The organism is Geomonas ferrireducens (assembly GCF_004917065.1).
Lineage (GTDB): Bacteria > Desulfobacterota > Desulfuromonadia > Geobacterales > Geobacteraceae > Geomonas > Geomonas ferrireducens.
Genome location: NZ_SSYA01000001.1, coordinates 470,207 through 526,948, shown reverse-complemented (window position 1 = coordinate 526,948; position 56,742 = coordinate 470,207). Strand labels below are relative to the sequence as shown.

51 protein-coding genes (2 of these 51 only partly in view) are annotated in these 56,742 nt (G+C 61.5%); 9 read left to right on the top strand and 42 right to left on the bottom strand.

Going from position 1 to position 56,742, the window contains the following annotated elements; translation table 11 throughout:
• The 7 genes from E8L22_RS02380 to E8L22_RS02350 all read right to left on the bottom strand — a co-directional run.
• Positions 1-188, bottom strand: the beginning of a protein-coding gene (locus E8L22_RS02380) for an ATP phosphoribosyltransferase regulatory subunit (RefSeq protein ID WP_136523678.1). 1,132 nt of this gene lie to the left of the window's left edge; only the first 188 of its 1,320 coding nucleotides appear in the window; it begins with the start codon at positions 186-188; its stop codon lies beyond the left edge, outside the window.
• Between the two features lie 112 nt (positions 189-300).
• Positions 301-1,767, bottom strand: coding sequence for a hypothetical protein (locus E8L22_RS02375; RefSeq protein ID WP_136523677.1), 1,467 nt, complete (start codon positions 1,765-1,767; stop codon positions 301-303).
• Between the two features lie 180 nt (positions 1,768-1,947).
• The gene (locus tag E8L22_RS02370; protein ID WP_136523676.1) at positions 1,948-2,223 is read right to left on the bottom strand and encodes a hypothetical protein; all 276 of its coding nucleotides are present in this window, start codon (positions 2,221-2,223) and stop codon (positions 1,948-1,950) included.
• Positions 2,224-2,280: 57 nt separating this feature from the next.
• Complete coding sequence (locus E8L22_RS02365) at positions 2,281-2,556, bottom strand: coiled-coil domain-containing protein (protein ID WP_136523675.1); 276 nt, start codon at positions 2,554-2,556, stop codon at positions 2,281-2,283.
• A gap of 289 nt (positions 2,557-2,845) precedes the next feature.
• Positions 2,846-4,186 carry a porin gene (locus tag E8L22_RS02360; protein ID WP_136523674.1) on the bottom strand — a complete coding sequence of 447 codons (1,341 nt, stop codon included), beginning with the start codon at positions 4,184-4,186 and terminating at the stop codon, positions 2,846-2,848.
• Between the two features lie 334 nt (positions 4,187-4,520).
• The gene (gene mce, locus E8L22_RS02355) at positions 4,521-4,934 is read right to left on the bottom strand and encodes a methylmalonyl-CoA epimerase (RefSeq protein ID WP_136523673.1); all 414 of its coding nucleotides are present in this window, start codon (positions 4,932-4,934) and stop codon (positions 4,521-4,523) included.
• A gap of 259 nt (positions 4,935-5,193) precedes the next feature.
• The gene (locus E8L22_RS02350; protein ID WP_136523672.1) at positions 5,194-6,846 is read right to left on the bottom strand and encodes an acyl-CoA mutase large subunit family protein; all 1,653 of its coding nucleotides are present in this window, start codon (positions 6,844-6,846) and stop codon (positions 5,194-5,196) included.
• Positions 6,847-7,261: 415 nt separating this feature from the next.
• Between E8L22_RS02350 and E8L22_RS02345 the strand changes: the two genes are divergently transcribed.
• Complete coding sequence (locus E8L22_RS02345) at positions 7,262-7,465, top strand: hypothetical protein (protein ID WP_129127294.1); 204 nt, start codon at positions 7,262-7,264, stop codon at positions 7,463-7,465.
• A gap of 110 nt (positions 7,466-7,575) precedes the next feature.
• On the opposite strand, the gene E8L22_RS02340 is transcribed toward E8L22_RS02345, so the two are convergent.
• The 5 genes from E8L22_RS02340 to E8L22_RS02320 form a co-directional block, all read right to left on the bottom strand.
• Complete coding sequence (locus tag E8L22_RS02340; RefSeq protein ID WP_136523671.1) at positions 7,576-10,476, bottom strand: ATP-binding protein; 2,901 nt, start codon at positions 10,474-10,476, stop codon at positions 7,576-7,578.
• Between the two features lie 146 nt (positions 10,477-10,622).
• Entirely contained in the window at positions 10,623-12,347 is a 1,725-nt protein-coding gene (locus E8L22_RS02335) for an acyl-CoA carboxylase subunit beta (RefSeq protein WP_136523670.1), read from the bottom strand.
• A gap of 614 nt (positions 12,348-12,961) precedes the next feature.
• A complete protein-coding gene (locus tag E8L22_RS02330) occupies positions 12,962-14,242 on the bottom strand; it encodes a (Fe-S)-binding protein (protein WP_136523669.1) in 1,281 nt (426 codons plus the stop codon).
• A gap of 110 nt (positions 14,243-14,352) precedes the next feature.
• On the bottom strand, positions 14,353-15,729 hold the full coding sequence (locus E8L22_RS02325; RefSeq protein ID WP_136523668.1) for an FAD-binding oxidoreductase: 1,377 nt from the start codon (positions 15,727-15,729) through the stop codon (positions 14,353-14,355).
• 69 nt (positions 15,730-15,798) lie between these two features.
• A complete protein-coding gene (locus E8L22_RS02320; RefSeq protein WP_136523667.1) occupies positions 15,799-17,079 on the bottom strand; it encodes a nickel-dependent lactate racemase family protein in 1,281 nt (426 codons plus the stop codon).
• Between the two features lie 448 nt (positions 17,080-17,527).
• Between E8L22_RS02320 and E8L22_RS02315 the strand changes: the two genes are divergently transcribed.
• Positions 17,528-19,570 (top strand): sodium-translocating pyrophosphatase, encoded by a 2,043-nt coding sequence (locus tag E8L22_RS02315; protein ID WP_136523666.1) that lies wholly within the window; start codon positions 17,528-17,530, stop codon positions 19,568-19,570.
• Between the two features lie 108 nt (positions 19,571-19,678).
• On the opposite strand, the gene glgA is transcribed toward E8L22_RS02315, so the two are convergent.
• The 4 genes from glgA to clpB form a co-directional block, all read right to left on the bottom strand.
• Positions 19,679-21,241, bottom strand: a complete 1,563-nt coding sequence (gene glgA / locus E8L22_RS02310) for a glycogen synthase GlgA (protein ID WP_136523665.1) — start codon at positions 21,239-21,241, stop codon at positions 19,679-19,681.
• 88 nt (positions 21,242-21,329) lie between these two features.
• A complete protein-coding gene (locus tag E8L22_RS02305; protein WP_136523664.1) occupies positions 21,330-22,589 on the bottom strand; it encodes a M48 family metallopeptidase in 1,260 nt (419 codons plus the stop codon).
• A 101-nt stretch (positions 22,590-22,690) separates the two neighbouring features.
• Positions 22,691-23,539 (bottom strand): DNA-binding protein, encoded by an 849-nt coding sequence (locus tag E8L22_RS02300; RefSeq protein ID WP_136523663.1) that lies wholly within the window; start codon positions 23,537-23,539, stop codon positions 22,691-22,693.
• A gap of 114 nt (positions 23,540-23,653) precedes the next feature.
• Positions 23,654-26,248 carry an ATP-dependent chaperone ClpB gene (gene clpB / locus E8L22_RS02295; RefSeq protein ID WP_136523662.1) on the bottom strand — a complete coding sequence of 865 codons (2,595 nt, stop codon included), beginning with the start codon at positions 26,246-26,248 and terminating at the stop codon, positions 23,654-23,656.
• 237 nt (positions 26,249-26,485) lie between these two features.
• Between clpB and E8L22_RS02290 the strand changes: the two genes are divergently transcribed.
• The gene (locus E8L22_RS02290; protein WP_136523661.1) at positions 26,486-27,052 is read left to right on the top strand and encodes a hypothetical protein; all 567 of its coding nucleotides are present in this window, start codon (positions 26,486-26,488) and stop codon (positions 27,050-27,052) included.
• 107 nt (positions 27,053-27,159) lie between these two features.
• Here the strand turns inward: E8L22_RS02290 and E8L22_RS02285 are convergent, their stop codons facing one another.
• Complete coding sequence (locus E8L22_RS02285; protein WP_136523660.1) at positions 27,160-28,233, bottom strand: branched-chain amino acid aminotransferase; 1,074 nt, start codon at positions 28,231-28,233, stop codon at positions 27,160-27,162.
• Positions 28,234-28,447: 214 nt separating this feature from the next.
• Here E8L22_RS02285 and rpoH point away from each other — a divergent pair, with 214 nt between their 5' ends.
• Positions 28,448-29,302: an RNA polymerase sigma factor RpoH gene (gene rpoH / locus E8L22_RS02280; RefSeq protein ID WP_136523659.1), complete on the top strand. Its 855-nt coding sequence runs from the start codon at positions 28,448-28,450 to the stop codon at positions 29,300-29,302.
• A 50-nt stretch (positions 29,303-29,352) separates the two neighbouring features.
• On the opposite strand, the gene E8L22_RS02275 is transcribed toward rpoH, so the two are convergent.
• From E8L22_RS02275 to E8L22_RS02255, 5 genes are all read right to left on the bottom strand, one after another.
• A complete protein-coding gene (locus tag E8L22_RS02275; protein ID WP_136523658.1) occupies positions 29,353-30,372 on the bottom strand; it encodes a peptidylprolyl isomerase in 1,020 nt (339 codons plus the stop codon).
• Positions 30,373-30,604: 232 nt separating this feature from the next.
• Entirely contained in the window at positions 30,605-31,222 is a 618-nt protein-coding gene (gene plsY / locus E8L22_RS02270; RefSeq protein ID WP_198420106.1) for a glycerol-3-phosphate 1-O-acyltransferase PlsY, read from the bottom strand.
• 63 nt (positions 31,223-31,285) lie between these two features.
• The gene (locus E8L22_RS02265) at positions 31,286-31,705 is read right to left on the bottom strand and encodes a MauE/DoxX family redox-associated membrane protein (protein WP_136523656.1); all 420 of its coding nucleotides are present in this window, start codon (positions 31,703-31,705) and stop codon (positions 31,286-31,288) included.
• Positions 31,702-32,205, bottom strand: coding sequence for a rhodanese-like domain-containing protein (locus E8L22_RS02260; RefSeq protein ID WP_246044521.1), 504 nt, complete (start codon positions 32,203-32,205; stop codon positions 31,702-31,704). Before E8L22_RS02260 ends, E8L22_RS02265 begins: the two co-directional genes overlap by 4 nt.
• 74 nt (positions 32,206-32,279) lie before the next feature.
• The gene (locus E8L22_RS02255) at positions 32,280-32,714 is read right to left on the bottom strand and encodes a UPF0158 family protein (RefSeq protein WP_136523655.1); all 435 of its coding nucleotides are present in this window, start codon (positions 32,712-32,714) and stop codon (positions 32,280-32,282) included.
• Positions 32,715-32,814: 100 nt separating this feature from the next.
• Here E8L22_RS02255 and E8L22_RS02250 point away from each other — a divergent pair, with 100 nt between their 5' ends.
• On the top strand, positions 32,815-33,528 hold the full coding sequence (locus E8L22_RS02250; protein ID WP_136523654.1) for a UDP-2,3-diacylglucosamine diphosphatase: 714 nt from the start codon (positions 32,815-32,817) through the stop codon (positions 33,526-33,528).
• Here E8L22_RS02250 and E8L22_RS02245 read toward each other — a convergent pair.
• The 20 genes from E8L22_RS02245 to gspC all read right to left on the bottom strand — a co-directional run bounded on the left by E8L22_RS02245 (position 33,525) and on the right by gspC (position 51,789).
• The gene (locus E8L22_RS02245) at positions 33,525-33,761 is read right to left on the bottom strand and encodes a YkgJ family cysteine cluster protein (RefSeq protein WP_136523653.1); all 237 of its coding nucleotides are present in this window, start codon (positions 33,759-33,761) and stop codon (positions 33,525-33,527) included. The genes E8L22_RS02250 and E8L22_RS02245 overlap by 4 nt on opposite strands.
• A gap of 8 nt (positions 33,762-33,769) precedes the next feature.
• The gene (locus E8L22_RS02240; RefSeq protein ID WP_136523652.1) at positions 33,770-35,101 is read right to left on the bottom strand and encodes a penicillin-binding transpeptidase domain-containing protein; all 1,332 of its coding nucleotides are present in this window, start codon (positions 35,099-35,101) and stop codon (positions 33,770-33,772) included.
• 33 nt (positions 35,102-35,134) lie between these two features.
• A complete protein-coding gene (locus E8L22_RS02235; RefSeq protein ID WP_136523651.1) occupies positions 35,135-36,472 on the bottom strand; it encodes a YihY/virulence factor BrkB family protein in 1,338 nt (445 codons plus the stop codon).
• An 89-nt stretch (positions 36,473-36,561) separates the two neighbouring features.
• The gene (locus E8L22_RS02230; RefSeq protein WP_136523650.1) at positions 36,562-36,879 is read right to left on the bottom strand and encodes a YtxH domain-containing protein; all 318 of its coding nucleotides are present in this window, start codon (positions 36,877-36,879) and stop codon (positions 36,562-36,564) included.
• 4 nt (positions 36,880-36,883) lie between these two features.
• On the bottom strand, positions 36,884-37,279 hold the full coding sequence (locus tag E8L22_RS02225; RefSeq protein WP_136523649.1) for a DUF948 domain-containing protein: 396 nt from the start codon (positions 37,277-37,279) through the stop codon (positions 36,884-36,886).
• 109 nt (positions 37,280-37,388) lie between these two features.
• Positions 37,389-38,273, bottom strand: coding sequence for a cytochrome C (locus E8L22_RS02220; RefSeq protein ID WP_136523648.1), 885 nt, complete (start codon positions 38,271-38,273; stop codon positions 37,389-37,391).
• Between the two features lie 292 nt (positions 38,274-38,565).
• Complete coding sequence (locus tag E8L22_RS02215; RefSeq protein WP_136523647.1) at positions 38,566-39,381, bottom strand: ABC transporter substrate-binding protein; 816 nt, start codon at positions 39,379-39,381, stop codon at positions 38,566-38,568.
• Positions 39,382-39,650: 269 nt separating this feature from the next.
• The gene (locus tag E8L22_RS02210) at positions 39,651-40,385 is read right to left on the bottom strand and encodes an amino acid ABC transporter ATP-binding protein (RefSeq protein WP_136523646.1); all 735 of its coding nucleotides are present in this window, start codon (positions 40,383-40,385) and stop codon (positions 39,651-39,653) included.
• 109 nt (positions 40,386-40,494) lie between these two features.
• Entirely contained in the window at positions 40,495-41,331 is an 837-nt protein-coding gene (gene gspN, locus E8L22_RS02205; RefSeq protein ID WP_136523645.1) for a type II secretion system protein GspN, read from the bottom strand.
• Positions 41,332-41,874, bottom strand: a complete 543-nt coding sequence (locus E8L22_RS02200) for a general secretion pathway protein GspM (RefSeq protein WP_136523644.1) — start codon at positions 41,872-41,874, stop codon at positions 41,332-41,334.
• On the bottom strand, positions 41,871-43,160 hold the full coding sequence (gspL, locus tag E8L22_RS02195; protein ID WP_136523643.1) for a type II secretion system protein GspL: 1,290 nt from the start codon (positions 43,158-43,160) through the stop codon (positions 41,871-41,873). The genes E8L22_RS02200 and gspL overlap by 4 nt, the downstream gene beginning before the upstream one ends.
• Positions 43,160-44,092, bottom strand: a complete 933-nt coding sequence (gene gspK / locus E8L22_RS02190) for a type II secretion system minor pseudopilin GspK (RefSeq protein WP_136523642.1) — start codon at positions 44,090-44,092, stop codon at positions 43,160-43,162. Before gspK ends, gspL begins: the two co-directional genes overlap by 1 nt.
• On the bottom strand, positions 44,089-44,727 hold the full coding sequence (locus E8L22_RS02185; protein WP_136523641.1) for a type II secretion system protein GspJ: 639 nt from the start codon (positions 44,725-44,727) through the stop codon (positions 44,089-44,091). Before E8L22_RS02185 ends, gspK begins: the two co-directional genes overlap by 4 nt.
• Positions 44,717-45,061, bottom strand: a complete 345-nt coding sequence (locus tag E8L22_RS02180) for a type IV pilus modification PilV family protein (protein ID WP_136523640.1) — start codon at positions 45,059-45,061, stop codon at positions 44,717-44,719. Before E8L22_RS02180 ends, E8L22_RS02185 begins: the two co-directional genes overlap by 11 nt.
• Entirely contained in the window at positions 45,058-45,585 is a 528-nt protein-coding gene (locus E8L22_RS02175) for a pilus assembly FimT family protein (protein ID WP_246044519.1), read from the bottom strand. The genes E8L22_RS02180 and E8L22_RS02175 overlap by 4 nt, the downstream gene beginning before the upstream one ends.
• A gap of 26 nt (positions 45,586-45,611) precedes the next feature.
• A complete protein-coding gene (gspG, locus tag E8L22_RS02170; protein WP_135868406.1) occupies positions 45,612-46,055 on the bottom strand; it encodes a type II secretion system major pseudopilin GspG in 444 nt (147 codons plus the stop codon).
• A gap of 37 nt (positions 46,056-46,092) precedes the next feature.
• Positions 46,093-47,295 carry a type II secretion system inner membrane protein GspF gene (gspF, locus tag E8L22_RS02165; protein WP_136523639.1) on the bottom strand — a complete coding sequence of 401 codons (1,203 nt, stop codon included), beginning with the start codon at positions 47,293-47,295 and terminating at the stop codon, positions 46,093-46,095.
• Positions 47,276-48,838 (bottom strand): type II secretion system ATPase GspE, encoded by a 1,563-nt coding sequence (gene gspE / locus E8L22_RS02160; protein WP_136523638.1) that lies wholly within the window; start codon positions 48,836-48,838, stop codon positions 47,276-47,278. Before gspE ends, gspF begins: the two co-directional genes overlap by 20 nt.
• Before the next feature lie 16 nt (positions 48,839-48,854).
• Positions 48,855-50,762: a type II secretion system secretin GspD gene (gspD, locus tag E8L22_RS02155; protein WP_162604801.1), complete on the bottom strand. Its 1,908-nt coding sequence runs from the start codon at positions 50,760-50,762 to the stop codon at positions 48,855-48,857.
• Between the two features lie 130 nt (positions 50,763-50,892).
• On the bottom strand, positions 50,893-51,789 hold the full coding sequence (gene gspC, locus E8L22_RS02150; protein WP_136523636.1) for a type II secretion system protein GspC: 897 nt from the start codon (positions 51,787-51,789) through the stop codon (positions 50,893-50,895).
• A 488-nt stretch (positions 51,790-52,277) separates the two neighbouring features.
• On the opposite strand from gspC, the gene mqnB reads away from it, so the two are divergent.
• From mqnB to E8L22_RS02130, 4 genes are all read left to right on the top strand, one after another.
• Entirely contained in the window at positions 52,278-53,015 is a 738-nt protein-coding gene (gene mqnB / locus E8L22_RS02145) for a futalosine hydrolase (RefSeq protein ID WP_136523635.1), read from the top strand.
• 192 nt (positions 53,016-53,207) lie between these two features.
• Positions 53,208-54,068 carry a 1,4-dihydroxy-6-naphthoate synthase gene (locus tag E8L22_RS02140; RefSeq protein ID WP_136523634.1) on the top strand — a complete coding sequence of 287 codons (861 nt, stop codon included), beginning with the start codon at positions 53,208-53,210 and terminating at the stop codon, positions 54,066-54,068.
• 76 nt (positions 54,069-54,144) lie between these two features.
• Positions 54,145-56,349 carry a PAS domain S-box protein gene (locus E8L22_RS02135; RefSeq protein ID WP_136523633.1) on the top strand — a complete coding sequence of 735 codons (2,205 nt, stop codon included), beginning with the start codon at positions 54,145-54,147 and terminating at the stop codon, positions 56,347-56,349.
• A gap of 107 nt (positions 56,350-56,456) precedes the next feature.
• On the top strand, positions 56,457-56,742 hold the 5' portion of the coding sequence (locus tag E8L22_RS02130) for a septal ring lytic transglycosylase RlpA family protein (protein ID WP_136523632.1). It continues 179 nt past the right edge of the window; only the first 286 of its 465 coding nucleotides appear in the window; the start codon lies at positions 56,457-56,459; its stop codon lies off the right edge, out of view.

The window sequence follows — 56,742 nt, the reverse complement described above, 5'->3', positions numbered from 1 at the left end:
AGTTCGTCCCCCATGCGCGCGAGCACGTCCTCGAACTCGAGCAGCGGGGTGATCATGCGCCTGAAGCCCCAGAGCTCGAAAACTCGGTGGATGCTGTCCGCGATGAAGGTGATCTTGTCTGCGGTTTCCGGGAGAAAATCGCTTACCCCTTTGGGGAGGGGCGCTTCAATACATGAGGGGTTGGTCACGGGTCGTCCTAACGTCCGGGAGTACCGGCAGTCCGGCTAAATGTGGCAAGAAAGCGAGGAATCGTAACAGTATGGCGGGGGGAAGTCAAGACCATTCCCCCCGCCGTTTGAGCTACTCGACGCCGAGAACCCGCACCACGCTGCCACCCTTGCCGCCGAAGGTCCCCTTCTGGGCGACCTCGAGGAGGGTTAGCTCCTTAGCTGCCGGGTTGTAGGCCCAGTCGGCCAGGTAGTTCTGGCTTTGCTTGGTGCGCCAGCTCTCCTCGAGGGAGGAGCCGTTCCAGGCGAAGGAGACGATCGAGTACTTGGAGTAGGAGCGGAGGTTGCCGAGCACGAAGAAGCCGCTGTTTTGCGGCACTATCACGTCACCCTTGTCGGTCACCACGATGCGCTGGTCGATGAAGCGGGTGCGGAAGGGGGTGCCGGTGGTCCTTTCGTCGGCATCCTTCTTCTGGAAGTAGGTCTCCGAGCCGCCGAGCTTGTCGCTGCTTCTCCAGATCTCCTCGCCGGCATCGGAGTAAACCAGGAGATAGCCGCTTTCGCTGAAGGCGGTCAGGTAGGATTTACCGCTTTTATCGCGGAACATGTTGAAGTTGAAGATGTTCGCGTAACGCGGCATCTTGATGGGGTTTGCGAGCTTCACACCGCCGTCGACGATGCTTGCTTCGTACACGTCGCCGTAGAAGTCTTCGGAACGTCCCATCTGCTGGGCGTAGACCTTCTTCGGACCGCCGTAGGGGGACAGAGACCGGAACATGTACGGGATCTCCTCCGCCACGATCTTCAGGGTGTCGTTTTGCAGGGCGTAGATCCTGGATGCGACGGTCTCGCGGTCTATGATGGTCACGAAGATGAGGACGCGCCCGCTTGCCTCGGGCCCCATTGCGTCGACGCCGAGGATCTTCATCCGGTCGGGAAGGGCTGCCTCGGTAACCAGATCCAGTTTGGCGCCGGGACGGTAGACGTGGATGCCGTTGTTGTCGGCGACCACGACGTCCTTGGTGCCCCAAGTTGCGATCCCGCTCATGACGCCGGTGATGCGCTGGCTGTACCAGCCGGGCATCGTCTCGTTGCGCACGATTTCAGCGGTCGGGGCCTTGACGATTTCGGCGGAGGCCGGTTTCCTGATGATCTCGGCGCTCGGTGCGACTTGCGCGGCCGTGGGGGGCGGGGCGGCCGCCAAAGCTTTGACCTGGCTCAGGATGTCGCCCTTGATTTTCGCGGAGAGCTTGCCCATGGCCGGGATGAGTGCGTCCACGCTCTCCCCCTGCTCGAAGGCCGCAGCCACCTGCTTGCCGGAAGCGTTCTTGGCGATCACGTCGAGGCTGAACATCTTGCCCAGGGTGACGTAGCTCCCGGAGACGATCACGTCGGCCTCGGCGGCGCTGTCGACGGTGACGAGGCCGTCGCCTGCGATACGGGTGGCCAGAAGGCGCTGCAGGGTCGGTTTCAGGTTGGCTGTGTCGGCCGGGGACACGGCGAAGTCGGCGATATAGGCGCGGATGGTGCCGGCGGAGGCTGCGGTGGCGGCGAGCAGTGCGCTCAGGAGAACCAGTGTTGCGACGAGGGATCTTTTCATGATTGCTCCGCTTTCGGGTGAATTTAAGACGCCGAATTATCGCAGAGCGATATGCGATAGTCAAACTGTTTCGCACCTTGCTGGGCGCAGTTTTGCAGGGGGATAGAACGGAGCGGAGGCACGAAAAAAGCGGGCCCAAGGCCCGCCCTTTTCAACGCATCAGATGGTCTCAAACCGGCATCAGTGCCCCGGTTTTTCCAGATCCTTCAAGGTCTCCTGTGTCTCGGTGAGTTTCTCCTGCAGGCGCTTCAGCTCCTGAGGGGTATAAACCTTGGTTCCTTTTTTGATTTCCTTGTCCAGGCGCTGCATCCGTTTGTAGATGTCGTCTACCTGATCCTTGCAGTTCTTGGAGGCAAGCAGGCATTCGTTCTTCTCAGCCTGAGTCTGCTGGGCGAACGCGCCTGTGCTGGTTGCCAGGAACAAGGACCCTATCAGTACCAGCATAACCCTTCTCATAGTGCGCTCCTTTCCTTGTGACAGCTGTTTTTGGTTTCCAACTAGTACATTCTACCTCTAACTATCAGGTTTTTCCAGAGTGCGCAGCACGTCGCTTGTTTCTTTCAGTTTGTCCTGAAGTTTTTTCAGTTCCTGGGGGGTATAGACCCTGTTCCCTTTTTTGATTTCCCGATTCAGCTTGTAGATCCTCTGCTTGATGTCGTCGACCTGGTTCATGCAGTTCTTCGAGGCGAGCAGGCACTCGTCCTTCTGGTCGGCTGAGGTTTGCGCGAAAGCCGGTACCGAAGACAGCATAGACAGCCCGACGGCCAACATAATTGCCATCTTTCTCATACGGTTTCTCCTTCTTTTTTGGGATTAAAAACAAGTAACGATTCAACCACAACACCCATCATTGTCAACTCGGAGGCTAAAAAATATACGCTGAAAGGTTTGCAGTGGCTTAGGGGTGAGGACTTTGCTCAGAGAGAGGGCGTTGAGAAAGGGCGCGCGAGGAAAATACGTGCGGGACTGGGTGTGGCCAAGCGGACAAGCGGGACAGGACTGGCAAAGCCGATGCATAAGAAAAGGCCGGAGAGTTGCCCCTCCGGCCCTTTGCTTTGGATCTTTGTCTTGCCGGCTCTTAGAATGCGTAGCTCAGCTGGACGTTGAACAGGTACGGGTTGTCGGCGTCCGGCGCGGTTGCGTCGAAGTAGTTGCCGAGGAACACATAAGCGCCTGCGACGCTTGCAGTCAGGTTGTCGTAGACCTTGTAGCCGACTTGAGCGTTGATCTCGGTGCCGATCGACTTGTCGCCGGCGGCGTTTTTCTTGTTGGTCATCATGTAGCCTGCGTTGGCGTTGTAGAAGACCTTGTCCATGGTCCCCTCATAGCCTGCGAACACGCCGGTGGTGCCAAGACCTTTAGCGGTGTTGTCGTTGCCGAGCAGCGAGGTGGAGGTGTTGATCGCCTGGTTCGGACGCTGGAGCAGCCACATGTTGGCAGCGTTGAAGTAGGTGGTGCCTGCGGTGACGGTCTGGAAGCTCTTCACGTCGCCGGTGTTGTTGTTGTCGCCGGAGAGGTAGTATGCGGCGAGGTTGACGGAGCCGGGGCCGGCCTTAACTTTGCCGGTCGCACCGAACGCGTAGGCGGAGATGTCGGTGGTGCTGTCTTTATCGCCGAACTGGTACGCTGCGAAAGGCTTGATGACTGCGTCGCCGAACTTGAGGTCGGCGTTGACGCCGATCATGTGGAGCAGTTCGTAGTTCGGGATGGACACCGTCGGAGCGCTGGTCGATGCGGAGGTGAGCGCGGTGTCGTTCTGGATGTTGTAGTAGGACGCGCCGAGGGTGATGTCCTTGTTGAGGGCATACTTGGCGTCAACGACGATGAGGTCGTCGGTGAACTGGCCGGCGCCGACGGTCGGGGCGGCGTCTTTGGCGGTGTTGTCGTCGAAGCGGAACCAGCCGAGGGAGACGGTCAGCGGGTCGAATTTCTTGGTGGCGTAGACACCGGTCATGTCGGCGGAGAGGAAGAGGCTCTGGTATGCGTCGTTCCAGGGCTGCATACCGACCTTGAAGTTCGCGCCGGTGATCGGGCAGTTGAAGTCGAGGTAGATGTTTTTGGTCTCGAGGGTCAGCTGGTCGGCATCGAGGTTACCGGAGTCGTTGCCGGTGGTGATCCCTTTGTAGCCGCCAGTGACGCCGCCGAAGCGGGAGTCGAGTTCGAAGTGGGTGACGAGTTTCAGGTTGTCGTTGGCCTTGGCGATGTACATGATGCGGGCGCGCTGCTCGGCGAAGAAGCCGGAGTGTGAGTCGTCAGCGACCTGCACCTTGGTGTCGCCACCGGTGAGGGCGTTGGTCTGGAAGCCCATGAACTTGAACATCCCGTGGAACTCGTTCTCCAGCGCCATTGCCGGAACGGCAGTTGCCGCGCTCAGTGCGCTTACGGCTGCAAATGCAAGCAGTTTCTTTTGAAAGCTCATTGTCTACCTCCTGGTTGGTTGTTAAACACAATGTATTTGCTGCTATGCCGATTTTCGCCTAAAGGGCGAAACTCATTACGCAAAAAGAGCCCCCGGAACAGCCTCTGTTAATGAACAGGGCGCTGTGAGAGCTCTTGTGTTGGTGTCCCGCGGCTGTTTTGAGTCAGCAATGATTATCTCCTCGACATAAAAGCAGAACGTCACGCAGAGCAGCCTGTACAGCCTATCCCAATGAGCAAACCACTGTTATATAAATCTGGCGCCACTATATAATTATTCAAACAAATGTCAACAAAAAAAAATTCGACTCATGAGATATCGAATTCTGAATGTGTCAATGACAGTCGTCGTGCGTCTCACACAGTTCCGTCAGCACGCCGTTACTGCTCTTTGGGTGCAAAAAAGCAATGCGTGCACCATGGGCGCCGTTTCTGGGGGTCGCATCGATCATGCGCGTGCCGCCGGCGACCAGTCTGGCGATGGTGGCTTCGATATCCTTCACGCCGTAGGCCACGTGGTGTACGCCGGGGCCGTTCTTCTCGAGGAATTTGGCTACCGGGCTCTCCGGAGAGGTCGGCTCCAGCAGTTCGATCTTGGATTCACCGATGGATAGAAAAGCCACCTTCACTAACTGGCTGGGGACCTCTTCGATTCCTGCGAAGTTCATTCCGAGGGTGTCGCGGTAAAAAGGAAGTGCTTCTTCGATTGATGTGACTGCTACGCCGAGGTGATTTATCTTGTTGAGCATGCGTCTCCCCTGTTGCGTGTCAGAAAAAAATCCGACCGCGGTAAATAATACAGCAAAATGAAACGGGTGCAAGTTACAGTTCTGAAAAATTTGCTCAGTGTGAGCGGCCCGAGAAGTATTTCGGTGCAGGCATTGACTGTGTAGTCGGAAAAAACGGCGGCAAGAATCGTGGTTGTGTGGTTGCAACTGTCAGGAAGAGGTAGGTCCCTGCCGGAACAACGTGATGCTGCTCCGGCAGGAACTGTTTGCCTGCTTGTGGTTAAAGGACCACGGTTTCTCTGTGTACACCGAAGACGCCGCGCATGACATTGGCGATCTCACCGAGAGTCGCGTAGTTCTTAACCGCGTCGAGGATAAAGGGCATCAGGTTCTCGCTTCCCTTGGCCGCCTGCTCCAGTGCCTTGAGCGTCGTTTCGACTTTTGCGGTGTCGCGGGCGCCTTTCATCCTGGCAAGGGCTTCCTTCTGCTTTACCTCCACCTCGTCGGTGACCTTCAGAAGACCCTGCGGTGCACCTTCCTCGACGGTGAACTTATTCACGCCGACGATGATGGTCTCGTCCTTCTCGATGGAGCGCTGGTACGCATAAGCGGAATCCTGGATCTCCTTTTGCTGGAATCCCTTCGAGATCGCCTCGACCGCGCCGCCAAGCGAGTCGATCTTCTCGATGTACGCCATCGCCTGCTGCTCGATCTGGTCCGTCATGGATTCCACGAGGAAGGAACCGGCCAGCGGATCGATGGAGTCGGCGACGCCGGACTCGTACGCGATTACCTGCTGGGTTCTGAGTGCTATGCGCACCGACTCCTCGGTGGGGAGCGCGAGCGCCTCGTCGCGGGAGTTCGTGTGCAGCGACTGGGTGCCGCCAAGGACGGCGGCGAGCGCCTGCAGGGTCACGCGCATGATGTTGTTGTCGGGTTGCTGCGCGGTGAGGGTGCACCCGGCGGTCTGGGTGTGGAAACGGAGCATCTGGGAGCGCGGGTCCTTAGCCTTGAAGCGCTCGCGCATGATGCGGCTCCACATGCGGCGTGCGGCGCGGAACTTGGCGACTTCCTCGAGGAGGTTGTTGTGCGCGTTGAAGAAGAAGGCAAGGCGCGGCGCGAACTCGTCAACGTCGAGCCCCGCCTTCACGGCGGCCTCGACGTAGGCGATGCCGTCGGCCAGGGTGAAGGCGACTTCCTGCACGGCGGAGGAGCCCGCCTCGCGGATGTGGTAGCCGGAGATGGAGATCGTGTTCCATTTGGGAACGTTATCTTTGCAGTAGGCGAAGATGTCGGTGATGATGCGCATCGACTCCTTCGGCGGGTAGATGTAGGTGCCGCGGGCCATGTACTCCTTGAGGATGTCGTTCTGGATGGTGCCGGAGATCTTGTCGGCGGAGACCCCCTGCTTCTCGGCGACGGCGATGTACATGGCGAGCAGGATCGCCGCCGTGGAGTTGATGGTCATCGAGGTGGAGACCTTGTCCAGCGGGATCCCGTCGAATAGAACCTCCATGTCCGCCAGTGAGTCGATGGCGACCCCGACCTTGCCCACTTCGCCGCGGCTCATCGACGCGTCGGAGTCGTACCCCATCTGGGTCGGGAGGTCGAAGGCGATGGAGAGACCGGTCTGGCCGGCGGAGAGCAGGTACTTGTAGCGCTCGTTGGACTCGGCGGCGTTGCCGAAACCGGCGTACTGGCGCATGGTCCAGAACCTGCCGCGGTACATGGTCGGCTGCACCCCGCGTGTGAAGGGGTACTGGCCGGGGAAGCCCAAGTTCTCCCCGTAGCCCGGATAGTCGAACTGCGGCGCGTAGCAGCGCTCGAGTTCCATGTCGGAGCTGTTCTTGAACGAGCCCCTGCGCTCGGGCGCCTTGGCCATGCTTTTCTCAACTGCTGCCTGCCATGCCTGCTTCTTTTCCGAAATGCTCATGTTGCTCTCCTGGCGGTACCAAAGTGTTTGTGATGAGAGGTGAGGTCGAAAGACGTTTTTTGTTTACGCCAAATTTGCAAGAAAGGGAATTATTTTTTATTAACCGTATCGGCCGGGTTGAGCCGGGATGGCATTCCAAACTGTTTTATTTTTAGAATGCCGATTTAAATTTAAATATTGCTTTGTAAACAGTTGGTTATGTCGCCCGGTCTTGCCGGGCTTGTTCTAGCCTGTTTTATTTTTGACCGATTGGGTAAAATGTCGATCTGTCATACAAAACGAGATGTCCGGGGTAACATTCCGTTTTACAAAGACTTTCCGGATTATTTCTCTTGTAAAACAAACTTGGGCTTTCTATAGTTCTCTTCGACAAAAAAACAAAGAGCGCCCCGTCTGGGGCTGGAGGAGAACCAAAATGCAATGTCCCGTATGCAAGAACGATGAACACAACGGCATGGACCTTCGTGCCGGAGCCTTCAACGAAGACCTCGTCGAGTGCCCGACCTGCGGTACCACCTGGTCGGTCAACCACGGCATGATGGCCATCGTGAAGGACCCCCTTGCAGACACCTTCCTCGAGGCACTTTCCGGCGACAACATCTGCTTCGCCGCCGCTTGATACGCTGACAAAAAAACAACTGACCCGGCCGTATGCGCGGGGTCAGTCGATGAGGAAAAGGGCTCCGGATGGTTTTATCCGGAGCCCTTTTGCGTCGTGCAGACGACCCCCTAGATCACCGCTTTCAGGTACTCGGAGGTGATGGAGCGTTTCTCTTTCTCGAGTGCGTTGACGTCGACCTCGACGAACTTCTCGTCCGGGGTGACCTTGAAGAGCGGCTGCCCCTTGGAGACGATGGTGCCGTCGCCGGAGGTGACCAGGATCTTGTCGATCGTTCCGGAGAAGGGAGCGTACACCTTGTTGAACATCTTCATGACCTCGATGATGTAGAGCGGCTGTCCCTTCTCGAAGTGCATACCCTCGCTGACGAACGCCGGCATCCCCGGCGCCTCCTGGGCATAGTACATGCCGCCGCAGGCGGCGACGATCTCGTCGGCCTTGGTGGCCGGCGGCGGAACAAGCACCTTTTTCATGCGGGCCTGCAGGTCCGTATCGTTCAGGTACTCGGGGATGGTGATCTCAAGGTCCTCTTCGACGCGCAGATCCCAGAACTTGGTGTTCTGGCCCACGAGGAACAGCATGCCCAAAAGCTCCAGGCCTGCCTCGTAGCCGAAGTGGGCGGAACGGATCTGCTGCCAGGTGTCCGCGTCGAAGCCCCCCTGCGGCTCCTCCTTGTTGACGATCTCGTTCAAGGTGAAGTACTCGTCACGGGCCAGGCCGAAGTTCTCACGCAACGTTCTCGAGAAGCGCAGTGCCTGCTGCAAGAGCTCGTTGTCGTGGCTCCAGATGATCTCCGCCGCAGGCTTGTGCGGGCGGTGGTTCATGTGCAGGTACTCGTAGGTCTCGTTAAGAACACCTACCGGGTTTCTCAGCCAGACCACCTTGCCGTTGTCGATCCTGAAGTTCTTGGTGTTGATTGACAGCCAGCCGGAAAGGAGGTGCGGGTCGCCGAGCAGTCGCTCGATGGGGCGGATGATCAGGGTCCCCTTGCGGTCCAGAAGCGCCGACATGTTCTTCGATTCTTTTGCCGCAACCTCGGGTTGGTCGGCATAGGCGTCGGCCACCATCTTCGCGTAGTGCTTCTTCATCTGCAGGAAGGCGTACACCGGATCGAGCTTGTTCGCCTCCTCCTTCAGGGTGCCGACCAGGGTGAGGTACGGGACCACGAAGCGTGTGGTCGGCTTCGCCATCACGTTCCTGCCGAGGAACCAGTTCACCAGGCCGTAGTGGAACTCGAGGTTGGTGGCGAGGTCGGAGCCGCGCAGCGTGGTGGCGCGCAGGACCTCGGACATCTTGTCGTAGCTTGTCTTTCTGTCCTCGCCGGTGGTGAGCAAGAGGGCGATGTTGGAGTCGTAGGCGCCGGCCACCTTGTACTTCATGAAGATGCCGGTATCCGGGTTCAGCATGCTGATACCCTGGTCGTCGCGGATCTCACCTTCGATCGGTTTGGACCAGTAACGGATCATGCCGCCTGCGTGCGGGGAGAGAGAAGCGTCGGTGGCGTTCAAACGGGCCTCCACGGCGGCGTTCATGCGGACCAGACGCTGCGGTTTGGGCACCCGCTTCTTGTGGCGTGCGAGGAGTGCCATCGCCTCTACCAGGCTCTCGACCACGAAGAAGTCGTTGGCGTCGTCCGGGTTCACGAACTTGAGCGCGTAGCAGAGTTCGGTGACGCGGTGCTCAACCTGGATCCTCGTGTTGACCTCCATGAAGTAGTGGCGGTCGCGGTCGACGATGCACTCGAAGGTGGAGGCGGAGTCGAGCCCTACCGCCTTGCCGAAGCGCTCGGATTCCTCTTCCATTCGCTTCAGTACCTTGAGGTCGCTCTCGAGCGCCTTCACCTCGGCCTTGCGGCCGGCGGCCTTGGCTTCTTCGATGGCGGCCATGAGCCCTTCCTGGGTCACCGAAACCTCGAGGAGTTTCTGCTCGTGCATCTGCAGGGAGCAGTCGCGGCCGCCAAGGGCGATGCACCAGTCGCCGTTGCCGAGCAACTGGATCTCGTTGTGCCTCGTCTGCTCGATGTTGAGCTCGACGAGGACGTTCTTGTTGTCGCCTATGCCGTTGGCCTTGACCTCGTTCAGGATCTCGCGCACGAGACCCGGGGCGTCGGCTGCCGCCTTGGCGATGTCCGCGTCGGATGCGTTTTTCTTGGTGAGAAGCGCCGCGCCGAGGAGACGCTGCCCTTTTCCGCCGCCGCCGCCGATCGCCTTCAGGCGGACGCGGGACTGCGGGTGCTTCTTCAGCATCGCGGCGCATTCCGCCTCGACCTGTGCGCAGAGCTCCTCGATGGAGAAGAGGTCGACGCCCCTGGCGTAGGAGGCGTACAGGATGTGGTCCGCCAGGTCCTCCAGGGAGAGCTTCTCGTCGGCGAGGACTTTCGCGTCGCACTGAAGCCCGTCGGAGTTCGCGAGCGCGAGGAGTTTTTCCCGGGTGCCGTGCTTCTTCACGAGGGTACGGGCGGTGACGTTATCGATACCCGGGGTGACCGAGACGTTGACCGAGAGTGCGGTCCTTTTCGCCTCGTCCTTCTTGCCGGCGCCGGTCTGGGTGGCGGCACAGGGGCCGATGAAGGCGAGGCCTGCCTTCTCGATGGCGCCGACGAACTCGTCGTCCTCGGCCATGAAGCCGTAGCCTGCGAAGATGGAGTCATAGCCGTTGTCGATGGCGATGTTGATGATCTGGTGGATACGCTCGACGCGCTCCTCCTTGCTGGCGCCGGTGTAGTCGGGCACGCGGTGCACGCGCTTCGAATCGGTCAGGGTGCGCAGCTCAGGGGCCAGGGCGTTCGGGTACACGATCGAGTCCTTCTCGGAGAGGAGGATGCCGTAGTGGGTGATGCCCATCTCCTGATAGACGTCCATCGCCTCTTTCCGGATCGGGCCGCGGCAGACGATGAGCGGCTTCAGGTCCTCGCAGGAGAAGGAGCGGACCCACGCTGACTGCGAGAGGCCGAGTCGGCGGTCCCGGTGGATCATCGGGTTCTTGGTGTATTTTTCAGACGTGTGTGCCATCGATTTCATCTCCGTTACGTTATATGTCGCCGTCGAGGGGCGCACTCCCTGCAGGGCGGCCGTTCCCTGAGCGGCGAAACCTGCGGGCATACCGGGAGCCGTGCTCCCACCCTGAGCAATTCCAATTCCCAAGTCAGTAGTGGCCATTAGTGGAACTCCCTCTGTACGCCCTGCATCGGGCCGGCTTTGTAGTGGCGCAGGAAGAAGTTGATGTTCTCACCGAGCACCTTCCTCAGGTCGGTCGGCATGACCAGCGAGGAGATGGAGCCCAGGGAAAGGGCCTCTTTCGGGTTCATCAGTTCCTTCTCGTAACGGGAGTTGAGGAGGGCCTCCTCGGCCTTGAGCCATTCAGCGGCTTCCTTCTCGGCGTCCGCCTTGGCGGCTTCCGGTTTGACACCGGCGTCGATCCTCTCCTGGGTGCCGCGCTTGACGCGCTCGATCACGGCGTTTCTGACCTTCCTCAGCTCGTCCTTGTAGACGAACTCCTTGCCGGCCGGGCCCATGACGGCGAGGCGGGTGGTGGGGAGGGCGAGGACCAGGTCGGCGCCGGTCGGGTAGTTGTTGTAGGAGGCGTAGGCGCCGCCGTAGGCGTTCCTGAGGATCAAGAGGATGCGCGGGGTGCGGATGTCGACGATGGAGTCGAGCATGGCGCGCCCGGCCTGCACGATGCCGCGTGCTTCCTGCTCGCGGCCGGGGAGGAAGCCGGTGGTGTCTTCCATGAAGATCATCGGGATGTTGTAAATGTTGCAGAAGCGGTTGAAGCGGGCGATCTTGTAGGCCGCGTCGCAGTCGATCTGGCCGGAGTCGACGGCCGAGTTGTTGGCGACGAAGCCGACCACGTTGCCGCCCAGGCGACCGAAGGCGGTGACGACGTTTCTCGCGCGGTCGCGCTGCATCTCGAAGTAGTCACCGTGGTCGCAGATCTGCTGGATGATGATGGAGACGTCGAACGGCGTGTTGAAGCCGGTCGGCGAGTTGAAGGCCTTCTTGAGCAGCGTGTTGATCTCCCAGGTCTTTCTGTCCAGCGGATCGCTGGTCTCCTGGTAGGGGGCCATCACCGAGTTGTTGTCCGGGAGGTAGTTAAGGAGCATGATCGCGGTCCTGAGCGCTCCCACCTCGTCCTCTACGGTGAGGTCGGCGACGCCGGACTGGCCGTGCACCTTGGGTCCGCCGAGGTCCTCCGGCGTTACATCCTCGCCGAGGACGCTCTTGACGACGCCCGGGCCGGTGAGGCCGAAGAAGGTGTCCTTCGGCTGGATCACGAAGCTACCCTGGCGCGGCAGGTAGGAGCCGCCGCCGGCGTTGAAGCCGAACATGCACATGATGGAAGGGACCACGCCGGAGATCTTCCTGAGCGCGGTGAAGGCCTCGGCGTAGCCGTCGAGGCCGCCGACGCCGGCGGGAACGAAGGCGCCCGCGGAGTCGTTCATGCCGATGACCGGGATACCCTTCTCGCCTGCCATGTAGAAAAGACGGGCCAGCTTGTTGCCGTTGGTCGCGTCCATGGAGCCGGCGCGAACCGTGAAGTCGTGGCCGTACACGGCGACGTCGCGACCGTGGATGTTGAGGATGCCGGTGACGAGGGAAGCGCCGTCCAAGTTCTTGCCCCAGTTCTGGAACAGGATGTTCGGCTCCTCTTCGGTGAGGACGCGGATCCTCTCCCATACCGTCATACGTTTTTTAAAGTGCTGTTTCTCGATCTGGTCGATGCTCACCGACTTGATGGGGCGCTGGATCAGGTCGTAACCTGCCTGCATCGCCTCCTCATAGCCGCCCGTGGCACGGGAAATCTCGCCAGGGATATTGAATTCAACCTTCTCCGCTACGTCAAACGGGTTTTTCAGTGAGGGCTTGGTTATTTTATTCGACATTGGTGGCATCCTTCCTGGCGTTGTGATTTTGCATCTGTTTCGGGGGTGCAGCGCAGCTCATCTACTTCCTCCTGGTTTGATATTAAAAAAGTGTTGCACTTTGGTTCGTCAGTTATCGAAAACGTCAACCTCCGGGCGGTAAGGGAGGCTCTTGTCGTGGCCGCCCGTTTTAGGCTGCCTGAAACCGCGGCTGGAATCCGGCGGTCGCCGTCCTTCGTGCGGGGGCGGGGCCGGGGGCACGATCCGGAGGCTAATGCTTCGGTATTAGTGGCTTTTGGTGAATCGGAAGGGGTGGTGCGGCGAAGAGTGGTACTGTCGGTCGGGCCGGTGTATCGTCCTTTTCACGTTTCGTGCAGTCCTCGAAATTTCATTTTAACTAAAAGAGCATTCGGGCTGATGGAACCTGGCCTGGGTGCGCCGGAACAGCTAATGAGGCTTAGTAAAACGAACTGTTGTTTTACTTTTTAGGCGCGTACCCTTCATAAGGTTTTGCTGTAAAAAAGTCAATAAGAAAAAGCGTGTATACGGCCAAAGTGCTGGAAATACGGTGGTTATAGGGAGAGTAAAAAAATAGGAGGGTGAGGAGGGGAGGAAAAGCTGACAGGGGGTGCCTGTCAGCTCCTGATTTTGCGCGCTAAAAGCTCGACGGTATGTAATACCCTCGTTTTATCTCCGGCCTGTTTAAGGCCGTCGGAGAGTTGCATGATGCATCCGGGACAACCGGTGACCACGGCGTCGGCGCCGGTCTCGATGATGGCCGCACTCTTGCCGGCGTTGATGTCGAGCGAGCTCTCGTAGTGGTAGACGTTGAAGGTCCCGCCCAGGCCGCAGCAGCGGTCCGCACCCTCCATCTCGACCAGTTCAAGTCCCGGCGTTTCTTTCAAAAGGGCGCGCGGCTGTTTGGCGATCCCTGCGGTCCTGTGATGGCAGGGGTCGTGATAGGTGATGCGCATCCCCTCCGCGGCGCCGGTCTCCTCGGGATGCAACCCGAGTTTCTGCAGCAAGACGGCTGCGTCGACGGTCCGGTCCGCGAGGGCCTGCAGGCGTTCTTTCAGTTCCGGGTTTCTCTTCCCGATCACCAGGGGATAGAGCTTGTGCAGCGCCCCGCCGCAGGTGGCGCAGGCGGTCATCACGTAGTCCGCCGGGTACTTCTCCAGCGCCTCCAGGTTCTGCTCGGCCAGTTCGCGCACCGTGTTGAGGTCGCCGCCGGACATGCCGGGGAGGCCGCAGCACTGCTGCCCCTGCGGGATGATGACCGTGCATCCCAGATGCCGGAACAGGGCGAGCGTCGCCTCACCGATCTCGGTGTAGACGAAGTTGGTCATGCACCCCACGAAGAAGACGATGGTCGGTTTGCCCGGCTCCCCCTTGATCACCTCGGGGTGGCGTTTCATAAACGGCTTTTTGGCGATTTGCGGGACGTGGCGGCTGCCCCCCAGAAACGGCATCGGGAAGCGGAGCCTGAGGCCCGAGGTGGAGGGTACCTTCCTGAAGAAGATGGGGCCCAGCACCGCGGCGGCGAGTGCGCCGAAGTTCATCAGCTTGCGGTTTCTTATCACCTGCCCCACCGCCTTGTGGAAGGTGGTGAGGCCGCGGCGCTGTGCGAGAGCTTCTCTAGCCGCGATGACGATCTCGTCGGTGGGGACCTGGTTCGGACACTTGTCGACGCAACTGCCGCACAGAAGGCACTTGGACATGGCCGCGTAGGTGCCGTCGTCGAGCGTGATGTCACCCTTCGCCAGGTGTTGGGCGAGAGCCACCTTGCCGCGCGCCGTTGCCGGTTCGCGCTGGAAGGTGCTGAAGGCCGGGCAGTTGGCGCGGCAGGCGCCGCACTTCACGCATTTCTTCATGTCTTGAGCTACCCGCTCGAGCGGGTCGGTTTGCTTCTTGGTCATGCTGGGGTCTCGCTTTTAATGGCAATGGGAGCCATGGGACTTATGGGAGGCCTGTGAATAATGGGACCTCTCGTTGTCAATCCCCCATCGTCAGTTGTTAATTGATTGTCTTACGGCAGCATCTTGCCGGGGTTCAGGATGTTGTTCGGGTCGAGGGCGCTCTTTATCGCTTTCATCGCGGTTATCTGCTCGGCATTCAGCTCCATCGGTATGTAGGGCTGCTTCGCGAGCCCCACGCCGTGCTCGCCGGACATGGTGCCGCCCAGATCGAGCGCCGCCTGGAACACTTCCTTGATCGCCTCATGCGCCTTCTCAAGCTGACCCGGCACGCTCTTGTCGATCATGATGTTCACGTGGATGTTGCCGTCTCCCGCGTGACCGAAGTTGACGATGGGGATGTCGTAGCGCTGCTGGATCACCTCTATGCGCCGGATTACGTCAGGCACCTTGCTCCTCGGTACCACGATGTCCTCGTTGAACTTGTCCGGGTTCACGTCGCGCAGGGACGGAGAAACCAGGCGGCGCACCTTCCAGAGCTCCTCGCTCTCGGCGGCATCCTTCGCCACCCTGAACTGCACGAGCCCCAGGGGCTCGATCAGCTTGTGGATCTCTCCGGCCTGCTTTTCGATCAGGTCGCGGTCCCCGTCCACTTCGATCAGGAGTACGGCACGCGCGCTGTCGGGCATACCGAGGTTGAAACGGCGCTCGACGCAGGTGAGTGTCGCGTGGTCCATGAATTCCAGCGTGGTCGGGATGATCTTGTTCTTGATGATCGTCGAAACCGCGCGCGCCGCACCGTCGATGGAGTCGAAGACGGTGAGCATGGTCTTCTTGGCATCGGGGTAGGGGAGGAGTTTGAAGATGATCTTGGTGATCACGCCGAGCGTCCCCTCGGAGCCGCACAGGAGCTTGGTCAGGTCGTAACCAACGACACCCTTAACGGTCTCGCCCCCGGTGCGGATGATCGCGCCGGTCGGAAGCACCACTTCGAGACCCATCACGAAGTCCTTGGTGACGCCGTACTTGACGGCACGCGGGCCGCCGGCACACTCGGCGACGTTTCCGCCCAGGGTGGAGAACTTGAGCGATGCGGGATCGGGCGGGTAGAAAAGACCTAGCTTCTCGACCGCCATCTGGAATGCCTCGGTGACGACACCGGGCTCCACCTCGGCCACCAGGTTGTCGATGTCGATCCTAAGGATGCGGTTCATCCTCGTCGTGACGAGTACGATCCCGCCTCCCTTGGGGAGGGCTCCGCCGGTGAAGCCGCTGCCGGCGCCGCGCGGGAAGACCGGGAGCTTCACCTCGTTGGCGAGCTTAAGGATCCTGGAGACCTGCTCGGCACTGTCCGGGTGCACAACGGCGTCGGGAAGAAATTCCATCTGGGTCGCATCGTAGCCGTAGCAGATGAGATCCTGGGCTCCGGTGGCGATGTTCTCTGCGCCGACGATGTCGGTCAATTGCTTCAATACGGTTGCGTCTAGCATTCAAAGATTTCCTTTCGTTCATAGCCCCTCCCAACTGTAGTGTGGAAGCCGAGAGGGGGATTTCATTTCCTAAGTCTTCAGCACCGGCAGTACCGTTCCCCCTGCCGGGATCACGTACGCCTTGAATTGTTCAGGGAGCATGGGGCGTGCGACGTCCAGCGCCGCATCCAGCGTCGTCGCCGGGACCATCCCCATGGTGCGCACCTCTTCATCGGGCAGAACGGAGACGAGAACGATGCGGAAGCGCTCCGCCTTCTCCTTCACCGACCAGGCCGTTTGTCCGTTGATCTCGTAGTGCTTCCTGAGGGCGGACTCCAGTTCGGTGCAGGTTTCGTAGCCGAACCAATTGAAAAAAGTGGCGTTGCCGTAGCCGTCGCGGCATTCGGCCAAAAGGACCATGACCCCGCCCGGCTTGAGCGCTCGGCTTGCATATGCCATCGACTTGTGGGCCTGGATCAGGTTGATGTCCTTGGGAAAGCCGCCGCAAGAAACCACCACGAGGTCCGCTTGTTCAGCGATGGGGGCCGAGAAGGTCTCGGCGTAGAAACGGCATCCGGCGCCATGGGCCTCACGCCAGTCTCCGGCGAAGGCTGCGATGATCTCCTTGTCGCCTCCCAGCACGGTGTTGAGGATGAAGCTCGGAGGCCGCATCGCGCAAGCCTCAAGCATCGCCTCGTGCACCGGGTTCCCCTCCAGGTTTCCGGTCACGGCTTTGGGATGCCGGCCGTTTCCCTCCTCCGGGTTCAGGACCGAGAAGTGGCTTGCCATGCAGCTTTTACGGCTGGATACGCCGGGAAGCATGCTCTTGCGGCCGCCGCCAAAGCCGGCGAAGTAGTGAAAAGTAACGGCGCCGGTCAGGATGAGTCGGTCCGCTTCGGCGACGCGCCGGTTGATCTCGACGGGAACGCCGCGTGAGGTGTCGCCCAGGTACACGAGCTCGCCGGGGTCGTCGCAATCGTGGTCGGTGACCTGGATCCGGCCGTAGAGTTCGCCGACGATCCTCCTGTGCTCCGCCGCGGTCTGCTTGCGGTGAATCCCGAGTGCGACGACGATCTCGATGTCGCGGTCCCTGATTCCGACGGCGTTCAGTCTGGAGACAAGCAAGGGGAGGTAGATGTCGCTTCCGGTGGGGCGGGTGACGTCGGAGGTGACGATCACCACCCTTTCGCCGGCGGCGAAGCACGCGAGAATCCCGGCGCAGTCGTCAAGCGCACGCTCGACCAGCTCGGCCGGCGTTCCCTCTGGAGTGCAGGGGCGGGGGCGCAGCACGGAAAGGACGTGTTCCGGAGCAAGATGCAAAGGATAGCTGTGATCGCCGCATTTAAGATCAAGCATCGGGTTATGATACATATTCGACCTCCGTTAAGCAACTGTTTACCGGATCGTGTTGTGGGATAAGAAACTGAAGTGACTGGCATAGATGCTTTCATGCCGGTCGGCTGGTACAGGGGGGGGAGCATGATCGTCGCCCCGACAGTACCAACATCCTATCAAGCTCGTATGCGGCAGCCACCCTTTGTCTGTCGGCAAGAATATGGGGCGGGCGTCTGAATGGCCGCTTGCCGCTTGAGTGACGACGCCTTCCTTGCATCTATTAGAGGTTCAGCCAGAGCGTGCCGAGGTGCGGTCGACACAGAGTATACGCCATTGAGATGAGAGTATTCCAAGAAATCGCCTTCAGCGGTATGAATTAGATTGACAAAAAGGGGTATTTTCGATAACAATCACCCGTTTTTGTCACCATATTTAGAAGGCACGCCTTTTCTTGAGGCATATCTAAATAGGAGGAATTTTTTCAATGGAACAGTATGCAGTAGTCTTCGCCCTGGTCTGTGCCGCGGCAGCAGTCGCCTACGGCCTGATCTCGGCCCAGTGGATCCTGGGGCTCCCCCAGGGCAACGAGCGGATGAAGCAGATCGCTTCCGCGATCCAAGAAGGCGCCGGCGCCTACATGAAACGTCAGTACACCATCATTGCGGTGGTGGGCGTCGCCATGTTCGTGGCTCTCTTCGCCTCCCTCGGTTGGAAAACCGCAGTCGGCTTCCTGGTCGGCGCCGTGTTCTCCGGCCTCACCGGCTTCATCGGGATGTTCGTCTCGGTGCGCGCCAACGTTAGGACCACCGAGGCTGCCAAGTCCGGCATCCACAAGGCCCTCAACGTTGCCTTCAAAGGCGGCGCCATCACCGGCATGCTCGTCGTTGGTCTGGGCCTTCTGGGCGTTGCCGGCTACTACATGTTCCTCCAGCAGATCATGCCGGGCGCACCGGTCAAGGAAGTTGTCGGCCAGCTGGTCGGCCTCGGCTTCGGCGGCTCGCTGATCTCCATCTTCGCCCGTCTGGGCGGCGGCATCTTCACCAAGGGCGCTGACGTCGGCGCCGACCTCGTGGGCAAGGTCGAAGCAGGCATCCCCGAGGACGACCCGCGCAACCCGGCCGTCATCGCGGACAACGTGGGCGACAACGTCGGCGACTGCGCCGGTATGGCCGCCGACCTCTTCGAGACCTATGCCGTCACCCTGATCGCAGCCATGCTGCTTGGCGCCATCACCTTCGCTAACCCGGGCGCGGTAAGCTACCCGCTGATCCTGGGCGGTATCTCCATCATCGCCTCCATCATCGGCACCTACTTCGTGAAGCTCGGCGCTTCCGGCAAGATCATGGGCGCCCTCTACAAAGGCCTCATCGCCTCCGGCGTGATCGCCTGCATCGCCTTCTACTTCGTCACCGTGCAGATGTTCCCGCAGGGTCTCGCCGAGGCAAACGGTACGGTCATCTCCGCAACCAACATCTTCATCTCCGCCATCGTCGGTCTGGTCGTCACCGGTGCCATCTTCTGGATCACCGAGTACTACACCTCGACCGAGTACGCCCCGGTCAAGCACATCGCCGAGGCCTCCAAGACCGGCCACGCCACCAACATCATCGCCGGTCTCGGTATCTCCATGAAGGCGACCGCACTTCCGGTCATCGTCATCTCCGCAGGCATCATCGTCGCGGCTAACTGCGCGGGCGTGTACGGCATCGCCATCGCAGCGGTTTCCATGCTCTCCCTGACCGGCATCGTCGTCGCCATGGACGCTTACGGCCCGATCACCGACAATGCGGGCGGCATCGCCGAGATGGCTGAACTGGACGACTCCGTCCGCGCCGTCACCGACCCGCTCGACGCGGTCGGCAACACCACCAAGGCGGTCACCAAGGGCTACGCCATCGGCTCCGCAGGTCTCGCGGCCATCATCCTGTTCACCTCCTACGTTCAGGAGCTGACCATCGCTGACAAGAGCTTCTCCCTCTCCGATCCGAAGATCATCGTCGGTCTCTTCATCGGCGGCATGCTCCCGTACTACTTCGCCGCGATGTGCATGGAAGCGGTCGGTAAGGCAGGCGGCGCGGTCGTCGACGAAGTCCGTCGCCAGTTCCGCACCATCAAGGGGATCATGGAAGGCACCGGCAAGCCGGACTACGCTGCCTGCGTCGACATCGTGACCAAGACCGCTCTCAAAGAAATGGTCATTCCGGGCCTCATCCCGATCCTCGCCCCGATCGTCGTCGGCTTCACCCTTGGTCCCAAGGCTCTGGGCGGCGTGATCGTCGGTTCCATCGTCACCGGTATCTTCGTGGCTATCTCCATGACCACCGGCGGCGGCGCATGGGACAACGCGAAGAAGTACATCGAGGACGGCTACCACGGCGGCAAGGGTAGCGAAGCCCACAAGGCTGCCGTTACCGGCGACACCGTAGGCGACCCGTACAAGGACACCGCCGGCCCTGCGGTCAACCCGATGATCAAGATCATCAACATCGTGTCGCTGCTCATCGTTCCGCTTTTGAACAAGATGTAGCACCGGCTTTTGCTGAAATGAAAAAGGCGTCCCGGATTTCCGGGGCGCCTTTTTTCGTTGCGACGTGTCTTTCCCCGTCGGCTGCGCGGGGGGGCGACGGCCAGGGTGTCACGCCTGCGGCTGGAACCGTTCCGTACTCTCCTGTGGGACTATCCTCTTCTGACGGCTTCGCTCCTGAAACACCTGCTGGAAGCCTTCCTCGCCAAGCTTTCTCCGCATCCCTTCCAGGTACAAGCGCTCGTATTTCTGCGCGGCCTCCTCCCAGGTGAACCGCTTCGCCATCGCGTTTTGCCGCAGCACCTTGATCCCCTCCGGATCGTGGTACCAGGTGTGCACGGCCCAGCCGACCGTGTCGAAGAGGGCTCCCGCGTCAAGTTTCCAGAACTTGAAGCCGTCGCCGGTGCGCTGGGCGGCGTCGAAGTTGTCGACCGAGTCATCCAACCCGCCGGTCGCGCGCACGATGGGAAGGGTGCCGTATCGCATGCTGTACATCTGGTTCAGCCCGCACGGCTCAAAAGCGGATGGCATCAGGAAGAAGTCGCACCCCGCCTCGATCCTGTGGGCAAGAGCGTTGTCGTAGCCGATGCGGCAGGCGAAGCGATCGACACGTTTTGCCGCCATTCCGCCGAAATAGAAGTGCGCCCACGGCTCCCCGGCGCCCAAAAGAACCAGTTGGATGTCGAGGTCGAGAAGGCGCGGCAGGGCTTCGGCCAGTACATCGATCCCCTTCTGCTTCACCAGGCGCGATACCAGGCCGATGAGCGGGACGTCTTCGCGCTCCGGAAGCCCTAGCGAGCGCTGCAGCTCCCGCTTGCACACCTTTTTGCCGCTCATGTCCGAGGCGCTGAAGTTGGCCGGAAGCAGTCGGTCGTCTTCCGGATTCCACTCGCCGTAATCGACACCGTTCAGGATGCCGGAGAGCACGTCGGAACGCTCGCGCACCACCCCCTCCAGCCCCCAGCCGTACGCCTCGGTCTGGATCTCCCTGGCGTATCCCTCGCTCACCGTGTTAAGGAGCGTGGCGTGGTAAATCCCTCCTTTAAGGAGGTTCACCTGGTTCTCCTTCTCCAGTTCGAGGAAGTTGAAGTGCTCCCAGCCGATGCCAAGGACGTCCATGGCCCCTTCGTAGAAGCTCCCCTGGTGCTGCATGTTGTGGATGGTGAGAAGGGATGCGGCCCGGCCCAGATGATGGTCGTGGCGGTACCAGGTGTTCATGAGCAGCGGAACGGCTGCGGTGTGCCAGTCGTGGGCGTGCACGAGGTCCGGGGTGAACCGGATCATCTTGCAGATTTCCAGGCCCGCCTTGGAGAGAAAGATGAAGCGGTTGTCGTTGTCCAGATACCCCTGGTTGTCCGTCTCGTACAACGAGTCGCGCCCGTAGAAACTTTCGTGCTCCAGGAAGTAGATCGGCACGTCGGAGCCGGGCATCCTCCCCTCGTACACGCCGCAGTACATGTTGCCGATGATCCCCATGGGGACCGTGAGGGTCCCCGGAAGCAGGCGAAGCCCGTAACGCTCCCGGTCCACCTTGTAGTAGCGCGGCATGACCACGCGCACGTCGTGTCCGCGTGCCGCCAGGTAACGGGGGAGGGCGCCGACTACATCGGCTAGGCCCCCTTCCTTCGCGAAGGGGACGGCTTCGGATGCGGTGATCAGGATGTTCAGGCGCATGTAATCGGCTCCAGTTGCAGGTCTCTTGACGGCTCAAGCCTTCCAAAAATACCAGAACGGGGAGTTAGGCGCAATGAGGTTGTGTTAATTATTCCGACGCAGTTTCCCGTTCCGCCGCGCGCAGTGCCGCCACTCGCGCGGCCGCCGGCGGGTGGCTGTAGTAGAACCAGGCGTAAAACGGATGCGGATGCAGGTTGGACAGGTTTTCCTTGGAGAGTTTGACGAGGGCCGAGGCGAGCGCGCCGGGGGTGCCGGAAAGCGCGGCGGCGAAACCGTCCGCCTCCCACTCGTTGCGACGCGAAAGCCAGGCCCCGAGCGGAGTGAGCGGGAAGGAGACGAGCGAGAACAGGAAGCTCACCATGAGGATCTGCGCCATGAAGGATGCCTCGCTAAGCCCGAAGAGCGCGGGAAGTCCGCCCCTGGCAAGCAGTAGGTGCACCAGGAAAAAGAGTGCGAGCGCCCCCGCCTCCATGAGCACCAGGCGCTTCCAGATGTGCCCTTTTTTCCAGTGCCCGGCCTCGTGCGCGAGAATGGCGAGCACCTCGGGGCGGTCCATCTGTTCGAGGAGCGTGTCGTACAGCACGATCCTTTTCACCCTGCCGATGCCGGTGAAGTAGGCGTTGGAGTGGAGGCTGCGGCGCGAGGCATCCATCTGCTGGACGTCCTTCACGCGCAGACCGGTTCTCTCGAGCATCCTCCTGATCTCCTCGGCAAGCTCCTCGTCCTTGAGCGGCTCGAACTTCGAGAAGAGCGGCTCTATGATGTAAGGCGAGATGTAGATCATCGTGATGGAAAAGAGGGCGAAGAAGGCCCAGACCCAGAGCCACCACAGATCGGGGGAGTGATCGACGAGCAGAAGCGCCGCCGAGATGACGATGCCGGTAATGACCGCGGAGATCAGGGTGGATTTTAAGAAGTCGGAGAGCCAGATGCCCGCGGTGGTGGTGTTGAAACCGAAGCTCCTCTCCAGCCGGAAGGTGCGGTAAAGCGAGAAGGGGATCTCGAGGACCTCCTGCACGAGGGTGAGCACCAGCATGAAGAGAACGCCGCGCAAAAGGAAGGAGCCGGTCAAAGAACCGATCCAGGCATCGTATAGCGGCAGCAGCGGGGTGAACATGAAGAGCAGCAAAAATGCGCTGTCGAAGATGGATTCGATGAGCGCGAGCCTGCTCTGTGCGAGGGTGTAGCGGGACGATTTTGCCAGGGCGTCCGCGTCGACCGCACCCTCGAACCCCTCCGGGACCGTAGCGCCGTAGCGCTTCAGGTGGCTCAGGTTCATAAAGCGCAGCAGGCATACCGCGGCGAAGCGGCAGAAGTAGAGTGCTATTAATAGCGATGTGGTCGACATGGTCTGTGTCCCTGTCCCGAGTCCCGGAAAGTTTTTGTGCACGATCAAAAAAGGCCCTCCGCGAAACGGAGGGCCTTTGCCGGTGCATGTAGCGAGCGGCGTTACTTCATCACAATACCCTTCTCGATGATCGCGTTGTAGCGGTAGCCGCCGCCGAAGTCCTTGTCCTTGGCGAGGGTGCCGGTAACGGTGATGATATCGCCCTCTTCGGCGTTGTCGTTGGTGGTAACGACGAGGTCGTTGGTTTTTTTGCCGTCGCTGCCGGTGCCGTCCTGCAGGTGCACCCAGTTCCTGTTCATGATGGAGGCTGCGACCTTGACGACCTGGCCGCGGACCACCACCTGCTTGCCATCCAGGGCGGCGCGCTTGGAGAAGATCTCCTCGACGGTGTAGGCATTGGCGCCGTTTGCCTTTTCAACTTTGATCGGGTCGCCGGGGGCGGCCTTCTTCGCCTCTTTCTGGGCGGGCTTTGCCGGGGCGGTGGCGGCAACGTCCGGTGCGCTGCAGAACAGGATGGTGTCGAACTTGCGGTTCAGCGTCTTGCTCTGGAAGTTGGTCATCGGCATGCAGTTGTGGAAGGAGAGGTTCTCGCCCACGCGGGTCTCGAGGACCGGATAGGCAACCCAGGTCTTGGTGCCGTTGGACTCGAGGTTGGCGTAGGTATACCCCCCGGAGTTCATGGTTTCGACGACCTTGCCGGCCGCGTTCGGGTTCGCTTCCGGGGTGCCCGGAGCAGGGGTTCCCGCCATCATCATGCTGTGCCCGCTCTTCTGCACGGACTTGCTGATGGCCTCGGCCTTCTTCGCCATTGCTTCAGACGCGCCGGGAGCGGTGGCTGCCTCTACTTTGGTATCCGCCTTTTCAGGCGCCTTGGGTGCGTCTGCACAGGTTCCTGCGACGGGCAGTGCCAGGGTTACAAGGACCGACATAATAGTTGAATAACGCTTCATGGAAAGACTCCCCGATCGAGATGCCGCGCAAGCGGCGCAAAACTGCAGCTTTGCGCCGCGTACCATAGCAGCTTCACCATAAAATAGCAATTTGTTAGTTTTTGTTTAATGTATTCACTGTTGCCTGGTGATGGCCAGACTGTCGCCGCCGGGCGCCAGATCGACCCGGACCACGTCGCCGGGGCCGAATTTCCCTTCCAGCAGCATGAGGGCCAGCGGGTCCTGGATCTTGCGCTGCAGTGCACGCTTCAGCGGACGAGCGCCGTAGGCGGGATCGTACCCTTCGCGCGCCAGGAACTCCTTGGCCTGGTCGGTGACCTCGAGACCGATGCTCCGCTCCTCGAGCCGCCGGACGAGGGCGTTCAATTGGATCGAGACGATTTCCTTGATCCGCTCGAGCGGCAGGGCGTGGTAGATGACGATCTCGTCCACCCGGTTCAGGAATTCCGGCTTGAAGGCCTCCCGGAGCGTTTCCATCACCTCACTTTGCATCCTCGCATAGTCGGTGGCGCCGTACTGCTGGATCCACTGTGAGCCCAGGTTGCTGGTCATGATGATCACCGAGTTCTTGAAATCGACCGTCCTCCCCTGGCCATCGGTGAGCCGCCCGTCGTCGAGGATCTGCAGGAAGACGTTGAACACCTCCGGGTGGGCCTTCTCGATCTCATCGAAGAGCACGATGCAATAGGGGCGGCGCCGCACCGCCTCGGTCAGCTGTCCCCCTTCTTCATATCCGACGTATCCCGGCGGAGCACCGATGAGACGGGCGACGGTGTGTTTCTCCTGGTATTCGCTCATGTCGATGCGCACGATGGCCTGGTCGTCGTCGAACAAAAACGAGGCGAGCGCCCGTGCCGTCTCGGTCTTGCCGACGCCGGTGGGACCCAGGAAGATGAAGGAGCCGATGGGGCGGTTCGGGTCGGAGAGGCCGCTTCTCGCGCGGCGGACCGCGTTGGCGACGAGGGTGAGAGCCTCGTCCTGCCCGACGACCCTGCTTTTAAGGCGCTCTTCCATGCGCACGAGCTTCTCGCTTTCGGTCTCCAGCATGCGGTTCACCGGGATGCCGGTCCACTTGGCGACCACCTCGGCCACCATCTCGGCGTCGACCTCCTCTGGGAGCATCTTCCCTTCCTTCTGGATCGCCTCGAGGGTGAGCCGCTTGTCCTCCATCTCCTTCTCGAGAGCCGGGATCTCGCCGTAGCGGATCTCCGCGGTGCGTGCGAGAAGCCCGTCGCGCTCGGCGCGTTTCGCCTCCTCGACCTTCTCCTCCCTGCGCTCCTTGAGGTCGCCCAGCTCCTTCAGGATACTGGTTTCCCGCTGCCAGTGGTCATGCAGTCCGGCGGACTGTTCTTTGAGGGTGGTGAGCTCCTCTTCCAGCTTTTTCAGACGGTCCAGCGCCTTTGCGTCCTTCTCGCGGAGCATGGCCTGGCGCTCGATCTCCAGTTGGATAACGCGGCGGTCGATCTCGTCGATTTCGGTCGGTTTGGAGTCGATCTCGATCCTGAGCCGGGACGCGGCCTCGTCGATGAGGTCGATCGCCTTGTCCGGGAGGAAGCGGTCCGTGATGTAGCGGTCCGAGAGGGTCGCCGCTGCGATGAGCGCCGAGTCCTTGATGCGGATCTTGTGGTAGTTTTCGTATTTCTCCTTGAGGCCGCGCAGGATGGAGATGGTCTCCTCGACGCTCGGCTCCCCGGCGTAGACCTGCTGGAAACGGCGCTCCAGGGCCGCGTCCTTTTCGATGTGTTTCCGGTACTCGTTCAGTGTCGTGGCGCCGATGCAGTGCAGCTCGCCGCGGGCAAGAGCAGGCTTCAGCATGTTGGAGGCGTCCAGGGCGCCTTCGGCTGCTCCGGCACCGACTAAAGTGTGCATCTCGTCGATGAAGAGGATGATCCTACCTTCCGAGCGTGCTACCTCCTTGATGACCGCCTTCAGCCGCTCCTCGAACTCGCCGCGGTACTTTGCCCCTGCGATAAGGGCCCCCATGTCGAGCGCCATGATGACTTTGTCCTTCAGCGTCTCCGGGACGTCGCCGGAAACGATGCGCTGGGCGAGCCCCTCGGCGATGGCGGTCTTGCCGACGCCGGGCTCGCCGATCAGGACCGGGTTGTTCTTGGTCCGGCGCGACAGCACCTGGAGCACGCGGCGGATTTCGTCATCGCGGCCAATCACAGGGTCGAGCTTCCCCTGGCGGGCCAGGTCGGTGAGGTCGCGGCAGTATTTGGCGAGCGCCTGGTATTTCTGTTCCGGGTCCTGCTCGTTGACCGCCTCGCCGCCGCGCAGTTCCTTGAGCGCGGCGAGTATGCCGTCGCGGGTCACGCCGTTCTGGCTTAAGAGCCTTCCGCTCGGGGTGTCCTTGGACGCGACCAGCGCCAGCAAAAGGTGTTCGGTCGAGACGAAGGCGTCGTGCATCCCGTCCGCTTCCTTCTGGGCCTGATCGAGGACGCGGTTCAAAGCGGCCGAGAGCCCGACCTGAGCGCCGCCGGTCACCTTGGGGAGGCGCTTGAGCACTTCGTCCACGCTTTCACGCAGGCGCGGTAGAGGAGCACCGATCTTCTTGATGAGGTCGGGGACGAAGCCCCCTTCCTGGTCGATCAGGGCCAGCAGAAGGTGTTCGGCTTCTATGCCGGGAGCCGACATGGCGAGGGCGTTTTCATGCGCCGTCGCAATCGCTTCCTGGGTCTTCACGGTCATTTTTTCGGGTCGAATCATGAGTTTGCCTCCTAAGTCTTAGAAGAAGATAGGGAGGGGAGTGTTGTGTGTCAAGGCGGGGGCGACTTTTAAGTGCCGTCAGGGGGCAATCCATGTACTTCTCCCCGTGGCAAGGCTTGTAGTGCGCGACAAGATATGGCATTATCCGGCGGGCGGTGGCAGCGTTTCAGCGGCACACCGCTGGCGCGCAGTGGTTCGTACGGCTAATGACGCTGTGGTGTCTGCTGGGGAGATACGTTGGCAAAGTTCACGGGCAAAAATACGGGCAGGGAGGTCGAGGACGATCCGGAGACCGAGGCGGAGTTGCATGTACACGTCGAGGACGATCTGGATGACGACCTGGACTGGGCTGCCGATGAAAATCTTTTCTACGGCGAGGATCCCGATGCATCTTTCGACGAGGAACCGGACGACGCCGAGGAGTTGGTGTGGGACGCCGAGGAACTAGCCAAACCGGTCGTGGCCACTCCCGGATGTGCGGTCAGCTTCTTTGCGGACAACAAGCGTCACCACGGCATATGTCTCGCGGTAATCGGTGACGAGGTGCTCCTGGAGCATAAAGACGCGACGCGCTGCTTCCTCTTCATCGCGAGAATAAAGGAGATCGTGCCGCGTCTTCGTCGGGGTGTGGTTTCCGCCACCATAACCGTCGACGCGCTCAAGCGGTGCCGTTACCGTTCCGTCCCGAAAAAATGGCTTCAGGAGATGATCCGGACCGGCCAGTCATGGAAGGGGCTCGAGGGTGCCGGCAAGACTGCACCGCCTCCCGGCGAGCTGCTGCACGGGCAGATGGACCTCTTTTGATTCGGGGCAGGTGACGAGGCGGGAGAGGGGACGAGAACTGAATTAAAAAAGGGGACAGGCTCCGTTTAAAGGTGCCTGTCCCCTTTTTGTTCTATTTGAGCTTGGCTCTATTTGACCTTGATCATCCAGCCGAACTTGTCTTCGATCTTGCCGGTCTGGATGCCGGTAAGGGTGTCGTACAGGGTCTGGGTGTGCTTGCCGACGCCGCCGTTGCCGACCTGAACCGTCTCGCCCGCGTAGCAAAGGGTGCCGACCGGGGTGACCACGGCGGCGGTGCCGCTGCCGAAGGCCTCAGTGACCTTGCCGCTCTTCAGGTCCTGCATGAGTTCGTTCACGTCGATCTTGCGCTCCTCGACCTTGAGCCCCATGGATTTGGCGAGGGTGATCACGGAGTCGCGGGTGATGCCGCGCAGGATGCTCCCCTCGAGCGGAGCGGTGACGATGGTGTCGCCGTAGGCGAAGAACATGTTCATCGAGCCGACTTCCTCGATGTAGCGTTTGTGCACACCGTCCAGCCATAGCACCTGGTCGTACCCCTTCTTCTTCGCCTCGAGACCCGCCTTCAGCGAACTCGCGTAGTTGCCGCCGGTCTTAGCCTCACCGGTGCCGCCGGGGGTGGCGCGGACGTACTTGTCCTCGACCATGATCTTGACCGGGTTGAAGCCGGCTGCGTAGTAGGCGCCCACCGGGGAGAGGATGACGTAGAAGTAGTAGTGGTCCGAAGGCTTGATGCCGACGTGCGGCTCCACGGCGATCATGGCGGGACGGATGTAGAGCGAGGTCCCCTCCGAGCCGGGAACCCAGGCGCTCTCGAGGGCCACCAACTGCTCGATCCCTTTCACGAAGAGTTCTTCCGGGACGTCAGGCATGCAGAGCCTTTCGGCGGAGTGGTTGAAGCGGCGTGCGTTCATCTCCGGGCGGAACAGAGCGATGGTGCCGTCCTCCCACTTGTAGGCCTTGAGCCCCTCGAAGATCTCCTGCGCGTAATGTAAAACGAGCGCCGCCGGGTCGATCTGGAACGGCTCGTACTTCTTGATGCGCGCGTCGACCCATCCCTGGCCCGCTTTCCACTCGACGAGCAGCATGTAATCGGTAAAGATCGTGCCGAAGCCTAGCTTCGACTCGTCGGTGTACTTGGCCTTCTTCTCCCCCTCGCTAATCGGTACTATCCTGATCTCCATGTGGCAAAACCTCCGGTTTTTCGGCGCCAGGCGTCGCTTATTCGATCTTTTCGTTTACCACATTAGCGGCGGACCACGCAAGCAATTTAACCCCCGCAAATCGCCGGGCATCCCCTTGATTTTTTACCTGCCCCTTGTTATATTGTTAGCGCTCACGAGTGGAGAGTGCTAACACGACGCACGAAATAAGCAGCTCACAAGGGAGAGATGAACCATGACATACACCATGCCGGTACCTGTAGACAGCCTTACCCTGTACCTCGCGGAGATCAACCGCTTCCCGCTTCTGTCGGCGGACGAGGAGATGGATCTGGCCTGCCGGTTCCGCAACGAAGGCGACCTGGAGGCGGCCCACAGGCTGATCACCGCCAACCTGCGCTTCGTCGTGAAGATAGCCGGGGAGTACCGCTCCTACGGGATGAAGATGCTGGACCTGATCCAGGAAGGGAACATCGGCCTCATGATGGCCGTGCGTAAGTTCGATCCCTCCAAGGGGGTTCGCCTCATCTCCTACGCCGTCTGGTGGATCAGGGCCTACATCCAGAACCACATCATTTCCGCCTGGAGCCTGTTGAAGATCGGGACCACCCAGGCTCAGAGAAAGCTCTTTTTCAAGCTGAACCAGGCCAAGCAGGCCATCGCCCAGATGACCGGCGAAGGTGATCTGCACGCGGCCGCCCTGTCCCTCGACGTGAAGGATTCCGAGGCCCAAGAGATGGAGCAGCGTCTGAGAGGGGAGCTCTCGCTCGACGTCGAGATGTTCGAAGGGGAGGGTGGTACCTTCCTGGAGAGCCTGCCGGACCAGCGCCAGAACCAGGAGGAGATGCTGGCCGAGCGGCAGGAGGCCACCATGCTCGAGCAGACGGTGGCAAGCGCCCTCGAGCACCTGAACGAGAAGGAGCGTTTCGTGATCGAGCAGCGCGTCGCCGCTGAGAACCCGCTGACCCTCCAGGAGATCGCGGACCACTTCTCCATCTCCAGGGAGCGCGTGCGCCAGATCGAGGAGGGTGCGCTCAAGAAGATGAAGCGTTTCCTGACCCCCTTGGTCGTGGAAGCGCAGGCGGCCTGAGCCGCTTCACATGCCGTTCGTCGAAAGGCGTCCCTTCCGGGACGCCTTTTTTATTGCCGGGTCACCCGCTCCACTCTCGCCCTGGCGCGCAGCTGAGCAACGTGCTCCGCCGCCAGTTTCATGGTCTTCTCCCGTTTCAACAGCTGGAAGATCTCTCCCCGCGCCTCGTCGTAGGTCTCGAGCCTTGGTGGGCGTTTTTCGGTCAGCTTCAGGATGTGGTAGCCGTATGACGTCTGGACGATGTTGCTGATCTCCCCGGGTTTCAGGGTGAAGGCCACCTGCTCGATGCGCGGGTTCGTGTCGCCCCGGCTGAAAAAACCGAGATCCCCGCCTCTAACCTTACTGGCGCAGTCGGACTGCAGCTGTGCGATGATCCCGAAATTCTCACCTTGGCGCACCCGCTGCAGCAGCTGTTCCGCCTTCTCCATGGCCTCTTTTTTGTCGCGCTCGCCGCACGGTTCCTTCACCGCAACGAGGATCTGGCTCGCCCTGACGGAGCTTCCCGTCTTGAACTTCTCCCTGTTTTCCTCGTAGAAACTCAGGGCCTCGTCCTCGCTCACGCTGACTTTCTGTCCGAACCTGGTGTCCACGAAATCGCTCACCACCAGCTCTTTTCTCACCTCCTGCTTCAAGATCGGGAGGCTAAGCCCTGCCTCGTCGAGGCTTCTGGCAAAGGCGTCGTCGCTCGGGAGCCTGTTGCGGTACTGCTCTATGCGCTGGGCCACGAGCTCGTCCAGGTTTTTCACCGGACTCTTCCTGGCCTCCTGGTAGAGGAGTTCCGCCGCTATCAGTTGCTCCAGCGCCTCGCGTCTTAACAGGCGAATCTCTTCGGGGCCGGTCGGCTGCACGGGACCTCTCCGGTCCAGGAGCAACTGCAGGCGGCGCTGCACCGAGCCCCGGGTGATCACCGAGCCGTTCACCTTCTGAACCGGCTCGTTCGGCGCACCTTCAGGCGAAAGCAGCGAGGCTGCCTCTCCATGCTCTTCGCGGGAGACGTCGCACGCGGCAAGGGCGAGCGAAAAAAGCGGCACGATGATCGCGGCGAGAATCGGCCTGTTTCTGAAAAACATCACTCCTCCACGCAGATCTTTCTTGACCTGTTGTGGAGAGCAAGACGCGTACCGCGTCGCCTGGTTGCCTGGAATGAACGTGATTACGGCAGGTTAGGGCGGCGGCGCCGCAGGGGAGGTTTGCGCCGGTGTGGCGAAAGACGCTTTTTAGGCGAAATGACCCATTTGGTGTGCAATGTGGGGCCGAATTTCCCCGCAAAGCGTGCGGGAATGGGCGTGAGGGAGCGGAAGGTCAGGCCTTGAACTTGTTCTCGGTTCCGGCCCGCAGCCTTGCGATGTTCTCGTGGTGTTTGAGGATCACGATGACCGCGATGACGGATGCCATGCCGATCACTTCCCGGGGAGCGCAGGTCGCCCAGGCGAGGACGGGGATGACTGCTGCGGCGCTGATCGAGGCAAGCGACACGTAGCGCCACTTGTAAAGGACGGCGGCGAAAACGAGGATGCCGAAGAGGACGGCGAGTGGCGCGGTGCCGAGCAGGACGCCTAGTGCCGTCGCCACGCCTTTGCCGCCCTTGAAGCCGAGAAAGACGGTGTAGACGTGTCCGAGAAAGGCGGCAAGGCCAATGCCGGCGACCCAGACGGGAGGAAGCCCGAGCGCCTTCGCGGCCAATACCGGGATGAGTCCCTTCAGGCAGTCGCCCAGGAGGGTCATGATGCCGAGTTTCTTGCCTGCGGTGCGGTAGACGTTGGTCGCCCCGATGTTGCCGCTGCCGCATTCCCTTATGTTGATGCCCATGCTCCGGGCAAGGAGCAGACCGGTCGGTACCGATCCGAGCAGGTACGCGCCGATGAGGAGCACTATCTCGTTCAAAACGTTCTCCTGAAGCTTAATGAAACAACGTGGCATCCTACAGGATTTCCGGGAAAACTGCAAGCGGCGGGGGAAGAGCTTTCGCACTGCGCAAAAAAACTATCCGGCGCGGAGCCGCTCGTAGCGCAGCACGGCGGCGGCCATGGCGAGGAAGACGGCGTCTCTGGCGAGGGCTAGCCATGGGGTGGTCTTTTCGCCTCCCTGGCGGAAACAGCCGCAGTCGATGTCCAGGCCACGCACGATGGCGGAGGCAAGGGCGACCATGAAGACGAGATTCAGCGCGCCGATGATCAGGGCGCCGGTCCTGACCCGGATGCCGAGCACGAGGAGCACTCCGCAGATCAGTTCGAGGAAGGGGAGCACCGCCGCGGCGACGTAGTTCCAGAAATAGGGGAGGATGCGGTAGGCGGCCACGCTCCCGGCGAAAGCGACGGGATCGGCGATCTTCGGGACCGCGGCGTAGATGAAGACGCCACCCAGGGCGATGCGGAGCAGCGTCACGAAGTCGATGCGTTTCATGATGCCCCTCCTGCGGTCGGGTAGCCGGCATCGCGCCACTCGGGAAGTCCCCCCTCGAAGACGAAGACCTGGCGGTAGCCGGCCTTGATCAGGAATTTCCCGAGCTCCATGCTGTCGTGGCAGGAAAAACCGTTGCAGTAGGCGATGATGATCGTGTCGGGGGTGACGTTCTTCGGCAGGGGAGGCTTTTTCCCGCCTGCGATGGCAAGGGGAAGGGAGAGGGCCCCGGTGATGTGTTCCTTGGTGAAACTGTCGGCACTGCGCGCGTCGACCAGCACGGCCTGCCCGGAATCGTGCAACTCCTTCGCCTGGGCAAGCCCCACCGGCATGGGAACCGCCTCGGCGGCCTGGGCCGGTTGCGCGATGACGGCGGCTTTGGAGGTCTCGCCGCGCCAAGCGTCGGTGAGCAGGGTTTTGTTCCAGGCGACGCCGATGAGGGCGGCGAGCAAAACCACGAGGGCGATTTCGGGCAGGGGATGGATGGAGCGCATTCTCGTCATGGCCTATTGCATCCGTGGGCGTTAAGTACCTGGGAGATGTTACGCAAAAGAAGGATCTTGGTCAACGGTGACGCTTACAGGCGCTCCGGCGGATAGATGTCGTGCTCCTCGAGCCAGTTCGCCGCCCGGTCGGTCAGAAAGCTTTCCCTGATGGCATGGAAGCGCTCCTGCTCCTCCGGGTAGAAGGAGAGGATTTCGTTCAGCCTGCCGTGGGACTGCTTCCCGGTGAAGGCGCGCACCAGCATCCCCTTGAGCCCCTCGTTTTCGATCCCCTGGATGAAGGCGTGCACCAGTTGGCGCTCCTGGCCGTAGTCGAAGGGGGGGATCTCGAGGAAGCGCTCCTGCTGGGCGTCCACCTCCAGCCAGAACGCCTCGTCGTCGTACTCGGTGGGGACCGAGAAGACCTCACCTGTCTCGCGGTCCAGGAAAAATATCATGTCGGAGTCCACGTTTTCGAAGGCCTCCATCAGGTCCTCCCAGACGATCTCCAGGTTACGCAATGCGTGCATCGATACCTCTTGATGGCTTTTAGCTCAAGGTCCAGGTCTCGGGTTCTACCATGTTGAACCTGTCCTTTACCAACTCGCTATTTTTGTATATATTGCGCCAATGCGCAAGATCTTCATCGCCGACGCCCACCTGAGAGCCCCGCAAGACGACAACTACCGGGCCCTGGTCCGCTTTCTGGACACGCTCCCCGCCGACACGGACGCCCTTTACCTGCTGGGGGACATCTTCGAGTTCTGGATCGGGAACCCGCAGCCGGTCTACGGCCACTACCGGGACATCATCGACTGCCTGAAGAGGGTGAGGGCGCGCGGCGTGCGCATCGTCTACTTCGAAGGGAACCACGATTTCCATCTGGGGCGCTTCTTCTCTGAGCAGCTGCAGGCGGAGGTGCATTCAGGCGGTGCCGAACTCTCCATCGAGGGCCTCAGGGTCTGTCTGTGTCACGGCGACCAGATCAACCGCGCCGACTACCGCTACCGTCTCTTCCGGTTCGTGCTGCACAGCCCCCTGGTTCGTGCCCTCGTTCCCGTCTTCTCGCGCCGCCTCGCCGACCGGACCGCGGAGGCCCTCTCGCGCCGTTCCAGCGGCCGACACGCCGCACGCAAGGTACGCTGGGACTACCGTGCCATCCTGGAAAGCTTCGCCCGCGGGCGCTTCGCCGCCGGGTGCGACGTCGTCATAACCGGGCATTTTCACCTTCCCATGGTCAAAGACGAGGGGGGGCGCCGGTTCGTGGCGCTCGGGGACTGGATCACCCATTACTCGTACGCGCAGCTCTTGGACGGCAACGTGACGCTGGAGCGCTTCCGCTAGGAACGCTCCAGGCCGAAAAGCTCGAGGTAACGCGTCACCCGCTCCTCCAGTGTCGGCGCCGCCACGCTTCGGCATATATCGTCGGGGCGATAGCCGCGGCATACCGCGGGGCGCTCGGCGTAGATGCCGCAGCGCTCCCCCTCTGCCAGGTGCTGGCACCTCTCGCCGACCTTCTTCCCCAGGGCGCTGATGTCAGGAGCGACACAGCAGGTCCCGCATCCCGAACATTCCATCATCACACCTATCGGAAAAACGCCTCGAGCGCCTGTTCGCCCACCGTGGTCGCCTTGATGCGCCACTTGTTCTCGTTGATCACCAGCGCGGCGAGCGCTATCTGGGGATCTTCCATCGGAGCATAGGCGGCGAACCAGCTGTAGTGTCCCGCAGGATCGGTCCCGTCGATGGAGCCGGTCTTGGCGGCGATTTTCACCGAGGCGAGCATCCTTCTTCCCCTGCGGTCGTGGAAGGCGCGGCGCGAGGTGCCGCTCTCCACGGTGGTGGCGAGCATCTGCGCGAGCGAGTTCGCCGTCTGCGGGGTCATCACGGTGCGCAGCGGCTGGGGCTTCTGGGTGAAGACGACGCTCCCTTTCGCGTCGCGGATCTCGCTGGCAAGCGAAGGGGCCATCATCACCCCGCCGTTGGCCACCGATGCCATGATGGCGGCGGCGTGGAACGGGGAGATCTTCACCTCGCGGTTGAGTCCAGCCCCCATCCTCATCAGCTCGTCGATGGTGCCCGGCGCCGGGGCCGTGCTGGCCGCTATCGGGCTGTTCGAGAACATGGGCTGGTTGAAGCCGTACCTACCTGCGTACAGAAGCAGCGGGTCGCGTCCCACCACCTCGCCGGCCAGGCGGCCGTACACCGGGTTCACCGATTTACCCATGGCGAGGGAGAGCGGCATGGTCTGGTTGCCGCGCCCCGGTTTCACCCTCCAGTACTTCGGGCTTTCCGAGGTGAGCTTGCCGTTGAACGCAAAGGGGGTCTGGGGCCCGACTTTCTTTTCTTCGAGGGCGGCCGTCGCGGTCACGATCTTGAAGAGAGAGGCCATCGGGTAGAGGTGGTAGTTGGCGTCCTTCTCCCAGCCGGGGCGGGAGGCGGAGTGGGATACGGCGGCGAGGATGCGTCCGGTCTTCGGATCCATGGCGACGAAGAGCCCGTAGGGGACCTTGTAGTCGGTGAAGAGCTTCGCGACCTTTTGCTGCACCTCGGCGTCGATGCTGTAGATCACCTCTCCCCCCTGCGGCAGGGGTGCCGACAGCTTGCCGTTTTGCACGCGGGCACTGGAATAGACCCCGGCGGCGAGTTTGAAGGCGCTTCCCTGGTCCAGTTTGGAGAGGGATACCGCGGCGGGCTTCGCAGCGGTCGGCGCGCTCTTGGCGCGCGGGGAACCGAAGAGGGAGATGATGGGGTAGCCGGCGAGCAGGAGTGCAATGGCAGGGAGGATGTACTTGAGCCGTTTCTTCTGCGGCTTGGTCTCCTTGATCTGCCTGAAGGTGTTGCGCCCGTCCTGCTCCTTCGCCCCGAGGAATCTTCTTTTGCTTTTCTCTTTGTCTATATCTTTGAAATCTTGCATGTCCCGCTTCTGGCCGTCAGTTTAATCGGGCCACTATATGTCAACTGCTCCCCCTTTGTCAACGCCGTCAGGGCGCTTTTCCGGCAGCGCGAGATCCTTTAGGGAAAGCCCCTCCAGAGCGGCGCAAAGGGCGCGTTCGGAGCTCGCCAGAATCGCCTCCGCCTGCTCCTCGCCGACGATGGCCGCCGAGGCGCCGCGCCGCCTGAGGGACATGAGTACCGCTGCGATGGAGACTTGGTCGAGGTCACGGGCGGGATAGAAGCTGCCGCGTCCCTCGCCCGCCTGCACGATGAACCCCTGTTCGCGCAGATGCTCGAGTGTGTCGCGCACGATGCGCAGCGGGATGCCGAGTTTGACGGCGAGGTGGTGCTCGCCCCAGGCGGGCTCGCCGCGGTAGAAGGAGTCGGCGATATGCCGAAGCGCCGCCAGCGCAATCAGCTCCTGCAGGGCATGACTTATCTCGCGCCCGCGGATGTCGCGCCGGAAGGTGCTCCTGTTCTGGTGCGCCGCGACGACCTCCATCCCGAAGAGGACGATGATCCAGCTGACGTAGAGCCAGACCATGAGGATCGGGAGGGCGGCCAGGGTGCCGTAGATGGCGTTGTAGTTGCCGGCCCCCACCTGGAAATGGATGTAGGCCCACTGGGCGAACTGCCAGAGTGTCCCGGCGAGCACCGCGCCCACGGCGGCCGAGTCGAAGCGTACCCGGGTGTTGGGGATGAAGACGTACAAAAGAAAGATGGCGGTCCAGACCACGAGGTAGGGGGTGAGTCCCAGGGTGAACAGGAACAGGTCCCCGAGGTAGGTCTTCTCGATGATCCAACTGGTGAGCCACTTGCTCTGCAACGTGGTGGTGATACTGGTCGCGGCGAGTAGCAGAAGCGGTGCGCTGACGAGGACGCTCAAGTAGTCGCTGAATTTGCGGTAAAAGGAGCGGGTCTCTGGGACGCCCCAGATGGCGTTGAAGGCCTCCTCGATGCTTCCGAGCATGCTGATCGCGGTGAAGAGGAGGGCGGCGAGGCCTATGGCCCCGACCGATCCCATGTTGGTGTTGCCTATGTAGGAGACGACCCGGTCCACCACCTCCTCGTTGCCGGCGGTCACCTGCTTCAGGATGAGCGGTACCAGGCGGTTCTGGGCGCCGAGCCCCTTCAGCACCGAGAAGGCGAGGGCCAGCAGGGGGACCAGCGAAAGGAGCGAGGTGAAAGAGAGGGCCGTTGCGCGCAAGAGCGCGTTGTTGGCCATGAAATTGGCGAACACGAAGTCCAGAAACTGCAGCAGCCTGAGCCCCTTACCCTTCCAGCCGCCGACCTCGGCGGGGTCTTGGCGCCAGATCATGCCGGGGAGTTTGTTCTTGTTGTTGTCATTCATACTGGATGCACCACCTGCTGCCCCGCAGGGCGTCTGCTTGAACGAAAAAAAGCCCACCGGGGTGGGCTTTTTCGGCGGGGGATCTCCCCTTATACCTCTTGGGACTTCTGCTTTTCCTTTTCCCGCTCCATCGCCTCTTTGCCCGCCTCGATGGCGGAGGCGATGATGTTCTTCTTTTCCAATACCAGATCCTTGCCGTCCTCGTAGCTGGTCCTGATCTTTTCCTGTGCCTCGGTCGCGTATTCCTTGATCTTGTCCACCGCGTCGTCGGCCATGTCCTTGATCCTGCCGCGCAGTTCCTCGCCGGTCTTCGGCGCGAACAAAAGTGCGGCGCCGATGCCTACCGCGGCTCCGGCAAGAAAGGAAAGCAGCATGGTTCCGGTCCCGATATCTTTATCTTTTGACATGGTGTTACCCCCTAATTTTGGATTTCACTATTCTATCAACAATATATCTCGCCGCAACCTTGAGGCCGGTCGCATAGACCGAAGAGTTCGTAACGATGTCTGAGGCGATCCCAAGCACCTTGTTGATCATGCGTATGTTGTGTCCGGCGTGGCCGAGTTCGCACAAAAGCATGTTTACTCCGTCGGCGTTGGCAGCAGCGGCGCTCGTCACTGTCTGTACGTCGGAGACCGTGTCGCGCAACTCCTTCACGAGCGGGGTGATTTCCTTTTGCAAAAGGTCGGCGGCACCCTGCATTGAGACAGCCGCCTTCTTTAGTTCCGCGAGTACCGGTATCATGCACATTGCCAGGATCACGAGTGTTACCGCCGTCACTGCCGAGGTTATCTGTAGAAATAGCATGCGATCCTCCTGGTGTTACGGGAACTGAATTTTTAAAGGCTTGGATTACGTGGGAGGGGTAAAAAGGTCGGGGAGGCCGTGCGGCCTCCCCGATGTACTGCAGGAGTCGTTACTTCTTGGCCGGTTTGGCCGGCTTTGCAGTAGGCTTGGCAGCCGGCTTTGCAGCAGGCTTGGCCGGAGCCGGGGCAGGGGCCGCCGCGTCACCCCAACGGTTCAGGTCGTGGGCGATGCTGTGGCACTCGCCGCATTTCGGGAACTTCGCCATGATGGCAGCCGGGTGCGGCTTCACGTGGCACTGGGTGCACTGCGGGACCATCTTGTGCTTGTTCTGGTGGCAGTAAACGCAGGCGAGCTTGCTGTGCTTCGCGGTGCTTGCGGTGAGCAGGCTGAACGCCTTGCCGTGGCAGGCCGCGCACATCTTCGACGGGGTGTCGGACTTGTAGGTCACGTCAGCCGGCTTGTGGGCCTGGTGGCAGACCTTGCAGTCTTTGGCAACCATGTCGTTGGAGTGCGGTTTGTGGCACTGGGTGCACGCCGGAATCCGGCCGTGGACGTTGTGGCAGAACGAGCAGTTGAGGGCGGTGTGCTTGCTCTTGAAGGTGCGCAGCTGCTCGATCTGGCCGCTGTGGCAGGTGAGGCACGGATCGGTTACGTTGTTGCCGAACTTTATGTTCTTCGGAGTATGGGGGTTGGAGTGGCAGCCGAGGCAGCCCTGGAGCTTGTAGTGCGGCTTGCCGTCGTGGCACTGGCTGCACTGCGGGATCGGTTTCTTAACCTTGGGCGGGTGGCCGACGTGACAGTCCTGGCAGGTCACCTCGGTCTTGTGCTTGCCACCTGCAGCGGCGATATCCTTGGGCGGCTGCTCGTGGCACTTAACACAGTCCGTGTTGCTCAGTACTGCCGCAGGTTGTGCGGGATCGGCAGCGGCTGCGGTTCCCACAAAAGCGAACAGCGCAAGGGCCGCTACAAGGTTGAAAAACTTTGCTACTCTCATTGCCCCCTCCTTGGTATTAAAACAGAGTTAATTTTAAGCATGGATTTATATAACGTCTTGAGGTGAATTGTCAAGGGTTTAGGCACTAAAGGGGAGGCTCTGATCCAGCATTCAAGTAATGAACGTTGAACTTAATCTTGTGCTGAGCGGGAAACGATCTGTCTCAGGTAAAGATGACCAAGATTGAGGGGAGGGAAAAAGGGAATTCAGCCGGGAAAATGGGTGTGAAAGATATGCCGTTGAGGACCTGCGCCTCCGTCAAACGGAGGCGCAGGAGCCGGTGCTTATGCTGCTACTTGTCGGCGGTGATCTTGAAGGTGCGCTTGAGCGGGGTGGCGGTTTTCGGGCCGAACCACTTCTCGAAGATCTTCTTCGCTTCGCCGTTTTTCTCCATCTCGAGCAGGGTCTTGTTCACGAAGGCGACGAAGTTCTTGTCGTCCTTGCGCATGCCGAGGCCGTACGGCTCTTCGGAGATCTGCAGGTTCGGGATCTCGAACTTGCTGCGGTTGGGCGCCTTGCCGAGGATGCCGGCGAGGATCGACTCGTCGGTGGTGACGGCGGCAACTTTGCCCTGCTGCAGTGCGAGGAACGCCTGCGGATAATCGTCGAAGGAGAGGACGGTGGCTGTGGGGATCGCCTTGGAGACGTTCTGCTCGGAGGTGGACCCCTTGGCGGTGCCGATCTTCTTGCCCTGCAGGTCCTTGAGGCTCTTCACCTGTCCCTTCTTGGTGATGAACTTCTGGCCGGTGAGGAAGTAGGTGTAGCTGAAGTCGATCTGCTTCGCCCGCTCCGGGTTTTTGGTCATGGTGGCGGCGATGATGTCGATGTTCCCTTCCATGAGCTGCGGCATGCGGGAAGCCGAGGTGACCGGTTTCAGTTCGACCTTCACGCCGAGTTTCTTGGCGATGTACTTGACGAAGTCGATGTCGTAGCCAACGATCTCGCGGCTCTTCTCATCGATGTAGCCGAAGGGGGGGAGCGAGTCCTTCACGCCCGCCACGAGTACGCCCTTTTTCTTCACTTCCGCCAGGGTGTCCGCCGCGAGAGCTACCTGCGCCATAAGTACTGTCAGGACCATTGCAGCAAAAAACGTCATCAGTTTCTTCATCAACATTCCTCCTTGGGATAAGAATCGTTCTACCGTGGGATAAGAATCGTTCTACGTTCTAAGTTCTAGGTTCTACGTTTAAACACAAAGCGTACGGGATTATACCAGAGTGATTATCACACGCATCCCGTCACACAAAAAAACTTCCCATGGCTGCTCTCTGTTCTATCTGAGTGGAGATGCTGCTAGGCATGTCCCGCGTCAGCGCGATGTTCGGTTTCGCCGTTAACCTAGAACGTAGAACATAGAACTTAGAACGGCCTTTAGGTTCAATGCATTGGCGAGAGCAGTTGTTTCAGGAACTGTTTCGCCCTGTCGTGCTGCGGGTTTTTGAAGAACTCTTCCGGGGCGGCCTGCTCCAGTATGGTCCCCTGGTCCATGAATACCACGCTCTTTGACACCTCGCGTGCGAATCCCATTTCGTGGGTGACCACCACCATGGTCATGCCGCTTAACGCGAGCTTCTGCATGACGTCGAGCACCTCGCCGATCATCTCCGGGTCGAGCGCGGAGGTGGGCTCGTCGAAGAGCATGATGCGCGGCTTCATGGCAAGCGCGCGGGCGATGGCGACGCGCTGCTGCTGTCCGCCGGAGAGTTGCGCTGGGTATGCGTCGCGCTTCTCGGCAAGCCCCACCCGCTCGAGAAGCGCCATTGCCTGCTCTTGCGCTTCCGCCTTGGGGGTCTTTCTGATCTTTATCGGGGCGAGGGTGATGTTAGAAAGTACGGAAAGATGGGGGTAAAGGTTGAACTGCTGGAAGACGAAACCGACCTCGGCGCGCAGTGCGTTGATGTTGAGTTTCCTGTCGCTCAAGTCCTTGCCGTCGACGATCAGTGTCCCCTGGTCGATCGGCTCCAGTTGGTTCACCGTCCTGATCAGGGTCGACTTGCCGCTACCCGATGGACCGCAGACGACCATCACCTCGCCAGGCTTGACGTGCAGGTTGATGTCGTTCAGCACATGGAGCTTCTTGAACCACTTGTGGACGCCGCGGAATTCGATCATGGGGTGGTCCTCTCGTTAAGACGAGCGCTGCACCTCGCTCATTACAGTAATGTTAAGTAAGAGAGGGGACAAATGCAACCCAAAATCTGAAACTGTGTTCTGTTTAAAGCTACATGGATGGATGGGCGAGGGTGCCGCGGATCGGCACGCTGAAGGCGCCGGGGGAGCTCTGGTACTTAGTCAGCAGTAAAAACACGAACTTCTGCCGCTCGAGGAAGGAGGGCTTCGGCATCATCTCCATGGTCAGGTTGAGCGGGGATGCGCCTAGCGGAGTACCGAGGACGGTGTCCCCGGAAAGGCGGACGTAGATGCCGTCGCCGTTGAGGGTGAAGCTTTTTAAAACGGCGCGCCCTTTTTCGACCTTCAGCACACCGCGTATTTCCCGGTAAGCGGCATCTGGAAGTGGCATGGCGCCGATCTTGACACCGGCTACCTCGGCTGAACGGACCTCCAACTGCAGGTCGCCCACGTCGCCACCCTTGCCCCCCTCCATTTTACCGTTCACCCTCAGTTCCCCTCTGACCTTGGCCTCGGCCACGGTACTGAAGAAGGGGATGTCTTCCAGGCGAACGCCGCGGCACTGCAGGCTCCACCCCTTGCCCTTGCCAAGCTCCAGATCCCCATTCGCCTCACCGGTACCGATGGCGCAGCGGTAGGCGATGCGGGCCTTGCCGGTGAGAAGGGGAAGCATTTCGAGGCGCACCTTCACGTCGGAAAGCTTCAAAACGGTCCCTTTGGCCGTGCCCAGTTCCACCTTGTCGGCGTGCAAGGCAAGCGGGAACCCCTTGCCCAGGCCCGCGCACTCAAGGGTATAACCGGCATTTTCCGCAGCCCGCACGAGCACACCCTTTATGGCGTAGTTCGGGGTGAACAAAAGCGTAAGCAGCAAAAACAGCAGGAGCGCCGAGGGGATGCCCAGGGCAAGGTATAGGGCACGTCTGTTCATCTATTTCCCCGCCGGTGCAGGCTTGATCAGCGCGATGGTGAGTGCTACGTCGAGCTTCGAGGGATCGTCGAACCTCTGCTTGATAAGGGCCTTCTTCACCGTCACCGGGCGCGTTCCTTTCTCAAGGCGGTAGATGAGGTTGACCGCCTCGTTGGCGGTGAGCCCCTCCATCCTCACCTCGGCGGCGTCCTCGACGTAGCCGGGGATGTCGTCACCCTTGACCGGTTTGATCTGGCTGCCGCGACCCTTGATGCCGGTCTCCTCGATGATCTTGGCCGGCGAGTCGTCTGGTCGAGTGGCCATGAGCCGGTTCGCCATGCGCTGGGCGCCGGCGTTCGCCTCCTGGTAGCGCAGCTTCAGGCGCATCATCTCGGCGATGTCCGCCTCGCGCGCGGTGCGCTTGTGCTCGAGCGCGGTGATGCGGCTGTTGATCGCCGAGAGCGCGACCACGATGGCGAGGAGGACGGCGAGTGCGATGCCGATGCGCTGGCGGATCGTGCTGTCCAGTCCCTGCAGCATGCTGATCATCTCCTGGCGGCTCATTGGTTCACCCCCTTGATCTTCCCGCTAAGCGTGAAGGTGATGCTGCCGTCGGCGCGGGACTTCGTCTCGCTAACCTCGGCCCCCTCGAGGAGGGCGGCGGCCCGCCCTTTGAAATCGCTCGCTGCCTGGATGCTCTTCGCGTCACCTTTGAGGCGCACGTCGTTTCCGGTTACCTCTGTCTCGTAGATCCCCCCCACATCCTCCCCCTTCACCTCGGAGAGGTCCTTCAGGAACTTGAGCACGTTGCTGGATGTCTTGGCCCCTTCCAGGCGCTTGATCTCGGAGCGCAGTTCCGCCACCTCGTCCACCGCCTTCTTGCGGGTCGGGAAGACCTCCTTGTAGATGCCGGTGATGGTGCGGTCAAGCGAGGTGAGGTCGCGTTTCACGAGGTAGTAGCGCACGCCGCTCTCGGCGAAGATGAGAAGGACGAGGGCCGCGGCGAGTATGAGGCTCACCTTGAGACGCTGGTAGAGCTTTTCGGTGGCGGCGGTGTAGGCGAGGGGCCCGCGACGCAGGTTGACGGCGGAGCCGTCCGCTACTGCGGCAGCGAGCGCATAGGCGCCGGCGAGATCGTGCGAGGCGCGCGGGTCATCGCCGAAGGCTTCGAATAGATCCTTGCCCGATGGCGACTCCGCGTCGCCTTCCACCTTTCCGGGGGCGTGCGAGATGATTCGATCAACGCGCAGTTCGCGGGAGAGTTCCAGCGCGGCGATGGTGCGCGTGAGCTCCGCTTCGGTGGCACCCGGGGGGAGGGCACGGAAGTAGATGGGGGCCCCGTCGCGGTACGCCGCCAGCGCCTCGCCATCGCTCACCGCCACGGTCCCGGTGGCGGGGGCGAGCTTTTCCCAGTGGAAAAGGGACGCCGTGACCACTTCCGGTTCGAGCCCCGCTTCCTTTAGGAGCGCGATCTTTTCGGAAAGGTCCTGGACCTTGCCCCAGACCGCGAGCACCTTGCCGCCGGCAAGCGGCAGGGCGTCAAAGGCGAGCTGGTCGGTGTCGAGTGCGGTCTCACCCTTCAGTTCGAGCGGGAGGAGTTCGCGTACCTTGGCCCGGTCGGTGATGGGGAGTTCCAGCTCCCTCATGAACAGCGAGGACGGCGGGAGGGCGAGAACCACGCGGTGCTCCCCGGCGGCGATGGAGCTTCCCGCGATGATGCGGGAGAGTTCCCCCTCTTCGCCCATGAGCGGGTGCCGCTCCGCGGAGAGGAAGGTCGCGCCCCCCTTCTTCGCCTTGAAGGAGGCGAGCACCAGCTCGGACCTTTTCAGTTGTACGATCAGCATGTCCATCAATATTCTCTCCAGTAAAGGATCGTAGGCGATGTGCTCTCCACGTTGGTCACTACGGCCTCGGCGACGCTCACGCTTTCGCCAACCTTCCCCTCGGAACGGATGCGGTAGATGGACCCCTTGCACCCAACCTTCAGGGCCAGCGTGTTGGTGAGCGGCGAACTCCCGAACACGTCAGCGAGCGTCTTGATCACCTTGGTCTTGCGGTACTCGAGGATCTGGGCTACCTGGTCACCGGTCATGAGGCTGTCGTCCAGCGACATGAGGACTTCCTTGGGGGCAGTGTTGATGTTGATCGGCGCCGCCGCGATGCCGTTCGCCACGCCGTACACCGTCACCCGGCCGCGCAGCTTGGCCAGCACCTCCGGGGTGTATCCCTTGACGAGGGCAAGTTCCTCGAGCGTCTCCAGCTTGTCGTTATGCACCTGCAGCTGCGGCTTCAGCGTGCCGTAGTAGTTCTTCTCGGCGCCGCTCGGGCGCGGCGTGTCATCGGTGTCCACCCAGTCGGCGAGGGGATCGTAAAGGTCGCGCGACAGCTTTAGGTTGTCGAAAAGCCGCAGCAGGGCGTTCTTGAAGAAGTCGTCCGGCGTTCCGGTCTGCGAAGTCGCCGCGTTCAGGTCGATCTTGCCGCTCTCCTCCTCAATGGTGACGGTCACCGTCCCGTTGTCCGCCTGAAGGGACTGCGGCTGCGCCCACGGCTCGAGAAGCGAGCTGTATTGCTCGCCAAGCCTGAGCGAGCTGGAGACCTGCAGGAGCTTGATTCCCCCGGCGACACCCGATTCCGCCAGCATACCCGCCTGTTGCGACGCCACGAAATTGCGGCTGTGCGAGACGTCGACGTAGACCTCGTTGACGAACTCGGCCAGAAGCGCCACGAGGAGCGTGGTCACGATGAGCGCTATGACGAGGGCGAACCCCTTCTCCCCCCTCATATCCCTTTCCTCGGTGTGGCGACGGTGCTGAAGGTCTCTCCCCCCTTTACGGTGATGGTGATCCGGACCTTCTGCGGCATCTGGTTGTTGAGCGCGGTGTCCCAGGTCTTCACCCACTTGGATCCGTCCCAGCACTCGACCAGGAACCCTTCCAGACGGTCCATGACCGGGTAGGGGACCGAGGCAACGCTCGTGTCGAGGTAGAGATCGCGCGCCTCACGTACCAGAGTGAGTACCTGGTCTTCCTCCTTCTCCTGCACTGAGTAGCGCACCACCATGAGGTCCGACGCAGGCGAGGGGTCGATGCGGGGCGGGGTGACCGCAGTGAACTGCAAAAGCGACGCGGGTTTGCCGAAGCTGTCCCGGTCCTCCACCACGAAGTGGAACCGCTGCGTCGTTGTCGTTGGCGTCGCGCCGGCGTTTGATGTGGCTGCCTTGAAAAATGCCGAAGACAGCTCGTCGTGCAGTCTCCCGAGCGTCGTGGAGAGTTCGCGGCGCTCCTCCATCCGGACGCCACCCTTCTCGCGCGCCCCGACCACGGAGAAGTAGGTGCCGTAAAGCGCGCCGGCGAGGATGACCAGAAGAGCCAGTGCAATCAGGACTTCTATGAGCGTAAAGCCCTTGTTATTGGGCATTTTGCGGCACGTATTGCACAAGGGAGAGCCTTTTGCTGTCGTTGCCCCAGATCACGGTGAAGCGGATCATGTTCAGGCCCGGGATTTCGGTCTTCGAGATCTCGCGCTCCCATTTGTGATCGGGATGATCGGGGGCGAAGGTCCCCTTCGAGTCGGTCTTCTTGGCGAACTCCGGGTCCTCGAGCTTCGCGCGTCCCAGAAGGACCGCGGTGGTCTCCTCCGAGTCCTCGGCGATCCTTGAGAGGTGGTAGTTGACCGATGAGATAACGGTCAAAAGGACGCCGGCGGTGATGGCGAGGGCTATCATCACCTCGAGCAGGGTGAAGCCTCTCACGAAGTAACCTCCTGGTATCCTTCCTGGACCGTCACCTTCCCCCCGGAGGGGTATGCGATCACGGTGTACTGCGCCTTTCCCGCTTTCAGGTGGATGGTGACGCCGTCTCCCAGGCCGCCCGGTCCGAACGGGATGATCATCTCACCCTCGTTGACGACACCCTTGCTGCCCACGCTCGCGTCCTCGATGTCGATTCCCTCTTCGACGAGGCGACGTCCCATGAACTGGTCCTGCGGCTGCATTTCTTCGCCGGTGGGGGAGAGTTCGGTGATGCGGGTGGTGTTCTCCCCGAGCTCCAGGTGCAGGCGGTAGACCTTCTTGGTGATGATGGCCTGATCGTTCAGAAACCTGATGCCGCTCGCCAGGTTGCGTGCCGAGTTCTTCAGCCGGGTCCCCTCCGTGTCCGGCAGGCGCGGGAGCACGATCCCCGCCGCCAGGGCGATGATGAAGATCACCACCATGAGCTCCAGGAGGGTGAAGCCCGCCTCGCGGCGGGACGATTTACCGGTTTGCTTGCCAGCCAAAGAATCAGTCTCCCGACAACTTATTCCTACTTCATGCTCCAGCTTTCGATGTCGGCGTTCTTCCCTTCGCCGCCGCGGGCGCCGTCCGCGCCGTATGAGGAGAGGTCGTAGTCGCCGTGCTCGCCGGGGGAGAGGTAGACGTAGTCATTGCCCCAGGGATCCTTCGGGATGTTCTTGTTCTCCAGGTAACCTTCGGCCCGGTAGTTGTTGGGAACCTTGCCGGTGGTCGGCTTGGTCACCAGGGCCTGCAGCCCCTGCTCGGTGGTCGGGAAAACGCCGCTGTCGAGCTTGTAAAGCTTCAGGGCGGTCTCGATGTTGCGGATCTGCACCTTGGCGTCGGCGACCTTCGCGTCGTCGCTGCGGCCGATGATCTTCGGCCCGACCAGGACGGCCAGAAGGCTCAGGATGACGATGACCACCATCAGTTCGATCAGGGTGAAGCCGCGGCTGTCTTTCAGTTGTTTCAGCATGGGGAGACCTCGCAAAGAATTTTATGGAGTCCGTCGACTATTTAACCAGCTGGTTCAGTTGCATGATGGGGAGCAGTACCGCGATGACCATGAAGCCTATGCTGAGTCCCATGCCGAGGATCAGCATAGGCTCCAGAAGCGCCATGGAACGGGTCACCTGGGCGTTGAACTCCTTCTGGAAGGCGTCGCCCGCCTTGATGAGCATGGCGTCGAGTTCGCCGCTCTTTTCGCCCACTGCGGTCATGTGGGTCAATAGCGGCGGGAAGAGAGGGCTCGTCTTGAGCGCTCCGGAGAGGCTCCCACCCTGGATCAGGGTCTCCCGCGCCTGGGCGAGAAAGCTCTTGTACTCGCGGTTAACCACGGCCTCGCCGGTGATCTCCATCGCCTTGATGATGGGGACGCCGCTTTGCAGCAAAAGGCCCAGCACCTTGGCGAAACGAGACAGCACCAGGCGGCGCCAGAGCTGCCCGGCAATCGGAAGGCGCAGGATGAAGCGGTCGCGCCTGATGAGAAGCTCCTCGTTCGTCTTCACCCGTTTCCAAGCGGCGACCGCCAGGATGGCGAGTACGCCCATGGCCCACCACCCCTTCCTTACCAGGGTGCTCGCCTTGATGAGAAGCACGGTGACGAGCGGCAGGGTCGCCTTGTTGCTCTCGAAGACCGCCGAGATCTTCGGAACGACGAAACCAAGCAGCACCATCATGACGCCGACTCCGACCACCACCATGATGGCGGGGTAGATGAGGGCGGTGATGACGCGGCTTCTAACCTCGGCCTGGTCCTCCTGGAACTCGGCCAGGCGCTCCAGCACCACGTCGAGCGCGCCGCTCGCCTCGCCGGCGGAAACCATGCCGATGTAGCTCTCGGAGAATACCTGCGGCTCCGCGGCAAGTGACTGGGCAAGCCCCTGGCCCTCGGCGAGCCGGTCCCGCACCCGCCCGAGCACGCGCTTCAGCTCGCCGGGCGCCTCCTGCTCCCATAGCGTCGCGACCGCCTCGTACACCGGGACGGCGCTGCCCAAGAGGGTGGCAAGGCGCCTCGTGGCAAGGGAGAGGTCGGGGACGCTGACGCCGGAACCAAACGACCAGCGCGAGCCCGCCTCGGTCGCCGGGGCGATCTCCTTGGCGAAGAGACCTTTTCCCTTGAGCTGCAGGCGCGCCTCGGCTTCAGTCGCCGCGTCCATGGTGCCGGTGACCTCGGCCCCCTTCTGGTTGAATGCGCTATAGCGAAAGGTCGGCATAGTCGTCCTGGGTCACCCTCAGGACCTCCTCGATGGAAGTGATCCCCTGGGCCGCCTTTAAAAGACCGTCCTCGCGCAGGGTGCGCATCCCTTTCGAGACTGCGTACTCCTTGATGGCGCCGGAGGAGGCCTGCCGGATGATCATGGAGCAGAGCTCCGCGTCGATGGGGAGGAGCTCGTAGATGCCGACCCGGCCGATGGTCCCGAGGTTGAAGCACTTCTCGCAGCCGCGGCCGCGGTACAGAAGCGGCGGGAGCTCGACACCGGGATAGCTGCGGTCCGGGACGTAGGACTCTTTGCAGTGCGGGCAGATCACGCGCACGAGACGCTGGGCGAGCACCGCGGAGAGCGAAGAGGCGACCATGAAGGGCTCGATCCCCATGTCGATGAGTCGCGTCACCGCGGTAGCAGCGTCGTTGGTGTGCAGGGTGGAGAGGACCAGGTGGCCGGTGAGCGAGGCCTGCATGGCGATCTCGGCGGTCTCGGCGTCGCGGATCTCGCCGATCATGACGATGTCCGGGTCCTGCCTGAGGATGGAGCGCAGACCGTTCGCGAAGGTGAGGTCGATCTTCGGGTTCACCTGGATCTGCCCCACACCCTTCAACTGGTACTCGATCGGGTCCTCGACCGTGATGATGTTCTTCTCCGGCGAGTTGATCTGGGAGAGCGCCGCGTAGAGCGTCGTGGTCTTGCCGCTGCCTGTCGGGCCGGTGACCAGGATGATGCCGCTCGTGCGGGACAAAAGCCGCTCCATGACGAGGTCGTTCTTGTCCGAGAGGCCGATCTCCTTCAGGGAGAGCACGCCGCGCTGCTTGTCCAGAAGCCTCAACACCACGCGCTCGCCGAAGAAGGTCGGGATGAGCGAGACGCGGATGTCAACGTCGCGCCCGGCGACCTTCACCCGGATGCGGCCGTCCTGCGGCAGCCTCTTCTCGGCGATGTTCAGCCCCGACATGATCTTCACGCGGGAGGTGAGCGCCTCCTGGATCACCTTCGGGGGGGAGAGCATCTTGTAGAGCAGGCCGTCGATCCGGAAACGGACCTCGAGCTCCCGCTCGAACGGCTCGATGTGGATGTCGCTTGCACGCTCCTTCACCGCCTGGAAGAGGATCGAGTTCAGAAGCCGGATCACCGGCGCCTCGTCGGTCAGCTCCATCAGGTCGCGCGGCTCGTTAAACGAGGTGGCGAGGGTGGAGAGTTCCTCTCCCTCGAGTTCCTCGACGACCTCCTGGGCGGAGCCGGAGAGGCGCGAGTAGAGCCGGTTCACCGCGTCGATGAGGACCGGCTGCGGGACCACGACGGTGCGCACCGGAAGCTGGAAGAGCCCCGCCATCTCGTCGAGAGCCAAGAGGTTAGCAGGGTCGGCGCTCGCTGCCACCACCGCGCCATCCTCCTCGCGCAGCGGCAACAGGAGGTTGTTCCTGGCGAAGTTCAGGGGCACCCGGTTAACCAGGGCGCCGTCCACCTTCGTGTCGTCGATCTCGGCCTGGAAGGGGAGGCCGAGGCGTTCCGCTATGCTTTCTATATCGAGCGTTTCTGCCATGGGAATAATTCCGCCGTTACTGGTTGCGAATTTCGGGCTTGTCCGCGGTCACCGACTTCGGCTTTTCCTCCAGCGCTCGCTCCAGGTTGAAGGGGGCGTTGTTCTTCACCGCATCGGAGAAGTTGTTCCTTTGGGTCGCCGAAACCTCGGCCAGGTCGCGCGCGTCCTTGATGATGCGCGGGGTGAGCATGATGAGGAGGTTCGTCTTGTCCCGCTTGGTGGTCTTGGTCTTGAAGAGCCAGCCCAGCCCCGGGATATCGCCCAAGAGGGGGATCTTGCTCTCGGTCACCTGGTCGGTGTCCTGTATCAGGCCGCCGATCAGCACGGTGTCCGTGTTCTTCACCACCACCGAGGTCTTGGCGGAGCGCTTGGTGCTCCCGAGGTTCGGGTTGGACGCGGTGCCGAAGTCCTTCACCGCGGAGATCTCCTGGTAAATGTCGAGCTTTACGTACTCGCCCTCGCTGATCTGCGGCTTGATCCTCAGGATGATACCGGTGTCCTTCCTCTCGATGGACTGCTGCGAGAGGCCGGTCGAGGTGAGGTTCGTGCCGGAGAGGAAGGGGACGTTCTCACCGACGAAGATCTCCGCTTCCTTGTTGTCGCTGGTCATGATGTTCGGGGTGGAAAGTACGTTCAGCGCGCCGTTGGTCTGCAGAGCCTGCAGCACCACCGGGAAGGCGACCTTCCCGGAGAGGCCCGAGGTGTCGATGCCGGCGGCCTTCATGGCGGCGACGGTTGTGGTGAGGCTGGTGACGGTGCCGAACGGATCGAAGGTGCCGACCGAGATGGCGGTGCCGTTGGACGCGGCGCTGATCGCCCCGACCTGTACCCCGAGGTCCTTGGCCTTGTTCACCGACACCTCGGCGATCATCGCCTGTACGAAGACTTGGCGGCTTCTTCTGTCCAGCTTCTGGATCACCTGCAGGAGGTTCTGGTAGTCGGTCGGGGAGGCCATGATTACCAGCGAGTTGGTGGCCTTGTCCGGGGTGATGGTGATCTTTCCACCCTCGAAGACGGCCTGCTGCGGTGCGGCCGCGGTGCCCCCCGGTGTCGTGGCGGCAGGTGTGGTGGAAGTTCCCTTCACGAGGCCGTCCAGCACCTTGGCGACCTCGGTCGCCTCGGCGTTTTCCAGGTAGTAGACGTTAACCTTGCTGCTCGTGGTCGGCGGCACCACGTCGACAAGCTCGATCAGCTTCTTGACGTCTGCCTTGTCCTTGTCCGAGCCGAAGATGATGAGGGCGTTCAGCCTCGTGTCGGCGACCACGGGGGCCGCGCCGGTGGCGGCGGTAGGCGCCCCAGGCTTCGCGCTCTGCTTGCCGGAGAGCCAGTCCTTCACCATGGCGGCGACGCTGTCGGCGGCGGCGTTTTTGAGGAAGACCAGTTCGGCCCCCTCGCGCACCTGGTCGGTATCGATATGTTTCAGGATCCCGAGGATCTTCTGGATGTTGTAGGCGGAGTCGATGACGAGGATGAGGTTTGCAGCGCCGAAGGCCGAGATCTGGCCGTCCTTGGAGACCAGGGGCTGCAGGAAGGTCACCGCGTCCTGCGGTGCCACGTGCTCCAACTGGATCACGCGCGCCTGATAGCTGTCGTTCACCGTCCCCTTCTCGCCGTCGTAAAGCACCTTCACCCCGGCCTGTTTGGCCGCCGCGGTCGGCACCACCTTCATCACCTTGCCCGCCGGCACCACGGTGAAGCCCTTCAGCTCGAGCACCGAGGTGAAGACGTTGTACGCCTCCTCGTTGGAGAGCTTGGCCGGGGAGAAGACGGAGATCTTCCCCTTGACCCGGTCGTCCATGATGAAGTTCTTGCCGGTGAGGTCACTGATGAATTTCACCATGGTGGCGATGTCCACGTCGGTGAAGTTCAGCACCACCCCCTTCGCGAAGACGAGGTTCGGTGCGGCGATCAGGAACATGAGCATGGCGGCTATGCGGGTAACTCTACTTTTCAATGCACCCCCCTAAAACCGGGTCGAGGTCGAGACGAACCTCAAGCCGGCTGGTGACAGCTTTTAGTGACAGATGATCTTTGGGTCTTTGCGGCAACCTTCTTTACCGTATGTCGTAAGTGAATGTGGTGGGCTGGCCGTCCCGGATCAGGTCGAGCTTGATCCGGCTCTGCCCCTTGAGCGAGGCGAAGGACTGGATCGCCTTCTCCGGGGAGTCGATCGGGAAATCGTTCATCCTCAAGAGGACGTCGCCGTTTCTGATGCCGACGGTGCCGAAGATCCCCTGGGGCTTCACCTCGGTGGCACGGAAACCCTCGACCTTGCCGTCCTTCATGCTCGGCAGGAGGCGCGCGTCGGTCATGGCCTGCCCGATGTTGTCAAGGGCCGCGTTCAAGGCGCGCTGGTCCACGATGTAGTTCCCGGCGCCGGCGGAGGCGGCGAGACCGCCGCCGGACGCGGGTGCCGCGGGGGCCGCCGCTGCAGTCGCCGCAGCTTCCGCTGCCGCGGTCGGGGTGAGGATCTTCACCCTTTTCCCTCCCACCAGGATCTCGGCCACGTCCTTCTTGACGGAAACCAGCGGTCCCGCCGAGAACACCGTCTCGCCGAGGCGGAAAACCCGCTCCTCGTGGGTCGAGCTCTTAAGCACCAGCGCGAAGGTTTCGCGGAACGAGCCGACTGCGGTCCCCAAAAGGATCAGGTCGTTCACCGCGGCGGGGGGAGGCGCCGCCGCCTGCCCCCCGGCGGCCGAAGCTGTCTGCACGATCGGGGTCAGTCTCCCCTGGGTCGCCTTGCCGAACAGGGCGCGCTCGAGGATGGGACCGAAGGTAAGGAGGTCCTGGCTCGCCGCCGGTGCGGTCGCGCTCTGCGAGGCAGGTTTCTGCGCGTTACGTGGGTAAAGTCCGGAGATCTTGAAGCTCAGCAGGTCCGCTGCGATGAGCGCCGCCACCGCGATGATGGCGATGCCCAGGGTTATGTTCAGGGGGAGAATCCAACGCGGCATGAAAGACCCTTCTCTGCGAGTAGTCGAAACGGTGCGAATATATTAGATGGCCTTGAGTTATGCAACAAAAAAGGGGGTACGAGTGCTGCTCCGGAGGCCCTCCGGCACGCTCGTTCTTCCCCCCCTGCATCGACGTCGATTCGCCTTTGCGTTTCCGGCGCCGGACCGCTGCAGCTTCAGCTCATGGAGGTGAAGGATAATGAGAGCTTGCGCTGCCCGTGCCTCAACCAAACGCCACAGTTACAGCAAAACCTGTGCCGCCGCTTCTGGAGCGAAGTCGCAGGGCCTATTGTAACAAAACCTTCCCGCATTGCCACACTTTTTCCAATGAAGGCCATCGGGCTCGTCCGATGTTCCCGCCAATGGGTGCCAAGGATGCCCAAGGAAGGCAAGCGGCTTTTTGACTTCCGACGGCTTTTTGACAGCGTTGTTGAACTGCCGCCGACTGCTGTGTTAGACTCGCGCAACCACGCACCTTGGAGCCGCACATGAGACGAGTCGTCGTTACCGCATCGACCAGGATGGAACTCTCGCAGCTGATCGAAGCCGCTTCCGCACAACCGGCCTCCGGGGTGGGGCACCTCCCCCTTTGGCGCGGCGAGCTCGCGGGGCAGGAGCTCTTCATCGCCCAGACCGGCATGGGCAAGGCGAACGCCGCCTGCGCGGCGACCGTTCTTTGCGAGCGTCTTACCCCTCACCTTCTCATCAATACCGGCTGCGGCGGCGCCTTCCCCGGCTGCGGGATCGGCGTCGGGGACATCGCGGTCGCCGACGCCGAGTGTTTTGCGGACGAGGGGGTGCTGACCCCTGACGGGTGGCGCGGGCTCGACATAATCGGCATCCCGCTCTACGAGGGGAAGGGGGAGCGCGTCTTCAACCGCGTCCCGCTGCCGCTTGAGCCGGCCCGACGCGCGTTCGCGCATGCTGCTGCCGAAGGCTTTGCCGCCGCCCTCGGACCCTTTCTCACCGTTTCCACCTGCTCCGGGACCTCCCGCCGCGGGGAGGAGATGCTGCGCCGCTTCCCCGGCATCTGCGAGAACATGGAGGGGGCGGCGATCGCCCACGTTGCCCTCATCTACGGCGTTCCCTGTCTCGAGGTGCGCGGCATCAGCAACATGGTGGAGGACCGGGACATGTCGCGCTGGGACTTAAAGCGTGCCGTAGGCGAGGTGCAGCGCTTTCTCTTCACCCTTCTTAAGTGCCCCGATGCACTCTTCGGGGGCTGATCTGCACCGTTTTCTCTTCGTATGCTTCCTTCCGTTTGCAGTGTCGCTCCTATATATATCGCGCGCTCGTTAAGCTTTTCTTGCACAACCTTCCCTCAAGTAGTATATTGGTGAGTCTTAAAAACTTTGCAAGGGGCGGATCTGAGAGACAACCCGGCCTCTTTGACTGATTTATCGGAGCTTGTACAAGACATGGATTGCGTACTGTCAGAAAACGGGCAACGCCCGACGCTCACCCTGGGCTTTTCTCCCTGTCCCAACGACACCTTCATCTTCGACGCCCTGATCCACGGGCGGGTCGACTGCGGTTTTTCCTTTCGCGAGCAGCTCGAGGACGTTGAGACCCTGAACCGGATGGCGCTTTCCGCGACGCTGGACGTTTCGAAGGTCTCCTACCACCTCCTCGGGCACATCCTGAAGGACTACCTCCTGCTCAGAAGCGGGGGGGCGCTCGGGCGCGGCTGCGGCCCCCTGGTCGTCGCGCGCGACGGTATCGACCCGGAAAAGCTTGCCGGCAAGAGGATCGCCCTCCCCGGGCAGTACACCACCGCGGCGCTTCTTTTGAGGCTTTTCAACCCGTCGCTTGCCGACTTCGTCTACCTTCCGTTCCACGAGATCATGGGCGCGGTCGCCGACGGTTCGGTCGCGGCCGGGGTGATCATCCACGAGTCGCGCTTCACCTACCAGGGGTACGGCCTGAAGAAGGTGCTCGACCTGGGTGAGTGGTGGGAGCGGGAGACGGGGCACCCCATACCGCTTGGCGGCATCGCGGCGAAACGCTCGCTCGGGCGGGAGGCCCTTTTATCCCTGGAGCGTGGGCTTGCGCGGAGCGTGGAGTACGCCTTCGCCCACCCCGGTGAGGCGCGTCCTTACATACGCGCCCACTCGCAGGAGATGAGCGACGAGGTGTGCGACGCCCATATTTCCCTCTATGTGAACGACTTCTCCCGCGGGCTCGGCCCCGAGGGGGAGGATGCCGTGCGACTTTTGCTTAACCGGGCGGCCGAAGCGGGGATCATACCCCGCTGGCAGGAGCCGCTGCTGATCTCGTGACAGGGATACCTCTCAAGTTATCTGCCTTGCTGCCGAAACGGGGATGAGCCGTACGTAGCATTGTGGAGGAATGTGCATGACCAAGCCCTTCAACTGGAAGCGGCACATAGCGGTGGCTTTTGGCTTCATCCTGCTCTTCTGGGTGGGGGACGCGCTCATCGACGCCCTGCTTCTGGGACGCGAGCCGCTGCGCGCACAGCTCACCGCACCGAACGGGTACGAGCTCGGGATGCGCACCTTCTACGCGTGCCTGCTCGGCGTGTTCTTCGCTTCCCTCTCGGTACTTTGCGAGCGCAGCCGCAGGGTGGAGACGGCGCTGCGCCATTCCGACGACCTCTCCAGCATGTTCCTTGCCTCCTCGCGCGACGCGATCTGCGTGGTGCGGACCGACGACTACACCATCGTCAACTGCAACGGGGCCTTCCTCGCCAAATATGCTCTGGCTGAAGCAGAGGCCGTCGGGCGAAGCTTTCCTGAGCTGATCACCCGCTACGGGCTCTCCGAGCAGGTCATGAGCCAGCTCTCCCAGTGCGTCTGCACCGCCACTGCGGTAAGCAGCGAGATAAGCTACCACACCGAGGATGGCGGCAGCCGCTACGAAGAGATTTCCATCCATCCCATCGGCGACCTGCAACAAGGCATCCAGACCGTCCTTTACGCGGCGCGCGACATCACCTCGCGCCGCAGCTCCCAGGAACAGCTGGAGGAGTCCGAGGCCCGCTATCGAGCCATATTCGAGAACACCGGGACCGCCATGGCCATCGTGCTCCCGGACGGCACGCTCCAGACGGTGAACCGCGGCTTCGAGGACGCCACCGGGCTTTCGCGTGAGGAGCTCGAAGGGAAGAAGCTTTGGACCGAGTTCCTCGGCAGCTGCGATTCCGACGGGATCGCGGCCGCACCGCTCGTCGATGAGCCGGCCACGCCAAGGCGCAGCTTCGAAGTGCAGCTTGTGGACAGAAACGGCGCGGTACGCACCATGGTCGGCAACTGGGCCCCCATCGAAGGGACCGAACAGGCGGTGCTCTCCCTGGTCGACATCAGTGCCCACAAGGAAGTCGAGGAGGCGCTTAGGGAAAGCCGCGCCACCCTCGCCGTCGCGCAGCGCATAGCACGTCTCGGCAACTGGGATTGGGATCTCGCCACCGACACGCTCATCTGGTCCGACGAGATGTTCCGCATCCACGACGTGGACCCCGCAGACTTCACCCCTTCCCACGAACTCGTCCTGCTGGCGGTCCACCCGGATGACCGTGAGATGGTGATCCGCTCCGTGAACGACGCCATCTACAACCGCAAGAGTTACCAGATGGACTACCGCATCGTGCTGGCAAGCGGGGCGGTCCGCACTCTGTCGGCACGGGGCGAGGTGACCTACGACGCGCAGGGCAGACCGCTGCACATGCTCGGCACCGCCCAGGACATCACCTGGCGCATCGAGGCGGAGCAGGCGCTCAGAAACTCTGAAGAGAAGTTCTCCAAGGCCTTCCATGCAAGCCCCGACTCCATCGTCATCACCCGCGCCGAGGACGGCACCTACATCGACGTCAACGAGGCGTTCCAGGAGATCACCGGCTACCGCAGGGAGGAGGTCATCGGCAGGACCTCGACCGACCTGCTGCTTTGGGCGGACCCCGACGCCAGGATGGTGATGCTGAAGCTTCTGAACGAGCACGGCCATGTGCGCAACCTGGACGTCCGCTTCCGGGTGAAGTCCGGCGAGATCCGCGAGCTTTTATGGTCCGCCGACGTGATCGAGTACCAGGGGGAGGCCTGCCTGATCGCCATCTCGCGCGACGTCACCGACCAGCGCCAGATGGAGCGGGAGCTGCTCGAGAGCGACGCACGCCTTTACATGAAGCACGAGGAGCTGAAGAACGTCTTCCACCAGATGGAGGGAATCCGGCGCGAGTGGGAGGAGATCATGGACTGCATCTCCGACATGTTCATCCTCTCCGACCAGTACGGCAAGATCCGCCGCTTCAACCGTGCCGTCGAGACCTTCACCGGCAAGGCGCACCGGGACATCGTCGGGCGCGACTGCCTCTCCTTCCTCGAGGAGCATGGGCTCAAGGGGCACCTGGCCGCTCCGGGGATCGAGCTTCTGCACAAGGAAACCGGGAAGTGGTTCGTCCTCAAAAGGCACGCGTTTCCGACCGCCGAGGTGGACGGCACCACGCGCGAGGTGGTCATCATTAACGACACGACCAATATCGGCCGGCGCCCCGAGGAGGTTGGGGGGCACGAAGCTGCGCCGGTACAGGTGTCCGCCGTCCGGTAGAAAAACCTGCGCAAGATTAAAGGGTTGGCCGCCTCTGGGCTCATTGGAACTTGACTTCGCCGCGGGGGTATGTTATACGAATGCCTCGCCCAACAAAGGAGGTGCGCATGGCATCACCCGAGCGGAGTCTCAGGCTGGTGCGCATAGTCGCCCTGGCCCTGATGCTCCTCCCGATCCACACGCTTCCCCTGCTGGCTTCAGAACAAGTAGTAAAACCGGTAGTAGAATCCTCTGTTGAAAAAGTAGAACCGCAGCAAAAATCGGTGGTGAAAAAGCTGATCGGCATAGCGACCTACTATGCCAAGAAGTTTCATGGCAGGGAAACCACCTCCGGAGAGCGTTACCATCCGGAGAAGTTGACCGCCGCCCACCAGAGCCTGCCGTTGGGGACCA

Excerpts from the sequence above, each read along its gene's own strand:
- E8L22_RS02375 (WP_136523677.1), bottom strand. The coding sequence starts at position 1,767 with ATGAAAAGATCCCTCGTCGCAACACTGGTTCTCCTGAGCGCACTGCTC.
- E8L22_RS02370 (WP_136523676.1), bottom strand. The coding sequence starts at position 2,223 with ATGAGAAGGGTTATGCTGGTACTGATAGGGTCCTTGTTCCTGGCAACC.
- E8L22_RS02365 (WP_136523675.1), bottom strand. The coding sequence starts at position 2,556 with ATGAGAAAGATGGCAATTATGTTGGCCGTCGGGCTGTCTATGCTGTCT.
- E8L22_RS02360 (WP_136523674.1), bottom strand. The coding sequence starts at position 4,186 with ATGAGCTTTCAAAAGAAACTGCTTGCATTTGCAGCCGTAAGCGCACTG.
- mce (WP_136523673.1), bottom strand. The coding sequence starts at position 4,934 with ATGCTCAACAAGATAAATCACCTCGGCGTAGCAGTCACATCAATCGAA.
- E8L22_RS02350 (WP_136523672.1), bottom strand. The coding sequence starts at position 6,846 with ATGAGCATTTCGGAAAAGAAGCAGGCATGGCAGGCAGCAGTTGAGAAA.
- E8L22_RS02345 (WP_129127294.1), top strand. The coding sequence starts at position 7,262 with ATGCAATGTCCCGTATGCAAGAACGATGAACACAACGGCATGGACCTT.
- E8L22_RS02340 (WP_136523671.1), bottom strand. The coding sequence starts at position 10,476 with ATGGCACACACGTCTGAAAAATACACCAAGAACCCGATGATCCACCGG.
- E8L22_RS02335 (WP_136523670.1), bottom strand. The coding sequence starts at position 12,347 with ATGTCGAATAAAATAACCAAGCCCTCACTGAAAAACCCGTTTGACGTA.
- E8L22_RS02330 (WP_136523669.1), bottom strand. The coding sequence starts at position 14,242 with ATGACCAAGAAGCAAACCGACCCGCTCGAGCGGGTAGCTCAAGACATG.
- E8L22_RS02325 (WP_136523668.1), bottom strand. The coding sequence starts at position 15,729 with ATGCTAGACGCAACCGTATTGAAGCAATTGACCGACATCGTCGGCGCA.
- E8L22_RS02320 (WP_136523667.1), bottom strand. The coding sequence starts at position 17,079 with ATGTATCATAACCCGATGCTTGATCTTAAATGCGGCGATCACAGCTAT.
- E8L22_RS02315 (WP_136523666.1), top strand. The coding sequence starts at position 17,528 with ATGGAACAGTATGCAGTAGTCTTCGCCCTGGTCTGTGCCGCGGCAGCA.
- glgA (WP_136523665.1), bottom strand. The coding sequence starts at position 21,241 with ATGCGCCTGAACATCCTGATCACCGCATCCGAAGCCGTCCCCTTCGCG.
- E8L22_RS02305 (WP_136523664.1), bottom strand. The coding sequence starts at position 22,589 with ATGTCGACCACATCGCTATTAATAGCACTCTACTTCTGCCGCTTCGCC.
- E8L22_RS02300 (WP_136523663.1), bottom strand. The coding sequence starts at position 23,539 with ATGAAGCGTTATTCAACTATTATGTCGGTCCTTGTAACCCTGGCACTG.
- clpB (WP_136523662.1), bottom strand. The coding sequence starts at position 26,248 with ATGATTCGACCCGAAAAAATGACCGTGAAGACCCAGGAAGCGATTGCG.
- E8L22_RS02285 (WP_136523660.1), bottom strand. The coding sequence starts at position 28,233 with ATGGAGATCAGGATAGTACCGATTAGCGAGGGGGAGAAGAAGGCCAAG.
- rpoH (WP_136523659.1), top strand. The coding sequence starts at position 28,448 with ATGACATACACCATGCCGGTACCTGTAGACAGCCTTACCCTGTACCTC.
- E8L22_RS02275 (WP_136523658.1), bottom strand. The coding sequence starts at position 30,372 with ATGTTTTTCAGAAACAGGCCGATTCTCGCCGCGATCATCGTGCCGCTT.
- plsY (WP_198420106.1), bottom strand. The coding sequence starts at position 31,222 with ATGCCACGTTGTTTCATTAAGCTTCAGGAGAACGTTTTGAACGAGATA.
- E8L22_RS02265 (WP_136523656.1), bottom strand. The coding sequence starts at position 31,705 with ATGAAACGCATCGACTTCGTGACGCTGCTCCGCATCGCCCTGGGTGGC.
- E8L22_RS02260 (WP_246044521.1), bottom strand. The coding sequence starts at position 32,205 with ATGACGAGAATGCGCTCCATCCATCCCCTGCCCGAAATCGCCCTCGTG.
- E8L22_RS02255 (WP_136523655.1), bottom strand. The coding sequence starts at position 32,714 with ATGCACGCATTGCGTAACCTGGAGATCGTCTGGGAGGACCTGATGGAG.
- E8L22_RS02250 (WP_136523654.1), top strand. The coding sequence starts at position 32,815 with ATGCGCAAGATCTTCATCGCCGACGCCCACCTGAGAGCCCCGCAAGAC.
- E8L22_RS02245 (WP_136523653.1), bottom strand. The coding sequence starts at position 33,761 with ATGGAATGTTCGGGATGCGGGACCTGCTGTGTCGCTCCTGACATCAGC.
- E8L22_RS02240 (WP_136523652.1), bottom strand. The coding sequence starts at position 35,101 with ATGCAAGATTTCAAAGATATAGACAAAGAGAAAAGCAAAAGAAGATTC.
- E8L22_RS02235 (WP_136523651.1), bottom strand. The coding sequence starts at position 36,472 with ATGAATGACAACAACAAGAACAAACTCCCCGGCATGATCTGGCGCCAA.
- E8L22_RS02230 (WP_136523650.1), bottom strand. The coding sequence starts at position 36,879 with ATGTCAAAAGATAAAGATATCGGGACCGGAACCATGCTGCTTTCCTTT.
- E8L22_RS02225 (WP_136523649.1), bottom strand. The coding sequence starts at position 37,279 with ATGCTATTTCTACAGATAACCTCGGCAGTGACGGCGGTAACACTCGTG.
- E8L22_RS02220 (WP_136523648.1), bottom strand. The coding sequence starts at position 38,273 with ATGAGAGTAGCAAAGTTTTTCAACCTTGTAGCGGCCCTTGCGCTGTTC.
- E8L22_RS02215 (WP_136523647.1), bottom strand. The coding sequence starts at position 39,381 with ATGAAGAAACTGATGACGTTTTTTGCTGCAATGGTCCTGACAGTACTT.
- E8L22_RS02210 (WP_136523646.1), bottom strand. The coding sequence starts at position 40,385 with ATGATCGAATTCCGCGGCGTCCACAAGTGGTTCAAGAAGCTCCATGTG.
- gspN (WP_136523645.1), bottom strand. The coding sequence starts at position 41,331 with ATGAACAGACGTGCCCTATACCTTGCCCTGGGCATCCCCTCGGCGCTC.
- E8L22_RS02200 (WP_136523644.1), bottom strand. The coding sequence starts at position 41,874 with ATGAGCCGCCAGGAGATGATCAGCATGCTGCAGGGACTGGACAGCACG.
- gspL (WP_136523643.1), bottom strand. The coding sequence starts at position 43,160 with ATGGACATGCTGATCGTACAACTGAAAAGGTCCGAGCTGGTGCTCGCC.
- gspK (WP_136523642.1), bottom strand. The coding sequence starts at position 44,092 with ATGAGGGGGGAGAAGGGGTTCGCCCTCGTCATAGCGCTCATCGTGACC.
- E8L22_RS02185 (WP_136523641.1), bottom strand. The coding sequence starts at position 44,727 with ATGCCCAATAACAAGGGCTTTACGCTCATAGAAGTCCTGATTGCACTG.
- gspG (WP_135868406.1), bottom strand. The coding sequence starts at position 46,055 with ATGCTGAAACAACTGAAAGACAGCCGCGGCTTCACCCTGATCGAACTG.
- gspF (WP_136523639.1), bottom strand. The coding sequence starts at position 47,295 with ATGCCGACCTTTCGCTATAGCGCATTCAACCAGAAGGGGGCCGAGGTC.
- gspE (WP_136523638.1), bottom strand. The coding sequence starts at position 48,838 with ATGGCAGAAACGCTCGATATAGAAAGCATAGCGGAACGCCTCGGCCTC.
- gspD (WP_162604801.1), bottom strand. The coding sequence starts at position 50,762 with ATGCTCATGTTCCTGATCGCCGCACCGAACCTCGTCTTCGCGAAGGGG.
- gspC (WP_136523636.1), bottom strand. The coding sequence starts at position 51,789 with ATGCCGCGTTGGATTCTCCCCCTGAACATAACCCTGGGCATCGCCATC.
- mqnB (WP_136523635.1), top strand. The coding sequence starts at position 52,278 with ATGAGACGAGTCGTCGTTACCGCATCGACCAGGATGGAACTCTCGCAG.
- E8L22_RS02140 (WP_136523634.1), top strand. The coding sequence starts at position 53,208 with ATGGATTGCGTACTGTCAGAAAACGGGCAACGCCCGACGCTCACCCTG.
- E8L22_RS02135 (WP_136523633.1), top strand. The coding sequence starts at position 54,145 with ATGACCAAGCCCTTCAACTGGAAGCGGCACATAGCGGTGGCTTTTGGC.